This is a genomic window from Pseudarthrobacter kochi, assembly GCF_055412805.1.
The window spans coordinates 57672-112853 of record NZ_JBVAYV010000008.1; the positions used below are offsets into that span (position 1 = coordinate 57672).

A 55182-nucleotide genomic window follows, 5' to 3' on the forward strand; every position below is an offset into this window, starting at 1 on the left:
CCAGGCGGGCCAGGAGCGCCCGCTCGGCCGTGACGGCAAGCCGGGTGTCCGGGTCGTCGAGGGCGGCGAGGGCCTGCGCCAGCACGCCCTGCGAGCCTTCGGTGGATCCTGCCTTGCGCGGCGCATCGGCGGAGCGGCACTCGATCGCAAGGGAACCCTGCCCGGCGGCAGGCAGCATGACTTCGGTTTCGAGGTACTCGCTGACGGCGTCGAGCCTGCCGATCCGATGCAGACCGGCGGCGGCGAGCACAACGGCGTCGAGGTCGCCGCTCTTGCCGTCGACGACGGCGTCGGTGCTGTTGCCCGGCAGTCCGGGAACGCGGCCGAGCCGGGTGTCGACGTTGCCGCGGATGTCGCGGATGTCCAGGTCCGGGCGGGCGGCCCGCAGCTGGGCTGCACGCCGCGGGGAACCCGTGCCCACAGTGGCGCCGGCGGGCAGGTCGGCGAGCTTGAGCCCGTCGCGGGCGCACAGCACGTCGCGGACGTCGACGCGTTTCGGCGTGGCCGCAAGCGTCAGCCCGAGGGCTGAGCCGGTCGGCAGGTCCTTGAGCGAGTGCACCGCGACATCGCATTTGTCCTGCAGCAGGGCATCGCGCAGGGCAGCGACGAAGACGCCGGTGCCGCCCATCTGGGACAGCGATCCGGTGAGGACGTCGCCGTCGGTCCGGATGTGGACCAGTCCGACCGGGAAGCCGCCGACGGCGGTCAGCTGGTCCGCTGTCTGCTGGGTCTGCGTGAGCGCCAGCTTGCTCGCGCGTGTTCCGATCCGCACGGTCACGGCGTGTCCTGGTCCCCCGCCGGAGCGGTTGTGCCGGCGGCCGCCGGGTAGGGGTCGTGGCCGGTGCCGATGGTGGTGTCCGCGCCCGAAATGGTGGGCTTTTCGCCGCGGAAGTTGGCGCAGCAGCCCGGGCGGCAGACGTCATACCAGGGCCCGAGCTCGGTCAGGTGCGGCCGGTCGGCGATGTTGTTGGCGGCGGTCCGCTCGCAGATCAGGTCCACGATGCCGCCCACGAACTTGCGGTGCGTCCCGGGCGTGGGGACCCGCGTGGCGGCGAGGCCCAGTGTGGCGCAGGTTTGCAGGGCCTCGGTGTCGAGGTCCCAGACCACTTCCATGTGGTCGCTGACGAAGCCGAGCGGGACGATCACGATGCCCTTGACGCCCTGGCTCGCGAGTTCTTCGATGGCGTCGTTGATGTCGGGTTCCAGCCAGGGCACGTGCGGTGCCCCGGACCGGGACTGGTAGACGAGGGACCAGGGTGCGGTGTCGCCGGTCTCGGCCTCCACCCGGCGGATGACCTCGGTGCCGGAGGCCAGGTGCTGCGCGACGTAGGCGGAGTCTTCCTCGAAGTGGCGCGGTTCGGCGTCGGAGCGGCCGGCGGCCTCGGCGTCGCGGGTGGGGATGGAGTGGGTGGCGAACAGGATGTGGACCGGCGCGTCGGGGGTGCCGGCCGCGGCCAGCTGCGCACGGACGTCGGCGAGGCCCTTGGCGGTGCCTTCGATGAAGGGCTCGACGAAGCCGGGGTGGTCGAAGTACTGGCGGACCTTGTCCACTTCGAGCTTCCCGTCGAGCCCGGTCTCGGTCAGTGCGACGCCGATGTCCTCGCGGTACTGGCGGCAGCTGGAGTAGCAGGAGTAGGCGCTGGTGGTGACCATGAGGATCTTGCGGTGCCCGGCGTCGTAGATGTCCTGAAGGGTCTGCGGGATGTACGGGGCCCAGTTCCGGTTGCCCCAGAACACCGGCAGCTCGATCCCGCGGGCGGCGAGTTCAGCTTCGATGCCGGCCTTGAGATCACGGTTCTGCTGGTTGATCGGGCTGATGCCGCCGTTGGCGCGGTAGTGGTGCGAGACCTCTTCGAGCCGCTCGTCCGGGATTCCGCGGCCGCGGGTGACGTTGCGCAGGAACGGAAGGACGTCGTCCTGGCCTTCGGGGCCGCCGAAGGAGGCGAGGAGCACGGCGTCGTAGGCCTTGGGGGCCATCCGGCCCGCTTCGGTGACCTCGTTCAGGACTGTTTCGCCTGTGGCAGTGTTCTGGGGATCCAGCGGGCTCATGAAAGGACCTCGGCGATCTCGGATGCGTTCACACGGCGGCCGGTGTAGAACGGGATTTCTTCGCGGACGTGGTGGCGGGCTTCGGTGGCGCGCAGGTGGCGCATCAGGTCCACCAGGTCCACCAGGTCGGGGGCTTCCAGGCCCAGGATCCATTCCCAGTCGCCGAGGGCGAAGGAGGACACCGTGTTGGAGATGACCTGGGGGAAGTCCCGGCCCAGCATGCCGTGGTCGCGGAGCATGGCGCCGCGTTCGGCGTCGGGAAGCAGGTACCACTCGTAGGAGCGCACGAAGGGGTAGACGCAGAGCCACTCTGCCGGTTCCACCCCGCGGGAGAAGGCGGGGGTGTGGTTCTTGGCGAACTCGGCTTCCCGGTGCACGCCCATGGCGGACCAGGCAATCTCGGTGCCCGCGAACAGTTTGCTGCGGCGGATGTCGCGGACGGCACGCTGGAGGGCTTCCGGCTGGGGGCCGTGCAGCCAGACCATGATGTCCGCGTCGGCGCGCATCGCCGAGACGTCGTAGCTGCCGCGGTGGACCACTCCGGCCTCCGCCAGGCGTGCGGTGAGGGCGTCGAAGTCCTCAGCAGCATCGCCGCTGCGGAGGACATCGGCGGAGCGCTTGAAAACCGTCCAGAGCGTGAAGAACTGCTCGGCTGATTCTTCGCTTGCTGATTCAGTTTTAGTGACAGTTTCGGCAGAAGTGTGGCTCATGGATACCAGTCTGCCCCTTCCCCTCAGCTAAGTCGAAATGAAGCACTTCTACAGTGCGTAGAAGTGCTTCATTTCACATTTGGCTGGGGCAGGGGCCGCCGTGTACGGCAGGACCGCGGGTACTATCCGACGCGGCGCATGCGCAGGACCACGACGCCGGCGGCAACTGACAGTACGACGAGGCCGATGCCCAGGCCGAGCAGCGGCGACGGTCCGAGGGGCTCCCGCACCGACGTCGCTTCCATCGAGGTGCTCCCGGAACGGGGCTTGGCCGACGCCGTTGCGGGGCCACCGGTTGCTGTCGGGGACGCCGTGGCCGGGTTAGACGGTGCCGCGGACGCCGTGGTCGCTGCCTCGGCAGTCGCAGCCGGGGCTTCGCCGGGCTGGGTGTCGCCGGTCTGCGTTGCGCCGGCCGGGGCCGGCTCGGCAGCCGGCTGGCCGGGAACCGCGGGCGCTGCCGGCGGGGTCGTTCCCGGAGCGGTGGGCGCCGGAACCGCGGTGACCGGAGGTACCACGGGCTGGGGGGTGCCGGGCTGCGTGGGAGATTGCTTCGGGGAGCTGCTCGGCTCCGGATCGTCCGGCTCCCAAGTGGAGGTGGGCTGCGGGGAGGGACTTGACGGCGAAGGACTCGGCGTGGCCTGCTTTGCGGGTGCGAGCAGGCCGTCAAACAGGCCGCCGAGGTCAAGGGACAGCAAGTCTGTCGCTGTGGGAACTGCGGCAGAAACTGAACCAGAGGCGGCGGCGCCCGTGGCTGCTTGTGAGGCGGGCGCCCCTGCTGATAGAGCCAGTACCACTCCGAGCGCTACAGCTGCCGTGCCGCGACGAAGTCCCCCATGGTGACCGGCCTGCGTTTTTTGGACGTGGGACCTGTGCGTAACCATGGTCATCGACACTAGCCGCCGGAGGACGCCCGGGAAAATTTGCTGTTCCCCTCGTTTCCGGGTATCCGGGTATCCGGGAGCGATTTTGGCGCCCGGACGACAGGGGCTCCGGCGCAGCTCAGGCGAGCAGCTGCCGGACCTGTTTCGGCGTGTCGGCCACGATCGCCGCGAGGCCGTTGCCGGACAGCCAGCCGCCGACCACGGCCAGTGTGCCGTCCGCCGCGCAGATGCTGCGCACTTCCGCGACCCGGCGTTTATGCCCCAGCGAAGCGAAGGGCAGTGCCCCGCCCCAGCGCACGACGTCCCAAGCCACCACATCCCCGGCGGTGATCGGGACGGAAAGCAGCGCGGTGGCGTCCTTGAGGGCAGCCTCGAACAGCTCCGCATCGGAGCGGGGCTCGGGCCGGTTCCTGGCTCCGTGCCGGGCGTCGCCCCGCCCGTAGGACAAGCGGACAACGTGGGTGCCGGGGCCGGCTTTGTCTGCAAGCCACTCCCATTTGGCGGTGGCGTGGGTGAGTGCCTTGGCCTGGATTCCCGGGCTTTGCGGCGCGACCAGGACGCCGGTGCCGCGCGGTGCGGCGTCGAGCTGGGGCAGGTCCACCACGAGGGTGACCAGGCTGACGTCGGGTCCTGCCTCGGGGCGGAGGGCGGTGAGTTCCGGCAGGGCGCCGGCGAGGAGTCCGACGGCGGCAGGGCCTTCCACGGCGACCACCAGCAACCCGCCGTCGTGGGCGGTGCCGCCGGAGGAGACCCGCCAGCCGCCGGCTGTGCGCTCCACGGTGTCGGCCTTGGTGCCGCCGAGCAGCGTCACGCCTTCGCGGCGCAGCTCGGCCAGCAGGGCGGTAATGAGGGTGTGCATCCCGCCGCGCAGTCCCGCGACGGCGGACCCGGCCTTCTGCAGCCCGGGCGGCGGGGCGCCGGGCGACAGCGCCGCGGTGGCCCCTCCCCCGCGGCGTTGAGCGGCCACGGCGGCGGCGAGGGAGCCGTGCTCCCGGATCCCGGCGCGCAGGCCCGGTGCCACCATGTCGATGTCGAGGACGTCCGGGTCTGCGGAGTGCACCCCGCCGACGACGGGTGCCACCAGCCGTTCGAGCACGCGCCGCCCCATTCGCGCACGGACCAGGGCTGAGACGCTCGTGGCGTCGGCCGTGGTCCCGAGGGCGGCAGGCAGGAGCTTGTCGAGCGAGGCCCGGAGCGAGCCGGGGAGGCCGAGGGAGCGGCGGACTTCCGGGTCCCAGGGGTTGGCTGGGATGCCAAGGACTCCGGTGCGGGGAAGTTCACGCGGGCCGTCGGGCAACTGGACCCAGGCGCCTCCCGGCTCCGGTGCAACGATCTGCCCGGTGAGGTCCAGTTCGGCGGCGAGGTCCGCCACCGCGGAAGAACGGGTGGCGAAGGACTCGGCGCCGCTGTCCAGGGTCAGGCCGGCCACCACATGGCTGCCGACGCAGCCGCCCCACGCGCTGGAGGCCTCCAGGACAGTGGTGCGGACGCCGGCCCGGGCCAGCTCGCGGGCGGCGAGCAGGCCGGAAATTCCGCCGCCCACCACCACGGCGGTCTGCGCTGCGGGCTTCACAGCGCTGCTGCCGGCTGCCTGCATGTGCCTACTCCGGGGAAATCGAGTGGATCAGTTCGACAACGCGCGTCAGCACGGCCGGATCGGTGTCCGGCGGCACGCCGTGGCCCAGGTTCAGCACGTGGCCGGGGGCCGAGGCACCGGCCGCGATGACTTCACGGACGTGGGCTTCGAGCACTTCCCACGGAGCGGACAGCAGCGCCGGGTCGATGTTGCCCTGCAGCGGGACCGTGCCGCCCAGCCTGCGGTTGGCTTCGTCGAGCGGCAGGCGGTAGTCGACACCGACGACGTCGACACCGACGTCGCGCATGGCGACGAGCAGTTCAGAGGTGCCGGTGCCGAAGTGGATCAGCGGAGCACCGAGGTCCCGGACGTGGTCCAGGGCGCGCGCGGAGGCCGGGGCGACGAAGCGTTTGTAGTCCGCCAGGCCGAGTGAGCCGGCCCAGGAGTCGAAGAGCTGGCCGGCGGAGGCGCCGGCTTCCAGCTGGGCGCGGAGGAACATGCCGGAGGCATCCGCGGCCCATTTAGCCAGGGCGGTCCAGGTCTCCGGGTCGGCGTGCATCATGGTGCGCGGGCCGAGGTGGTCGCGGGACGGCTTCCCTTCAACCATGTAGGCCGCGAGCGTGAACGGCGCACCGGCAAAGCCGATCAGCGGGGTCTTCCCCAGCTGGGCGACGGTGAGCCGGACGGCTTCGCGGATGGGCTCAAGGGCCTCCCAGGTCAGCTGGGGCAGGGCGGCAACATCGGCCGCGGTCCGGACCGGCTTGTCCAGCACGGGACCGACGCCGGGGACAATGTCCACGCCGACTCCCGCCAGCTTGAGCGGGATGACGATGTCGGAGAAGAAGATGGCGGCGTCGACATCGTGGCGGCGGACCGGCTGCAGGGTGATCTCGGAGGCCAGCTCGGGGCGCAGGCAGGAATCCAGCATTGCAACCCCCTCGCGCACCTTGAGGTACTCGGGCAGCGAGCGGCCGGCCTGGCGCATGAACCAGACCGGACGGCGGGAGGGCTTGCCGCCGCGGTAGGCGGTAATCAGCGGGGAATCCGCGGTGCGGCCGTCCATCAGCGGGTGCCCGGCGTCGAGGCCGGAGATTTCAGGAGTTGCCGCAGCGCGAGGAGTCATGCCTTCGATTGTGCCGAAAATCAGCCCCAAAAGATAACGACAGACTGTCACGTGCCCGGGCGGCGGCCGCACGGTGGCGGGAATCACAGCCCGGCGTGTGCGGTCACACGCCGGTTAGTTGTTCTACACGGGGACGAAAAAGCTATGATTGAACTGCTGTGGTTCTTTTTTCTCTGGTGGCGACCCACGCCGACATCGACCTCGAGACCGTTGCTCAACTGAGCACCGGTGCTTCAGAGCTCGCCACATCCGCCCTCGCCGGGTCGCCGGCCGTGGCGGGTGCCATTGTCCTTGCCACCTGCAACCGCTTCGAAATTTACGGTGAGGCGCCCCGCCCGGACGATGTCGATAACGCCCGCGCGGCACTCATCGCCCAGCTCAGCGGCTCCACCGGACTCAATGAACAGCTCGTTGCGCGTTCCTTCAGCACCCGCACCGGCGCGGACGTCACGCAGCATCTCTTCTCGGTCAGCTCCGGACTGGACTCCGCCGTCGTGGGCGAACGCGAAATCGCCGGACAGGTGCGCCGGGCGCTCATCACCGCCCAGCACGAAGGCACGGCCAGTTCCGGCCTCGTCCGGCTGTTCCAGGCGGCGTCGAAGACCGCCAAGGACGTCGGAGCCCAGACCGCCCTCGGCGCCCGCGGCCTCTCCGTGGTCTCCGTCGCCCTGGACCTCGCCACCGAGCTCTCCGAGGTCCACGACTGGTCCGCCAAGAAGGTCGTGGTGTTCGGCACCGGCGCCTATGCAGGCGCCACCATGTCGCTGCTGCGTGAGCGCGGCTGCACGGATGTATCCGTCTACTCCTCGTCCGGCCGCGCCGCCGGCTTTGTCGCCACCCGCGGCGGAACCGCACTGGACGGCGACAGCCTCCCGGCGGCCGTCGCCGCCGCCGACGTCATGATCGGCTGCAGCGGCGCTGACACCCGCGTCGAGGCCGCGGAACTGGCCAGGGTCCGGGCGGCCTCGCCCCAGCCCCTGATCGCCATCGATCTGGCCCTCACCCACGATTTCGATCCCGCCGTTGGAGGACTCGACGGCGTCGAGCTGCTCACGCTGGAATCCGTCCGGCTGGCGGCTCCGCAGGAACAGGCCGAATCGCTGGCCCAGGCCAGCAGCATTGTGGCCGGTGCGGCCAGCGCCTTCGAGCAGGAACGCGAGGCCCGCTCGGTGGACTCGGCCATCGTCGCGTTGCGCCGGCACACCATGAACGTGCTGGACGCGGAAATGGAAAAGGTCCGCGCCCGCCACGGCTGCACCGCCGCGGCCGAGGAAGTCGAATTCGCGCTCCGCCGGATGGTCAAGCAGCTGCTCCACGTCCCCACGGTCCGGGCGCGTGAGCTCGCCGCCAACGGCCAGCAGGAAAACTACGTCGCCGCCCTCGAGGCACTGTACGGCATCACGGTCGAACAACCCGCGGCTCCGGCCGGAGCCGAATGCCCGGTTGGACACCAGGAACGTCCGGCACCGGACGGCGTGCGGGAAATCGCTTAAGCCGCGCATTCCGCCGGACGGAAGCATCCTGAAGGGCCCGGCGGCCGGGAACTGACCCAGGCATCTCCGGGACGAAATTGCTGGTCTACTGGTCGAAGAGTGCGGGTTTCCGGGCACCCTGCGAGGCGCACTCGTGGGCGCGATCCTCGACGGACGGACGACGACCACGACCTCTCTGGTCGTCCCATACAAGCTGGACGACGATCCCTTGCCCGTCGTCGGTGAACGCGGTGTGGTCGTTGATTCGCCAGGGTGGCCCGTCTGCATCACAGAAGTTGCCGAGGTTCGCGTTGTGCCCCTCGGCAAGGAATGCTGCGGCACCTTATGCCCGGGCGTTCTTCGATTCTCGCCGGTGTCGCCAGCCGTCATGCAGGGGGTGTCCCGCGGCGCTGCCGGGTTCGTGAAAAGTGTCGGAGGTGCGCGCTAGTTTGGGTGTATGGAAAGCACGGACTGGAGTGCCGATGGCAGGGCGGCTGTGGCGGCTGTCGCGGTGTTGACTGCGGCGCTGGATTCCGTCGCCGGTGCCGGCGCTGACGGCGGGGGTCCGTCCGGTGCCATTGTCGGCCGGGAGGCTGGTCCGTTGGGGAACGATCCGTTGCGGGATTTGGCGGATGATTGCCTGGACGGCCTTGCCGAGGTCGCCCGGCTGGAGGCCAGGACTGCGGCGTTGAAAGTCAGGCTGGCCGCTACCTATCTGCAGGCCACCGATGCCATGGCGGCCCCGGCGGCGTCGCTGCGGGACTCTGCCTGCCAGGAGATGGCGGTGACGGCGGAGGTCGCCTGTGTCCTGACCGTGAGCGAGGGGACCGCGGGTGCCTTCCTGTCCGAGTGCCTGGCGCTGACGCGGGGTTTGCCGCTGACCCTGGCGGCGCTGGCGGCCGGGAGAATTTCGTGGGCGCATGCCCGGATCATCGTCGACGAAACCGGCGGCCTGGACCCGGCCGGCGCGGCCGACCTGGAGGCGCACTTCCTGGACCCTGACGCCCCGGACCCGGCCCGCGGGTGCCCGGCCGGGGAGCTCGTTCCGTCCCGGTTCCGGGCCAAGGCCCGCACCTGGCGCGAACGCCACCACCGGGAGAGCATCGAAACACGCCACACCAAAAGCGCTGCGGACCGGCGGGTCGAGTACCGCCCGGACTCCGACGGGATGGCCTGGTTTTCCGCGTACCTCCCGGCCGATACCGCCGCGGGGATCTGGGACCGGAGCACCGCGGCCGCCCGCGCCCTCCAGGGCCCGGCCGAGGCCCGCACCCTGACCCAGCTCCGCGCCGATGTCGCCGCGACCTGGCTGCTGACCAGCGGCACTGAGGGAGAAGGCGCGGGTGGGGGTGTGCCGTCGCCGCGGGCGCAGGTCCTGGTCACCGTCCCGGTCCTGTCCCTGCTCGGCGCCGGGGAGGAACCGGCGGTCCTGGACGGGTACGGGCCGATCCCGCCCTCGATGGCCCGCCGGCTCGTCGCCGAAGGCGCCGGCTCGTTCTACCGGGTCCTGGTTGACCCTCGGGACGGGGCGCCGCTGGAAATCGGCCGGTCCAGCTACCGGGTGCCGAAGGCAGTGCGGCAGTGGCTGCGGCTCCGCGACGGGAAGTGCCCGTTCCCGGGCTGCAACAACCAGTCCCTGGACAACGACGCCGACCACCTCCTGGCCTGGGCTGACGGAGGCACCACCGGGATCTCCAACCTCGGCCAGCCCTGCCGCAAACACCACGGCCTGAAACACTCCTCGGCCTGGACACCGGCCGGGGCCAGCAAAGACGCCCCGCCCGGCTGGACGTCACCATCCGGACGGCACTACCCCAGCGAACAACAGGACTGGGAACCACCCCACTGGCCGGACCGCCTCCAGGCCATGGTGACACTCCTTGCCGAAGGCGTACCCGAGGATCCCGGCCCTGATCCCGACTCCGAACTGCCCCCGGACCCCTTCCCGGACTGGCACCTCTTCACGGCAGGACACCCATGGCCCGCCACAGACCTGAACGACTCGAGGCATGCCGCTCAACTCGGTCATCCAGCCACGTCATTAGTGCACGGGCGCTAGCCGGCGAAGGCGTTGATTCCCGTCAGCTCAGCGGACAGCGTCCACAGCCTGGCGGCATCAGCGCGGTCCACCGCGTGGGCGTCAACGCCCCGGATCCGCGCCTCCGGCGAGCCCACTACGGTGGGCTCAGCGACGTCGCAGTCCTCGCAGTAGACGCCGCCCATTCCCGTGAGCGCCGGAGACGCCGCCGCCCACACGGAACTCGCCGCACCCTGGGCGGGGGTCTTGAACCGCGCGTCGACGTTGCCGGCCTCATCCATCCAGCCGGCGGCGATCATTTCTTGCCTGGGCAGGTGGCGCTGGAGTTCCGTCATAATCCCGCCCGGATGCACCGCGAAGGCGCGCACCCCGGAGTCCCTGCCGAGCGCATCAAGCTGCACGGCGAACAACGAGTTGGCCGTCTTGGCCTGCCCGTACGCCCGCCATTTGTCATAGCCGGTCTCGAAGTTGATGTCCTCGAAGCGGATCGGCGAGAGCTTGTGCCCGGTGGAGGACAGCGACACGACCCGGGCCCCGGAACCGGCAGCCAGCGCGGGCCAGAGCAGGTTGGTGAGGGCAAAGTGACCCAGGTGGTTGGTGGCGAACTGCGACTCCCAGCCGGGACCCACACGGCGTTCGGGGCTGGCCATGATCGCGGCGTTGTTGATGAGGATGTCCAGGTTGCCGCTCCCGCCAAGGAAATCGGAAGCCAGGAAGCCGGCCGCAAACTCCTTCACACTGGACTGGTCGCCCAGGTCAAGCGCGGCGACGCTGACTTCTCCGGCGCCTGTCCCGGAGGGGACGCCGGCCTGCGCCAGTACTTCGCGGGCATGTTCCGGCCGCCGGGCCGGCACCACCACGGCGGCGCCGGCTGATGCCAGGGCCCGGACGGTTTCCAGGCCCAGGCCGGAGTAGCCGCCGGTGACGATGGCGGTCTTCCCGTGCAGGTCGATCCCGGCAATGACCTCCGCCGCCGTCGAGTCCCGCCCGAAACCGGAGCCGATTTTGTGCTGCGGGGTGACGCTCATGTCACTGGCCTTTCCAGACGGGTTCATTTCACGCTACGACGGTCAGTAAACCGGTTTTCCGGACTCTACGTCGCGCACCCAGGCCAGGATTCCGCCGTCAAGGTGGCTGACGCGCTCATAGCCGGCGGCCCGGGCAGCGGCGAGAACGGCCGCGGACCGGGTCCCGGCCTTGCAGTGGAACACGATGTCCATGTCCCGCGGCAGCTCCTGCCAGGCCTCGCCGGCCAGGATCCGGCCCTGCGGGATCAGCACCGCCCCGTCGATCCGGACGATCTCGTATTCCCCTGCCTCCCGCACATCCACCAGCTGGAAATCCTTGAGCCCGGCCGTCCGGGAGGCCAGCATGGTCGCCAGCTGCGTGGCGGTCACGGTATGTTCGGTGCCCGCGTCGGCGGCGGGGGTGATGCCGCAAAAAGCCTCGTAGTCGGTCAGTTCCGTGATCCGCTCCGCCTCGGGATCACGGGAGACCTTGATTTCGCGCCAAGACCCGCCCAGTGCGTCGAAGAGCGCCACCCGGCCCAACAGGGAACGCCCGACGCCGGTGATCAGCTTGACGGCCTCCGTCACCATGAGCGAACCGACGGCGGCGCAGAGCATGCCGAACACGCCGCCCTCGCCGCAGGACGGCACGGAACCCGCGGGCGGCGCCTCGGGATACAGGTCCCGGTACGTGGGGCCGAACTGCTCCCAGAAGACGCTGACCTGCCCGTCGAAGCGGAAGATCGAACCCCAGATGTAGGGCTTGCCGAGGATCGCCGCGGCGTCATTGACGAGGTAGCGGGTGGCGAAGTTGTCGGCGCCGTCGAGGATGAGGTCGTAGCCGGCAAAGAGTTCCAGGGCGTTGGAGGCGTCAAGCCGGACATTGTGCAGCCGGACCTCCACGAGCGGATTCAGGGCGGCAATGGCGTCCCGGGCGGACTCGATCTTGGGCCGGCCCACATCCGCCACGCCGTGGATCACCTGGCGCTGAAGGTTGCTCAGGTCCACGGTGTCGTCGTCGACGATTCCCAGGGTGCCGACGCCCGCGGCGGCCAGGTAAAGCAGCGCTGGCGAGCCCAGGCCGCCGGCGCCGATCACGAGGACCCTGGCGTTCTTCAGGCGGCGCTGACCGATCGCCCCGATTTCCGGAATGATCAGGTGCCGGGAGTAGCGTTCCACCTCGTCCGGGCTCAGGCCGTCGGCCGGTTCCACCAGCGGGCCTGGCGTTACGGATACCTTTTCCGTGCCTGCGGACGCTGCATTGGGAGTGAACTTGGAAGCCATACTTCAATCTATGCCCGAAGATGCCGCCAGGTCATATTACCGGCACGTAAAGTGGACGTAACAGCAAGCGAAAGAAGGCCGACAGTGGTTCATCAGGCACCGGTTGAGCGGGGTCATGCCGGAAAGTCACCGGACGTCCCGGCACGAAGCGGACAACGATCGGCGCGGCTTCCCCGCGATGAACGCCGGGCGCAGCTGCTGGCGGCCGCCCAGGAAGTCTTCGTTGCCAACGGCTACCACGGTGCCGCGATGGACGAAATCGCCGAGACCGCGCACGTCAGCAAGCCCGTGCTGTACCAGCACTTCCCGTCCAAACGCGAGCTGTACCTGGCCCTGCTGGACAGCCAGCTGAGCAAACTGATCGGGCTGCTGCTGGGGGCCCTCAACTCAACGACGGACAACGATGAGCGAGTCCAGGCTGTCATGCGGGCCTACTTCCGCTTCATCGCCAGCGACGACCAGGCCCACCGCCTCGTCTTCGAGTCCGACCTCGTCAATGACGCCGACGTCAGCGCCCGGCTGGAAGCGTTCAACAAGACCTTCGCCGATGCCGTCGCCCGTGTCATCGCAGAGGACACCAAGCTGCCCGAGCTGGAGTCCCAGTTGCTGGGCCGCGGTCTCGCCGGAATGGCGCAGGTCAGCGCCCGGTACTGGCTCGAAACCGACGGTAATCTTGACCTCGATGTGGCGAGCGATCTGATCTACCGTTTAGCTTGGCGCGGAATCTCCCGCTTCCCCAAGGAAACCTAGACTACAAATAGAGATAACACCCAAAGAACTTTGATTGGCTGGGAGGCCTTGCAGTGGAAGTAAAGATCGGCATTCAGAACATCGGCCGCGAAATTGTCCTGGAATCGTCCCAGGAGGCCGACGCCGTGGCCAAGGTGGTCGGCGAGGCCATCGCGAAGGGCACGGAACTGCGGCTAACGGACGAAAAAGGCCGCCAGATCATCATTCCCGCCAACGTCCTGGGCTATGTCGAAATCGGGGCCGAGGAAGTACGCCGCGTCGGTTTCGGCGCGCTCTAACCACCGTCCGCAGCTGTCCCTGGCGGCAGCGCTGCTGACCAGTCCCCCAGATCCGCAAGGAGTCCGAACATGCTTTCCCTGATTGTTGTTGCCCTGGCAACCGCGGCCGCGGGCTTTGTGGTGTGGGCCAATGACAAGCGGCACGCCAAATATGGCATCGCGGTGCCGGCAGGGGTGTCGCTCACGGTCGGGATGTTGAGCTGGATCATCTTCATCACCGCAGGGCTGGGCTACCAGCCCGGACTGACCTGGGTTCCGTGGGTGCTGCCCATCGTCCTCGGCGCGACCGCCGCCGTCGCGGCCGTCCTCTACCTGGGCAGGAACCGCACCAGCCGCGACACTGCACGGCTGACCGCCATCCTGCGCTACTGACAGCTTCGCCCCGGCGGGCGCTGCATCCGTGACCACCACCCAGCCGGGTGCGTGGTCACGGTTCGTTAACACCCCGGTCATTTAGGCCCCCGCCGCCGCCGCTTCCTCCGGCACGTGACCGGACTCGGACCTACTGGGGCGGAGGTTCCGCGGTGGCGCCGATCCCGGCGGCTGCCGCACTGGCGGCTGAAGCGGCCGCGACGTCCCGCCGCGTGACCCTGTCCCCGGCGTCGTGCGAGCTGTACCGCAGGAAGACCCTCCGGTAGCGCCAGTCCAGGTCCGGGTGGTGGTTCTGCTGTTCCGCCAGGCGTCCGACGGCGGCGATCAGTTCCAGCGCCGCGGCGGCTGTCGGGGCTTTGTAGACCGTGACGAGGCCACCGGACCGGCATCTCCAGCCGGGCAGTTCCGCCAGGGCCTCGTCAATTTGGGCCTCGGTGAGGACATCATCTGCGGCTGCCATGGCAGGCTCCTTTGCCTAAAGGAATTCGGCCCGGCCCTCCATGGCCGAGGACGCCAGCGCGTGCTCCCGGCGCGGGATCCTGCCGGCCCTTTTTGCCAGCCTACCGGCGATCACCGCGTGCCTGAAGGCCTCCCCCATCAGCACCGGGTTCTGGGCCCGGGTCACGGCCGTGGCCAGCAGCACGGCGTCGCAGCCAAGTTCCATGGCGAGGGCAGCGTCCGAGGCCGTGCCGATCCCGGCGTCCAGGACCACGGGCACGGAAGCCCGCGAGACGATCAGTTCGATGTTGTGCGGATTCAGGATGCCCAGGCCGGTGCCGATCGGCGCGCCCAGGGGCATGACAGCAGCGGCGCCGAGGTTTTCCAGCCGCAGCGCCAGCACCGGGTCGTCGTTGGTGTACGCGAACACCTTGAACCCGCGGCCCACCAGCTGTTCGGTGGCGTCGACCAGTTCCACAGCGTCCGGCAGCAGGGTGCGCTCGTCCGCGATGACCTCGAGCTTGACCCAGTCCGTTTCGAGGGCTTCGCGGGCCAGTTCGGCCGTCAGCACGGCGTCCCTGGCGGTGAAACAGCCCGCCGTGTTGGGCAGCACCCGGATGTTGTGCTCCAGCAGCAGCTGAAACAGCGACCCGGACTCCGCCGGCGAATAGCGCCGCATCGCGACGGTGGTCAGTTCGGTGCCCGAGGCCAGCAGCGCAGCCCCCAGTCCGTCCAGGCTCGGGGCCCCGCCCGTGCCCATGATGAGCCGTGACCCCAGCTGCACGCCGTCCACCGTGAACGGATCCGCGGCGGCCGCTGACGCTCCGGGCACTGAGGCTCCGGGCGCCGCTGCCAGTGTGGTGTCCTCCATGCTGCTCATCCTCCCTGTACCGCCGTTACCAGCTCGATGTCGTCGCCGTCGGCGAGCGCGGTGCCGTGCCATTGGCTGCGCGGGACCACCTCGGCGTTGCGGGCGACGGCGACGCCGAGTTTGCCGCCGTCCGCAGACCGGCCGTTGGGGGCCAGGGTCCGGCCGGTGACCTGGCTGACGAGGGTGCTGACCGAGGCGCCGTCGGGGAGCGAGTGCCCGGTTCCGTTCAGGGTGATGTTCATACCGCTTCCTTGTTGCGCTCAGGGTTGGTGTTCCGGGTGTTGGTGTTCCGGGGGAATGTGGTGTGCGGGGCGTCGGCAGCAGGTCCGGCGGACTGTGTGCCGGTGCTGAATCTGTCCGGCCGGAAGTGGGCCCAGCGGGGATCCGCGACGCCGTCCAGCAGTCCGCGGCAGATCTCTGCGGCGGCGGGCGTGAGCAGGATTCCGTGCCGGAAGAAGCCGGTGGCGATGACCAGGCCCGCGATGTCTGCCGAACTTCCCGGTTCCGCCACCCGGCCCAGCAGCGGCGCGTTGTCCGGGGTCCCCGGCCGGGCCCGGGCGGTGGCCTCGAGCAATTCCAGTTCGGCGACGGAGGGGACCAGCTGCTGCGCATCGCGCAGCAGCTGGTAGACGCCGCCGGCGGACACAGCGGCACCGGCCGGCGTGCCGGCTGTCGGGGCAGCCGGCGCGGCAGCGTCCCGGAGGTCTTCACCGAGGGCGTCCTCCCGCTGGGTGGCGCCGATCACCACCGTGCCGTCCTGCCGGGGGACGATGTAGACGGGCACCCCGCGCACCAGTCCGCGCACCGTGGAGGTGAGCAGCGGCCGCAGTTTCTCCGGCACCCGGAGCCGGAGGATGTCACCGTGGACCGGCCGCAGCGGCAGCCGGAGCCCCGCCGGCAGTCCCTCAAGCGCGGCGGCTCCGAGGCCGTTGGCCACAATGGTTTCAGTGGCCCGGACAGAACCGCCGCCGGCGAGGCTGGCGCCAGCCACCCGCCCGTCCTCCCAGAGCAGCCCGGCAGCGCGCCGGGCGATGGTGTCGCAGCGGCCGTCCGCGGCCAGCAGTTCCCCGATCCGGGCGAGCAGACGGCGGGGGTCCACCTGGTGGTCGGCGGGAATGTCGAAGGCGCAGGAAATACCCGGGCTCAGCAGGGGTTCACGGATGCGCGCCGCACGGACGGTCAGCGGTTCGACGGCGAGGCCGGCAGCCTGCTGGACGGTGCGCAGGTCCGCGAGCGCCCGGCGGTCGGCGGCGTCGGCACCCACGGCGACGGTCGGCGTCGTGAGGTATCCCGTCCCGGAGCCGCCGTCTCGCGGGTCTTCCGCGGCCGCACCGTCCAGTCCGGCGGCGAAGGCCGGCCAGAGCCGGGAGGATTCAAGCATGAGTTCCAGGAGGGCTTCCTCCTGGTAGTGGAGTTCACTCACCGGGGCAAGCATGCCCGCGGCGGCCCAGCTGGCGCCGCTTCCGGGGGCGTCGTCAATCAGGGCCACCGAACGGCCCGAGCGCCGCGCCGCCCAGGCGATTCCGTGGCCGACAACGCCGCCGCCAATCACGGCAACGTCGTAACATTTGGGGCTTTTGGTGTTAACCGCGGCGGCCGCGGCCGCCGCATCGGTGACTGGGGCCGTGGCTGGGACGAGTCTGCTGCCCATAAAAGGTTCCTTCCCTACGCCGGTACTAACCGGATCAGGTCAAGCGGTCGGCTCTGACGCCCTCTCAGCCTGCCGGTGCCGGACGCCAGGGGCGTGGACGGCCGCGGCAGGCTCCCGCGGTATTGGCCCAGTTTAGAGGAACTAGGCTGGAAGCATGAGCCAGGATGCCGTCCACACCACCGCCCGCCTTTACCTTTGCACCGACGCCCGCCGGGACCGCGGCGACTTTGCGGACTTCGTGGACGCTGCATTTGCCGGCGGCGTGGACATCATCCAGCTGCGCGACAAGTCGCTGGAGGCTGCCGAGGAGCTGGAACTGCTGGAGGTCCTGCACCAGGCAGCCCACCGCCACGGCCGGCTGTGGGCTGTCAACGACCGGGCGGACCTCGCCTCGCTGTCCGGGGCTCCGGTGTTCCACATCGGGCAAAAGGACATCCCCCTCGGGGCGGCCCGGGACTTCCTCGGCAAGGACACCGTGATCGGTTTGTCCACCCACAGCCCGGAGCAGGTGGACGCAGCCATTACCGCAGCCCCTGGCCGCAACGGCCTGGACTACTTTTGCGTCGGGCCGGTGTGGGCCACCCCCACGAAGCCGGGGCGAGCCGCCGTCGGACTCGACCTGGTGCGGTACGCGGCGGACGCGATCCGCCGGGCAGCACATAGCGCCGGGGGCAAGGCCGGCGGCAAGGTCGCGGGCGTGGTGCCCTGGTTCGCGATCGGCGGCATCGACCTTGGAAATGTGGAGCAGGTGGTGGAGGCGGGCGCACACAGGATCGTGGTGGTCCGCGCCATCACCGAGGCCGACGATCCCGCGGACGCCGCCCGGGCCCTGCTCGCCGCACTCGACGCCGCGGACAGCTGCGTCCGGACCGACCGCTCAGCCGGCCAGGCCGAGCTGCGTCAGCCGGCGTGAGTGGTTCGCCGCCAGTTCCCGCATCAGCTCGCGGACAAGTTCCTTCGACTGCTCCTCGTCCGCGCCGATCAGTCCGCCCACGAAGGCATGTTCGAAACTCACGCGCCGGGCCTGGGTCAGGGCCTCGCCGAGCAGCCGCCTCGCCCACAACGCCAGCCGCGATGCCAGCCGCGGGTCGTCGGCCAGGGCCGTCCTGAGCCGGTCCCGCAGCACGGCGGTGGCCTCCCCGTCGGCCTGGATCTGCTCCACCAGGGCACGGGTCGAGGCGTCGACGTAGCGGGAAATGGCGCGGTAGAAATCGGCGGAGACGGTGTCGATCACATACGCCTTCATGAGGGATTCGTACCAGTCCGCGGGACGCGTGCGTTCGTGGAAGTGGTCCACGGACGGCTGGAACGGAACCATGGCAGCTTCCGGGTCAAGGCCCATGGCGTCAAGTTTGGCGCTCACGAGTTCGTAGTGCTGGAACTCGATCACGGCGATCCGGGCCAGCACCGCACGGTCGTGCAGGGTGGGTGAATACCGGGCATCGGAGGAGAGCCGTTCGAAGGCGGAAAGCTCACCGTAGGCCATCACGCCGAGCAGATCCCTCAAGAAGGTGTTGTAACGGGCGGGATCGGCCGGGGATGTGGTCATGATCCAAGACTAATGGCGCAATTGAAGCTAATCTGATTTTCGTGTCCCATCATCGCTTGACCCCGAATGTCAACCAGCAGAAGAACCAACTTGCCCAGGCCCTCAACGCGCTGCGCACCACGCTGGAACTGCCGGGCCCGTTCCCCGAGGACGCCCTGCGGGAGGCCAAGGAGGCCGTCGCCGGGCACGAACTGCCGGAGCTGGATTTCACCCACATTGAGTTTGTGACCATCGATCCCGCGTCCTCCACCGACCTGGACCAGGCCCTCTTCATCGACCGTTCCGGCGCGGGCTATAAGGTCTTTTACGCGATCGCCGACGTCCCGTCCTTTGTCGCCCCCGGCGGGGCGCTCGACGCCGAAACCCGCCGCCGCGGCCAGACCTACTACACCCCGGACGGCCGGATTCCGCTGCATCCGGAAGTCATCAGCGAGGAAGCCGGAAGCCTCCTGGCCGGGCAGCGGTGTGCCGCGTTTGTGTGGGAATTCGAGCTCGACGACGCCGCCGAGGTGTCCGCGGTGCTGGTCCGCCGCGCCACCGTCCGGAGCCGGGCGAAGCTCAGTTACCAGGGGGTGCAGGCCGAGCTCGACGCGGGCACGGCCGCTCCTGTGCTGCAGCTGCTCAGGGAAGTCGGGATGAAGCGGGTGGAGCTGGAACGGCTCCGCGGCGGCGCGAGCCTGAATATGCCGGAACAGGAAATCGAGCAGCTGCCCGACGGCGGCTACCGGATTGTCGCTGCCCCGCCGCTGCCCGTGGAGGACTGGAACGCCCAGATTTCGCTGATGACCGGGATGGCCGCCGCGGGGATCATGCTGGAGGGCAAGGTCGGCATCCTGCGCACCATGCCGGCGCCGGATGAAGCCTCGCTGGCGCATTTCCACCGCCAGACCCGCGCCCTAGGCAAGCCCTGGGACGGCGAAATGAGTTATGGCGAATACCTGCGCACCCTTGATCCCATGGACCCGCAGCAGCTGGCGATCGTGCATTCGGCCGGCATGCTGTTCCGTGGCGCAGGCTACACACCCTTCGACGGAACTGTGCCCGGGGCCGCCATCCAGGCAGCCATCGGTGCCGCCTACGCCCACTCCACAGCCCCGCTGCGCCGCCTGGTCGACCGCTTTGTCCTGGTCATCTGCGAGGCTCTCAGCAACGGCACGGCTGTCCCTGCCTGGGCCCGCGAGGCCCTGCCGTCCCTGCCCTCGATCATGGCAGGCTCCGACCAGCTGGCCGCCAGGCTGGAGCGGCTCTCTCTCGACACCGTCGAGGCGGCACTGCTGGTCAACCACGTCGGCCAGGAGTTCGACGCCGTCGTGATCTCCGGTTCCAAGCCGGCCCGTAATGGGAAGACCGGCAACGGGAAAAGTGCGAATGGCAACACCGGCAACGGAACGAACGGAAACGGAGGCGCCGGCACCAAACCGGGCAACGGAAGCGTTCCCTCCGGGATCGTGCAGATCGCCGAGCCTGCGGTGACTGCCCGGTGCCCCGGTGAACTGGAACCCGGCGCCCAGGTGCGGGTCCGGATTGTGTCCGCCGACATCACCACCCGCGAGGTCCGGCTGGAGCTGGTGGGCTGAGCACGCGGCGGTGGTTCCGCGCGCATCTTTTCTGACTCAGCGCGGTCCGTCGAGGTTCCGGGCCGCGTACAGCTAGACTGGAAGGGTAGATATGGATGCCCGGTCGTTGATTTCCATGATTTTCGAATTCAACAAGCCCGCCCCTACGCGATCTTGAGACAGAACCGCTGGTCCCCAGTGCCAGCATTTGATAGCCCGCGATCGGCTTCCACTGGAATTGCCTGCGCGCCTGAGCGTGCTCCGGAACGGCCACCCGGCCGGCCCCGTTGAGCAAGCAGCGCAGCCCAAAATGAATAAGGAAACTCCCCTAGTGAGTGAATTGCACACGCACCAGCTTCTGACCGACGAATCCGGAACGGAAACGATCGAGCCGGAAGAGACCATCATCTCGGACGAGAAGCCGCACGAGATCGCCGAGAAGACCTTCGCCGACTTCAACGTCCGCGCCGACATCGTGGAATCGCTGGCCGACGCCGGTATCACGCACCCCTTCCCGATCCAGGCCATGACCCTGCCGGTCGCCCTCAGCGGCCACGACATCATCGGCCAGGCCAAGACCGGCACCGGCAAGACCCTCGGCTTCGGCATCCCGGCGCTCCAGCGCGTCGTCGGACCGGACGACGCGGGCTATGACCAGCTCCCGGCCCCGGGCGCCCCGCAGGCCCTCGTGATCGTACCGACGCGCGAACTCGCCGTCCAGGTTGCCGGCGACCTGCAGAACGCCGCCCGCAAGCGCAACGCCCGCATCACCACGATCTACGGCGGCCGCGCTTACGAGCCGCAGGTTGAGTCGCTGCAGAAGGGCGTCGAGATTGTTGTCGGCACCCCCGGCCGCCTCATCGACCTCTACAAGCAGAAGCACCTCGTCCTGAAGAACGTCAAGATGGTCATCCTTGACGAGGCCGACGAAATGCTGGACCTCGGCTTCCTCCCGGACGTCGAAACCCTCATCGCGGGCACCCCCGCCGTCCGCCAGACGCTGCTGTTCTCGGCCACCATGCCCGGCCCGGTCGTGGCCATGGCCCGCCGCTACATGACCAAGCCGACCCACATCCGCGCCGCCGACCCGGACGACGAGGGCCTGACCAAGCGCGACATCCGCCAGCTGATCTACCGTGCCCACAGCATGGACAAGATCGAGGTTGTCGCCCGCATCCTGCAGGCCCGCGGCCGCGGCCGCACCATCATCTTCACCAAGACCAAGCGCACCGCCGCCAAGGTGGCCGAGGAACTCGTGGACCGCGGCTTCGCCGCCGCCGCCATCCACGGCGACCTTGGCCAGGGCGCCCGCGAGCAGGCGCTCCGCGCCTTCCGCAACAACAAGGTGGATGTCCTCGTCGCCACCGACGTCGCCGCCCGCGGCATTGACGTTGACGACGTCACGCACGTCATCAACTACCAGTGCGTTGAAGACGAGAAGATCTACCTGCACCGGGTGGGCCGCACGGGCCGCGCCGGCAACAAGGGCACGGCCGTGACCTTCGTCGACTGGGACGACATGCCCCGCTGGGGCCTGATCAACAAGGCCCTGGGCCTGAGCGTCCCCGAGCCCGTGGAAACCTACTCCTCCTCCCCGCACCTCTTCGAGGAACTCGACATCCCCGAAGGCACCAAGGGCCGGCTGCCCCGCGACAAGCGTGTGCTGGCCGGCGTCGACGCCGAAGTCCTTGAGGACCTGGGCGAGACCGGCAAGAAGAACACCCGCCCCAGCGGACGGGACGGCGGCAGCACAGGCGGCCGCGACAATGCCCGCAGCGGTGGCCGGGACAGTGGTGGACGGGACAGTGGCAGCACCGGGGGCCGCGGCACCGGCGGCCGCGACGGCAGCCACGATTCCCGCCGCAGCGGCGGAGCCGGCACCGGCGGCGGCAAAGACAGCGCACGCTCGGGTGAGCGCCGTCGTCGTCCCGCCGAGGCTGAAGCTACCACCGGCCCCGCGGCCGAGGCTCCGGCCAAGGCCGCCGCCAGCGCGCCCACCGAGGTCGACCGCGCCACCCGCGCACGCCGCCGCACCCGCACCCGCCGCCGCAACGGCGAAGTGGTGGCCGGCGAGGCACAGTCCGGGGCCCCGGCCAGCAACACCGAGGCCTAAACCCCCTCATGGCTGACACCGTCTGGGCGCCGGACGGCAGCAACCTGGTGGTACACGCGGACAACGCGGCGTACCTCCCGACGCTGCCGGACGGCGCCTTCACACTCATTTACGTGGACCCGCCGTTCAACACCGGCCGGGTCCAGAAGCGCCAGGAAACCAGGATGGTGCTCAATGCCGGCGGTGAGGGCGACCGGGTCGGCTTCAAAGGACGCTCCTATGACACGATCAAGGGCGCGCTGCATAAGTACGACGACGCGTTCAGCGACTACTGGACCTTCCTGGAGCCGCGGCTCGTCGAGGCATGGCGGCTGCTTGCCGATGACGGCACCCTGTACCTGCACCTGGACTACCGCGAGGTGCATTACGCGAAGGTCATGCTCGACGCCATCTTCGGCCGCGAGTGCTTCCTGAACGAGATCATCTGGGCGTATGACTATGGCGCCCGCGCCAAGTACCGCTGGCCCACCAAGCACGACAACATCCTCGTGTACGTCAAGAACCCGACGAAGTACCACTTCGACAGCGCCGAAGTGGACCGGGAACCGTACATGGCGCCGGGACTCGTGACTCCGGCCAAACGCGAGCTTGGCAAGCTGCCCACCGACGTCTGGTGGCACACGATCGTCTCACCCACGGGCAAGGAGAAGACCGGCTACCCGACGCAGAAGCCCGAGGGGCTCATCCGCCGTGTGGTGGCCGCGTCCAGCCGCCCCGGCGACTGGTGCCTGGACTTCTTCGCGGGTTCCGGGACCCTGGGCGCCGTCGCCGCGAAGCTTGACCGGAAGTTCGTCTGCGTGGACCAGAACGAGCCGGCCATCGACGTCATGGCCAAACGGCTCGCCCCGCACGCCAGTTTCAGCGTTTTCCCGGGCACCTGACACGCATTCCCAGCTGTCTGGCAGCAGGGGGTCAGCGCACCACGGACGTTCCGGTTCCCAGTTCCTCGATCCGGGCAAAGACCTCCGGTGCCGTGAGGTTCTCGCCCAGGCGGTTCGGTTTCCCGGCCCCGTGGTAGTCGGAGGACCCGGTGACCAGCAGCCCGTGCCGGTCCGCGAGTTTGCGCAGGAACGCCCTGCCCTCCTCGGGATTGTCCCGGTGGTAGATTTCCAGCCCGGCCAGCCCGGCGTCGATCATTTCCCGGTAGACGCGCTCCCCCACGATCCGGCCGCGGGCGGATGCCACCGGGTGGGCGAACACCGGGACCCCGCCTGCGTCACGGACCAGTTCGACGGCGTACGCCGGGTCCGGCGCGTAGTGCTGCACAAAGTAGCGTGAATGCGAGGTCAGGATTGATTCGAAGGCCTCGGTGCGGTCCGCGACCACACCCGCGGCGACGAGGGCGTCGGCGATGTGGGGGCGGCCCAGGGTGGCGCCCGGCGCGACATGGTGGATGACATCGTCCCAGCTCAGCGGGTAGTCCTCGGCGAGCAGGCTGACCATCCGCTCGGCCCGGGTGAAACGGGCGTCCTTCGCCTTGGTGATTTCCTCCAGCAGGCCGGCGTGCCCCGGGTCGTGCAGGTAGCAGAGGAGGTGGACGCTGATGCCCTCCGTCGTCCGGCAGGAAATCTCCATGCCCGGGACCAGCGCAACACCGTGTTCCCGGGCCGCCGCGCCGGCCTCGGCCCAGCCGTCCGTGGAGTCATGGTCGGTCAGGGCGACGACGTCGAGCCCCGCCTCCGCGGCCGAGGCCATCACCGCAGCGGGCGCTTGGGTGCCGTCGGAAACATTCGAGTGGGCATGCAGGTCAATCCTCACTCCACCAGCCTAGTAGATCGCTGCCGCGGCGCCCCGGACAGCCGCCGCCGGCCTGTTGGCCTAAGCCGCTTCGCTGGTGAGACTATGGGACGGTGAAAGATGCAGATAACACCCAAGTCTCCGCTTCCCAGCCCCTCGACGAGCGCGTCAACAACCGCTCCCAGCGGCCCAGCTCCGACGCCTTCAAGGCATTTATGGCCAGCAACTGGGCCCCGGCCCCCGAGCAGCTCCCGGAACGCGACGCCGTCGCCAGCCACGCAGCCGCCCGCCGCCGCGCCATTTCCGGGCAGTTCAAAGGCGAACGCCTGGTCATCCCCGCCGGCCCGCTGAAGGTCCGCTCGAACGACTGCGATTACCGCTTCCGCCCCCACTCCGGCTTCGCGCACCTCACCGGCCTGGGCCTGGACCACGAGCCCGACGCCGTGCTCATCCTGGAACCCGTAGAGGCAGGCAAGGGCGACGACGGCGGCAACCACCACGCGACGCTGTACTTCCGTCCGCTGGCCGGCCGCGACACCGAGCAGTTCTACGCCGACTCCCGCTCCGGCGAATTCTGGATCGGCGCCCGCCCCACTCTGGCTGAGTTCAAGGCCCGCCTCGGCCTGGACACCGCAGACATCAGCGAGCTCGAACTCGGCATCACCAAGAACGTGGGCGCCCCCGAAATCGGCGGGATCTCCATCCGGCTGGTGCGCAAGGTGGACGAGAACATCGACGCCCTCGTGGACACCGCCCGCTACAACACCGCCAAGGACCCGGACAACCTGGACCTCGGGATCCTCGATGCCCTCGACGAGAAGCTCACGGAGGCCCTCTCCGAACTGCGCCTGCTCAAGGACGAGTGGGAAGTCGAGCAGATGAAGACCGCCGTCGCCGCCACCGTGCAGGGCTTCACCGAGGTGGTCAAGTCACTGCCGCGGGCACTGACCCACCAGCGCGGCGAGCGCGTCGTCGAAGGCGCGTTCTTCGCCCGGGCCAGGGAGGAAGGCAACGAGCTCGGCTACGACACCATCGCGGCCTCCGGTAACAACGCCACCGTGCTGCACTGGACCCGGAACACCGGCAAGGTCACCGCCGGGGAACTGCTGCTCCTCGACGCCGGGGTCGAGGCGGACTCGCTCTACACCGCGGACATCACGCGCACTCTGCCGGCCAACGGCACGTTTTCCGACATCCAGCGCAAGGTCTACGAGGCCGTGCTGGACGCCGCCGACGCCGGTTTCGCCGCCGCGCAGCCCGGCACCAAATTCCGCGACATCCACACGGCCGCAACCACCGTACTGGCGGAACGGCTGGCCGACTGGGGCCTGCTGCCGGTCTCCGTCGAGGAAGCCATCAGCGCGGAGGGCCAGCAGCACCGCCGCTGGATGCCGCACGGCACCAGCCACCACCTCGGCCTCGACGTGCACGACTGTGCCCAGGCCAAGCGCGAACTGTACCTCGATGGTGTCCTCACCCCGGGCATGGTCTTCACGATCGAACCCGGGCTGTACTTCAAAGACGAGGACCTCGCCATTCCGGCGGAGTACCGCGGAATCGGCGTCCGCATCGAGGACGACATCCTCATGACCGCCGACGGTCCGGTCAACCTCAGCGCGGCCCTGCCCCGCAAGGCCGACGACGTCGAGTCCTGGATGGCGGGCATCTACCAGGAAGCGGAAGGCCAGACGGCGTAGGTCCCCACCGGCCGGCTGACGCGCGACTGCAAGAAGAAGCTGGCACGGCGAAGCGGACACGGAAAAGGCCTCCGCCCGGATCATTTCCGGGTGGAGGCCTTCTGCGTTGCTAGTGCTGCGGTCCGTCCTGGCCGGGTTCCTGCTTGGGCGCATCGGTGACGCGGACCCCGTACTGTGGGCGGCCGTCCGGCAGGTCCGGATAGGCGAACCCGGCAGGCTTCGTGGGCTCTTCCGGGGCCGGCTCAACCTCAGCGGGCCCCCGGTGGTCTGCCTGCTGGGCGGGCTCTGCCTGCTGGCCTGCGGCCGGCTGGTGGCCGGGCTGCTGGTAGCCGGGCTGCTGCGCTTCGGGGGGCTGTCCGCCGGGTTGCTGCCCGGCCTCGGGGTTCCTCTGGCCGTACGGGTCGCTCCAGCCTGCGGGACGCTGCGGCGCGTGGCCCTCCTGGCCCGGCTGGTACGGCTGGTGCTGGTAGTCGCGCTGGGTGAAGCCGGCCGTTCCGGCGGACGCGGTGGCGTCATGCTGTGTCATCGGAAGCTGGTGCAGCAGCCGCCGCGCTTCGTTCGCCGCTTCAAAGGAAACGACGACGTCGTAGTTGGTCGCCACCACCTGGCTGGTGGAGGTGAAGTCGCGCTTGCCGCGCTGCATGGCATAGGTGACGATGCCGAACAGCATAAAGAACGCCGCGCCCATGAGCACCGACGTCATGATCGAGAAGGCGCCGTCGGTCGTGGAGAAGAACGAGAGCATGATGCCGACGAACAGGCCGAACCACATGCCACTCAGAGCGCCCGACAGGGCCACCCGGGGGTAGGTCAGCCTGCCGGTGACCCGCTCGACCATCTTCAGGTCGTTGCCGACGATCGAGACCATCTGCACCGGAAACTGCTGGTCCGCGAGGTAGTCCACCGCCTTCTGGGCATCCAGGTAGGAGTTGTAGGAACCAACGGTGTCGCCCTTGGGGACACTGCGGGCCTCGTCCGGGCCGTTGGGGGCGCCAGCCCTGGGAGCACCAAAAATGTTTGACATACGACCATTCTTACCTATCCGGCTGGGCACCGGCTGTAAATTCAGCTAAAAGAGAGCGGACTCGGTAGCCTGTAGTGGTGAGCACAAATCTATCGCGGGTGTTTGTTGCGCGCCTCCTCGGACTCGACGTCTTTGACCCACTGGGCGACCGTCTCGGCAGGCTGCGCGACGTCGTCGTGCTCTCCCGCGGCACACGGGGCGCCCCGCACGTGGTGGGCATCGTCGTCGAGGTCCCCGGGAAGAAGCGGGTTTTTGTCCCGATGACCCGGATCACCTCGATCGACCAGACCCAGATCATCTGCACCGGGCTGGTGAACCTGCGCCGTTTCGAACAGCGCGGCGCCGAAACCCTCGTGGTCGCCGAGATGTTCGACCGGCGCGTGACACTCGCCGACGGCAGCGGGGATGCCACCATCGAGGACATCGCGATGGACAGGCACCGCTCCGGCGACTGGTTTGTCAGCAAGCTCTTTGTCCGCCGCGGCCATTCCCTCTCCCCGCTGAGCAGGCTGCGCCGCAACGAGACCATGATCATTGACTGGGCCGACGCGCAGCCGGACGCGCGCACCGAGCCCCAGGCCGCCACCCAGTTCGTCGCGACCCACGAGGACCTCAATCCTGCGGACTTCGCCGAAGCCCTGCACGAGATGAGTGACAAGCGCCGCTTCGAGGTCGCGAGCGAGCTGCAGGACGAACGCCTCGCCGACGTCCTGCAGGAGATGCCCGAAGACGACCAGGTGGAGATCCTCTCCGCCCTCGACGTGAACCGTGCCGCGGACGTGCTGGAGGAAATGGACCCGGACGACGCCGCCGACCTCCTCGCTGAACTGCCCAGCGCCCAGGCGGAGGAACTGCTCCAGCTGATGGAACCCGAAGGCGCCGACGACGTCCGCCGGCTGCTCGAATACGACGAGGACACCGCAGGCGGCCTGATGACCCCGGTCCCGGTCATCCTGCCCCCGGAAGCCACCGTCGCCGAAGCCCTGGCCCATGTCCGCCGCGAAGAGCTCTCCCCCGCCCTGGCGTCGTCGATCTTCATTGCCCGGCCGCCGCTGGAGACACCCACGGGCCGGTTCCTCGGCGTCGTCCACATCCAGCAGCTGCTGCGCTACCCGCCGCCCGAACCGCTGGGCAACCTGGTGGACAAGACCCTGGAACCGGTGTCGGACCTGGCCCACATCAGCGAGGTGGCCCGCACGCTGGCGACCTACAACCTCAACTCGCTCCCCGTCGTCAACAGCGACGGTCGGCTTGTGGGGGCGGTGACTGTTGACGATGTGCTGGACCATCTGCTGCCCGATGACTGGCGCGCCCACGAGGACGATGTCCCGATAAGGAAGCTTGGAGGCCGCATTGGCTGATAACAGCACACCACGGAACCCCCAGGCCCGCCCGGGCAGCAACCCGGACAAAGGCGGCCTCGACACACCCCTAAGCGGCCGCCAGCGGATCCTGCCGAAGTTCTCACCCAACCCGGACGCCTTCGGCCAGACCACGGAGGGCTTTGCCCGCTTTATGGGCACGCCGCAGTTCCTGGTCTACATGACGGTGTTTGTCGTCCTCTGGCTGGCCTGGAACACCTTCGCCCCGTTGGAGTGGCAGTTCGACTCCCGGGCCCTCGGCTACACCCTGCTGACCCTGATGCTCTCGCTGCAGGCCTCCTACGCCGCGCCGCTGCTGCTCCTTGCCCAGAACCGGCAGGACGACCGAGACAGGGTCTCCCTCCAGCAGGACCGCCAGCGCGCCGAACGCAACCTCTCCGACACCGAATACCTGACCCGGGAACTCGCCTCGCTGCGGATCGCCCTGCGGGAAGTCGCCACCCGCGACTACGTCCGGGCCGAACTGCGCAGCCTGCTCGAGGACATGCTGGAGGCCCAGGAGGAAGCGCGCACCCATGATCCTTCCACCGGCGTCCTCGAGACGCCGCGGGACAAGGGCAAGGACAAGCTGAAGGACCGCCGCGACAAGCAGCGCAGCCCCCGGACCCAGCAAACGCCCCGGGTCAAGTCCGACAGCAGCCCCAAACCCGCCAAGAAGGCCGCACCGGACACGCTGCAGGGCGCCGAAACGGACAACGCCGGCACCCCGGCGCTCCCCGCCTCCCCCGAGAACTGAGCAGTCACCGCATGAACCCCAGCCACGACAGCACCACCCGGGGCGACTTGCCGGCCTCCCCGCTGGAGGGGGCAGTGCAGGCCGCGCTTGCCACCGTGATCGATCCCGAGCTCCGCCGCCCCATCACCGAGCTGGGGATGGTGGACGCAGTGGAGGTCTCCGACGGCGGACGGGTGCGGATCGCCGTACTCCTGACCATCGCCGGCTGCCCGCTGCGCGGAACCATCACCGCCGACTGCGAGGCTGCCCTGTCCGCGGTGCCCGGCGTGACCGGCGTCGAGGTCGAACTGAAAGTCATGACGCAGGAGCAGCGCGACGCCCTCAAGGAACAGCTCCGCGGCGCCGGCGGTCAGCGCGGGATCCCGTTCAACGACCCCGGCTCGCTGACCAAGGTGTACGCCGTCGCGAGCGGCAAGGGCGGCGTCGGCAAGTCCTCCGTGACGGTGAACCTCGCCTGCGCGCTGGCCGCCCAGGGGCTGCGCGTGGGGATTGTGGACGCCGACGTCTACGGCTTCTCCGTCCCGGCGCTGATGGGTATCACGCAGTCCCCCACCCGGGTGGATGACATGATCCTGCCGCCAGTGGCCTACGGGGTCAAAGTCATCTCGATCGGTATGTTCGTCACCGGCAACCAGCCGGTCGCCTGGCGCGGGCCCATGCTGCACCGTGCCCTGGAGCAGTTCCTCACCGACGTCTACTTCGGCGATCTCGACGCGCTGTTCCTGGACCTTCCGCCCGGTACCGGCGACATCGCCATCTCCGTGGCCCAGCTGCTGCCGAAAGCCCAGATCCTCGTCGTGACCACGCCCCAGGCGGCTGCCGCGGATGTGGCCGAGCGGGCCGGTGCCATCGCGGTCCAGACCGGCCAGGGCGTCGCCGGCGTCGTGGAGAACATGTCCTACCTGGAGATGCCCGACGGCGGCCGGATGGAGCTGTTCGGCAGCGGCGGCGGCGCTGTGCTGGCCGAACGGTTGTCCGCCACGGTGGGCACCGACATTCCGCTGCTGGGGCAGATCCCCCTCGACATCCTGCTCCGGGAGGGCGGCGACGCCGGGGTCCCCCTGGTGCTGGGCCGTCCCGACACCCCGGCGGCCGCAGCGCTGCTGGAGATCGCAGGGAGGCTCGCCGGCGTCCCGCGCGGGCTCAGCGGAAAATCCCTGGGCCTGCAGCCCCGTTAGGTAGCTTCTGAATCGAAGGGCGCAGGCTCGCCGTCCGGGAGGCGTTCGACCGCCCGGGCAGGCCGCCGTTCCGCGGCCGCCGTAGCAGCCGCCACGGTGGCTACCGCGGCCGGGGCGCCGGCGCTGACAGGCTTGGTGTCATCGTCCAGCAGTGCTTCCTTGATGATCCGGCGAGGATCGTACTGCCGTGGATCGTACTTCTTCCAGTCGACGTCATCGATGTCGATGCCGACTTCTTCCTTGATCTGTTCCCGGGCCCCCGACGCCATCCGGCGGACTTCCTTGACGATGTTGGCAAGTTTCTGGGTGTATTCGGGCAGCCTACTGGGACCAATCACCAGAAGGCCGATGATCAGCAGGAGTATGAACTCTGGTCCGTTGATTCCAAGCACTGTAGGAAGATTACCCTCTCAATCGGAGATGGGACGATTCGGCCGGGACACACGGGACGCACGACGCGGACACCCGGGCCGGTGCCACCGCCGAGGTGAGATTTCGCGCCCGTTGCGGAGCATCCCATGGGCGCGAAATCTCACCTCGGGCCGGCATCGGCCGGTCACGGGGCCAGCAGCTCCAAAATCCTGCCCAGGCCGCGCTCCATCCGGACGGTGAAACCGGACCCGGAGCCGGAGCCCGCCCCGTCCCCGGTGACCGCCGCTGGGCCCTCGGCGGGCCCCTCCGGTGCGGTTCCCAGCTCAGCGGCCGTCCCCGGTGCCGCCGCGGTGCGGGACCGGACCAGGGCGGCCACGCCGTCGTCGGCCTGTTCCGCCGGCTGGTCCGACATGTAGGTCAAGGTGGTTTCGCCCGCCTGATAGATGGCAGCGAAGGGCGCGGCGTGATTGACCCACAGGATCCCGGGGCCGGCCCCGGCCTCCGGTGCGGCGTTTCCCGCCGGCACCGTTGCGGGGGTGAAGCCGTCCGACGCCGCCGGGCGGCCGGTAAGGAGATTAAGCGGCGGGCCGGCCAGCGGACCGCCTCCCGGGACGCCTGGCTGCCCCGGCGCGCCGCTGTGCTGACCGGGGACACCGTGCTGTTCGAGGATGGTGACAAACTGCCGCCCGTCGGTGAGACGCAGTTCCAGGATGTCGTCGCCGTTCATCACCCGGCTCCTGGCCCAGACCAGGTGGTAGCCGAGTTCACGGAGCTCGGGGCAGGCCCATCCCTCGGAGCGCAGCGCCGTGAGCTGCGCCCGAGTAAGTGTTCCCGCCGGGGTGAAGTCCGGTTCGCCGGTGAGGCTCCAGCCGGCGGGCGCCCCCGCTCCGGCCTCGACGGCATCCGCCCCTGGGTCAGCCCCGGCGGCCGAGAGGTCCCGCTGCAGAAGTGCTGACGCCGGCGCTTCGCCGGCCGCCGGGACGGGGTCACCGCCCATCAGGTAGGCCGATCCGCCGAGGAGGGCCACGGCGGCTGCCGCGCCGCCGGCCACGACAATGGTTGCCCGCAGCGCCGGACCGAATCCGCGGGCCGCCACCGGCTGGGGGGTGGCCGGCTGCTCCGTGCGCGCAAGTTCCTCGGTGCGTGCCAGCAGGCGTGCGGTCAGGTCATCACTGGCCAGGGGCACTTCAGCGCCTCGAAGCCGCTCCAGGTACTGGCGCTCCCGGCGTTGCTGGAGCTGGCATTCCGCACACGAATCCAAGTGCCGGTTACGCCGCTGGTGGGGGCCGCGGAGCAGTCGTTGCAGCAGACGCATCGCCTGGTTCAGAGGAGACCGGCGATACGCGGCATCTTCAGCCGCGGCTTCAGCGACGCCTTGGCAGACTGCGGCGGACGGGGGTCACGGTGTGCGAGTTTGTCCCGCAGCATGGTCCGGCCGCGGTGGATCCTGGAGCGGACAGTCCCGAGCTTGATGCCCAGGGCGACGGCGACCTCGTCGTAGGACAGCCCTTCAAGGTCGCAGAGGACGACGGCGGCGCGGAAATCGGGGGGAAGTTCCTCCAAGGCGGCCTGCACATCGATGTCAAGGTTGTTGAACTCGAAGCTCTGTTCCGGCCCCGGCTCGCGTCCGGGCAAGCGGGATTCGGCGTCATCGGCCAGTGCGTCGAAGCGGATCCGGCTCTTGCGCCGCGCCTGGTCCAGGAAGAGGTTCGTGGTGATCCGGTGCAGCCATCCGTCCAGGGTGCCCGGCTTGAAGTTCTCCAGCGAGCGGAAGACACGCACAAAGACTTCCTGGGTGAGGTCCTCGGCGTCATACTTGTTGCCGGTAAGGCGGTACGCGAGGCGGTACACCTTCGCGGAGTGGTTGGTCACCACTTCCTCCCAGGTGGGCCGGACCCATTCGGCTTCCGCCGCGGGCCGGGACTCTTCAGTTGCAGGGACAGCTGCCACTACCGACATTGTCCGCTCCCCTCGTGGATGGTGCTTACGCCGTGGACGGTGCTTGCGGCTGCAAGCTCCTGCATCCTTGATTCGGAGCCGATCACCACGCGGATGAGCGGATAACCATCATTTCAAAACAAACTGGGAATTTCCTGACGCCGGCGCCCCTTCCGCCCACGGCTGAAAGCAGCGGCCGGCACCGTCGCGTCACGGGCCGGACCAGCGGCTGCGGGTAAGCACTGTGACCGCCACAGCGGGGGCGCCTCCCTGCCGGGTCCCACCTGACACAGTACGCTGGAGTGAACAATCCCCTGCCGCCCAGAAAGCGAATTCCATGAGCGCCGATAAGTCCACGAGCTGGTCCTACGCAGAAGATCTGCCTGCCGAGGATGAGGTCATGCTGCACGCGCGCGAACGGTCCTTCGAGCTGGGCGTCACCCCGGTCGGCCCCGGCGTCGGGGCGGTCCTGACTGTCCTGGCCGCCGCGTCAAAGGCCCAGACGGCGGTCGAAATCGGCACCGGCGCGGGCGTCTCCGGCGTCTGCATCCTGCGCGGACTGGGTCCGCACGCGGTGCTGACCACTATCGACGTCGACGTCGAGCACCTCAAAGCCGCCCGGGAGGCGTTCCAGGAGGCCGGGAGCCCGGCCAACCGGACGCGGACCATTTCCGGCCGGGCCCGCGACGTCCTCCCCCGGCTGACGGACAGCGCCTACGACCTTGTCTTCATCGACGCGGACAAGCCGAACTACCCCGGCTATGTGGAACAGGCCATCCGGCTGCTCAAGTCCGGCGGCCTGCTGATCGTCAACGATGCGCTGGACAAGGACCGCGTCGCCAACCCGGCCGCGCGTGAGGCCACCACCGTGGTCCTCCGCCAGGTGGGCAAGTCCATCCGGGAAGACGACCGCCTCGCGTCGGCCATGCTGCCCACCGGCGACGGCCTGCTGGTCGCCGTCAAGAAGTAGCAGTCAAGAAATAGCAGGCGACAGGTAGCCGCCATCCGGTGGCGGGCAATTCCGCCGTTCACACGACAGCGGGCGGGGTCCGCTGTAAGAAAATTCAGTGAAGCTATTCGGTAACGCCGACGAGGCATTCCTTCAAGTTGGCAGCTTCGGCGGAGTTGAGTTCGACCACGAGCCGTCCGCCGCCCTCGAGCGGCACACGCATGATCAAGCTTCGTCCTTCTTTGGTAACTTCCATCGGGCCGTCGCCGGTGCGTGGTTTCATAGCCGCCATAAGGAATATCCCCTCCATTAGTCCAGTGACATACCAGCCCGGCCGGGCTGCGTCCGCTTAGTCAATCAAGCTGCCCGGCGGCCGTGATGGGTGCCATCAGGGCCATGTACTCAGTTTGCTTCTTGTCCTTGCTTACCAACTATTATCGCGTAACAACGCGGCTGTAGCTAATCGTTGGACTTTCCGACGCGCCGCGCCGCGCGGCGCCGGCAGCCGCTAAAGGTGCCGCACGTCACGGCGGATAGTCCCCTCCGCCGGGCAGCGGGGCCCAGGCCCAGAGCCACACTATCCAGACAATCTGCAGCAGCACGAACATGATGACCACGCTGCCGCGGTAGGCGCGGGACCGGGAGACGAGGGCCGCGCTGAGGGCCAGCGGGAAGAGCGGCAGCAGCATCCGGAACGTGCTCGTCTGGGGGTGCAGGAAAATCAGCAGGTAGCCCATGTAGCAGGCACACCACAGCCGCAGTTCCGTGCCCAGTGCCCGCACGGGGCGGCACATCATGGCCGCGGCGAACAGCGCAACGAAAACGAAAGGCGCCAGCACCCCCAGGACCGGGCCGAAGAGCAGGATGCCGGTGTCGAACCAGGGTTTGAACGGTACCAGGTCATGGCCGCGCCAGACAGTTTCAGTCTTGGTGTAGGCCTGGATGTCGCCGGTGACGGCCCAGGCGATCGCGGGCCACAGGAGGGCGCCGATGCCGCTGACCGCCGTCAGGCCGGCGAGCGACCACAGCTGCGGCACGCTGTGCGGCGTGTCCCGGGACCGCCCGGCTTCCGCCGCCGAGTAGTGCTGCCATACCCGGTGGAGGAACAGCAGGCCGATCATTGCTGCGAACGGCACGCCGGTGGGCCGGGACAGGCACATCAGCACGACGGCGGGCATGGCCCACAGGTAACGGCGTTCCATCACCAGCAGCAGGGCCGTGGCCAGCAAGAGCAGGTTCAGCGACTCGGCGTAGGGGACCTGGAGCACCGCCGAGACCGGAAAGGTGGACACGAACACCGTTCCCCAGAGCGCGGTGCGGTGTGATGCCCTGAGCCGGAAGAGTTTGTAGATGACCAGGGCCGCGCCCAGACCGCTCACCATGGCGATCATTGTCAGCGCGGACGCCGGAGATATTCCCGTCAGCCCGGCGGCCACCCGGCCCAGCATGGGAAAGAGTGCGTAGAAGGCCCAGGCATTCTCCTGGACGTTTCCGGCGCCGTCGGTCGGGAGGACGGCCGGGTAGCCGTTCTGGAGGGCCTCGCCGTACCACCGGGCATCCCAGATGTTGACGAAGGACCAGTAGTCCGGTTTGGCGGGAAACCAGGGGTTGACGCCCTGATGGAGGGCGGCGGCCATGAAGATCCAAGCGCTGACGAGCCGGGCGGCGACGTAGAGTCCGCCGACCTGGACCCACCATGGCCATCGCGCCACCAGGGCGCCGGCCGCGGCGCCGAACTCCGTGCCGGCGCGGCTGTACCCCTGATCCGGCGCCGGGGCCTTGGGCGGTTCACTGCTCACGGAGCCTGCTCCGGTTCCTGCCGGAGGCGCGCCAGTTCGGCCGCAAGGTCCGCGATCCTTCCGTCCCTGGCGGCGAGCTGTTCCCGCAATTCGTCCAGCACCTGGTCCACCTGGTCCATCCGGTACCCCCGCAAGCCCACAGCGAAACGGAGGCGGTCGACGTCGGACGGTTCCACCTCAGCCGGCAGCAGCACCGGCGGCAGGTTGGCTACCGGCTGGTCGAAGCCGTCATCCAGAGCCCGCAGGGCGCCGTCATCCGTTGCCCGGCGTCCGCGGAAGACTTTCGACGCCCTGCCGGTGCCAAGGAGGAAAGCGGCGCCGGCCAGCGCGATCGCAAGGAAGACCAGGAAGAAACTCACTCCCCCATCGTGCCAGACGACGGCGGGTCCGATGTGTTGCCTGTCAGCCGCGCGTCCCGCCCGGACTTCCGGTGCCGGACCCGTTCGCGGACCCGCTGCCGTTGGGGTTCCGGTGCCGGGCGGCGCCTTCCACCACGAGCTCCACCGCGAGCGCCGGATCGTCCACTACCTGCAGCAGGTCCAGGTCCTCCTCCGACATCATTCCCTCGGACACCAGGGTGGTCCGAATCCATTCGATCATCGGGCTCCAGAACGCTGTCCCGATCAGGACAATCGGGAAGGAGGTCACCTTCCGGGTCTGGACGAGGACCATCGCTTCGAACAGTTCGTCAAGGGTTCCGAGGCCGCCCGGCAGGACGATGAACCCCTGGGCGTACTTCACGAACATGGTCTTGCGGGCGAAGAAATACCTGAAGTTGATGCCCAGGTCCACCCACTGGTTCATCCCCTGCTCGAAGGGCAACTCGATGCCGAGTCCCACGGACACCCCGTTGCCCTGCACGGCGCCCTTGTTGGCTGCCTCCATCGAGCCAGGCCCGCCGCCGGTGATCACTGCCAGCCCGGCTTCGGCCAGTTGGCGCCCCACCTCGACCGCGAGCTCGTAGTTCAGGCTGCCGGGCAGGGTCCGGGCCGAGCCGAAAACGCTGACCGCCGGCCCGAGGTCGGCCAGTGCGCCGAACCCTTCCACGAACTCACTCTGGATCCTCAGGACGCGCCACGGGTCGGTGTGGACGAACTGGCCGGGTCCCTTCGTATCCAGCAGGGTGCGGTCCGACATCGTGACTTTGGCGGCCTTGCGCCGCAACTCCAGCGGACCTTTGTGCCGGATCCCCGCCGGCGGCGGTGTATCGCGGGATCCGGCGGCTGTCTTACCGGCGGTCGCTCCTGCTGTCTTACCGGCTGTTGTTCCTGCGGCCGGCTCTCCGTGGTGCTGCGGATCGGTACTCATGCCCACAGGTTAGCGCGGATGCCCGCCCGCACCCGTCCGGCACGGCACGGACGTGGTGTCGTCCATGGCAGATCCCCCGGGCCGCCCCGCAGGTTACCGGAGGTTGCCTCAGCCAGCCTGACCTGCAGGTATCTCTTGAATCACGATCTGTAGGAAGTCGGAGTGATTGCGGTCATAAGCCGCGGATGTTCGCTAGATTCTTCTTATGACTACTCAAGTGCCCGGCGATGCCCTCGTCTCCCTGAATGCCGTCAACAAGCATTACGGCCAGTTGCACGTCCTGAAGGACATCAACTTGAATGTCCGCAAGGGCGAGGTTGTTGTTGTCATCGGACCGTCGGGTTCCGGCAAGTCAACGCTGTGCCGTGCCATCAACCGCCTCGAGACAATCGACGACGGCGTCATCAAGATCGACGGCAAGGAACTGCCGGAGGAGGGCAAGGAACTCGCCAAGCTGCGGGCCGACGTCGGCATGGTCTTCCAGTCGTTCAACCTGTTCGCCCACAAGACGATTCTTGAGAATGTCACGCTCGGGCCCATCAAGGTCAAGGGCATCTCCAAGACCGAAGCCGACAAGGACGCCATGGCCCTGCTGGAGCGCGTCGGCGTCGGACACCAGGCCCCCAAGCTGCCGGCCCAGCTCTCCGGCGGCCAGCAGCAGCGCGTCGCGATCGCACGGGCCCTGGCCATGAAGCCCAAGGTCATGCTCTTCGACGAGCCCACCTCCGCCCTGGACCCGGAAATGATCAACGAAGTCCTCGACGTCATGATCCAGCTGGCCAAGGAGGGCATGACCATGATCGTGGTCACCCACGAAATGGGCTTCGCCCGCAAGGCCGCCGACCGCGTCGTCTTTATGGCCGACGGCCAGATTGTGGAGGACGCCACCCCCGAAGAGTTCTTCACCAACCCCAAGAGCAGCCGGGCCAAGGACTTCCTTTCCAAGCTGCTGACCCACTGATCCCTGACGAGTTCGCACCCCGGCCACCGCAAGGCGGCCGACTAATGAAAGGTATGTCACCATGGCATTTTTGACCCGAAGGAAATCCCTTCTGGTAGCCGCCTCCGCAGCCCTGGCCCTGAGCCTGAGCGCCTGCGGCGGCAGCACCAGCACCACGTCCAACCCGCCCGTGGCCGAGAAGCCGAGCTTCGCTGCCGATACGACCATGGCCAAGCTTTCATCCGCCGGCAAGATCGTCATCGGCACCAAGTTCGACCAGCCGCTGTTCGGCCAGAAGGGCCTCGACGGCAAGCCGGTCGGCTTCGACGTCGAAATGGGCAAGCTGATTGCCGGCAAGCTGGGCATCCCCGCCGACAAGATCGAGTGGAAAGAAACGGTTTCCGCAAACCGTGAGCAGTTCATCAAGAACGGCGACGTCGACATCATCGTCGCCACCTACACGATTAACGACAAGCGCAAGACCGAAGTCGACTTCGCCGGCCCGTACTACGAAGCCGGCCAGGCACTCATGGTGAACAAGGACAATACGTCCATCACCAAGCCCGAAGACGTCAAGGGCAAGAACGTCTGCTCCGTGACCGGTTCCACGCCTGCCGCCACGATCGTGGAGAAGTATGGGGCAGTCCTGGTTCCGGCCGCGACCTACTCCGCCTGCCTGGAGCCGCTGCGCAACAAGCAGGTTGAAGCGATCACCACCGACAACGTCATTCTTGCCGGATTCGTGAACAAGGAGCCGGAAGCCTTCAAGCTGGCATCGGACCAGACCTTCACCAAGGAGCCCTACGGCATCGGCCTGAAGAAGGGCGATACCGTCTTCCGCAACTGGGTCAATGACCAGCTGGAAGCCTTCGCCAAGGACGGGTCCTACAAGAAGGCCTGGGAAGCCACCGCCGGCGCAGTCATCAAGACGGCGCCCGAACTTCCCGCGATCAACCGCCACTCCTGTCTCCCGCTCCACTCCCCTCAAGGCAGCCTAAGGAACTTATGGACGTCATCATTGAAAACCTTCCAGCATATTGGGACGGTTTTCTCAGAACCCTCTTCCTGTCCGTGGTCTCGGGGATCATCGCACTGATTTTCGGCACCCTGCTCGCGGCAGCCCGGGTCTCGCCCATCGCCGCCCTGCGCGGCTTCAGCATGACGTACGTGGAGATTGTCCGGAACACTCCGCTGACCATCGCGTTCTTCTTCGCTGCCGTGGTCCTGCCCCGGCTGGGGGTGACGTTCCAGCAGTTTGAAGTCGCCGCCATCATCGCCCTGAGCGCCTACACCTCGGCCTTCATCGCCGAAGCGGTCCGCTCCGGTGTCAACAGCGTCCCGGTCGGCCAGGCCGAAGCCGCGCGCAGCATCGGCATGAAGTTCAGCCAGGTCCTCAGCCTGATCATCCTGCCGCAGGCCCTGCGCACGGTGATCCCGCCCATGATCAACATCCTCATCGCCCTGGTCAAGAACTCCTCGGTCGCCGGCGCGTTCTACGTGCTGGAACTCTTCGGCTACGGCCGCCAGCTCGCGAACGCCAACGGCGACGCCGTGCTGTGGGTCCTCGTAGGCGTCGCCTTCTTCTACCTGCTGATAACCGTCCCGCTTGGCTATGTGGCCAATCTGGTTGAACGAAAGGTGGCGATCTCCCGATGAGCTCGGTCCTGTACGACGTCCCCGGCCCCAAGGCCCGCCGCGTGTCCCTGATTGGCTCCATCGTCGGTGGTGTCGCAATTGCCGGCCTGCTCTGGTGGGCCATCACCGTCCTGGCCCAGCAGGGCATCTTCGAGGCGCAACGCTGGGCCGTGTTCCAGATCCCCGACGTCTGGGTGCTGATCGGCAACGGTATCCTCGCCACCCTCTCCGCGGCGGCAGTCGCTGCCGTCATCGCCTTCCCGCTGGGCCTGGTGCTCTGCCTGATGCGGATCTCCGATGTTGCCTGGATCCGGATCCCCACCCGGATCGTGCTGGAATTCCTGCGCGGCATGCCGGTAGTCCTGATGATGTTCTTTGTCCTGCTGGTGTTCGCGACGGGCTCGTTCACCGCCGTCGTGGCGGGCCTGGTGCTGTACAACTCGGCGATTTTCGCCGAGATCATCCGCGCCGGTATCCAGTCCCTGCCGAAGGGCCAGCGTGAGGCCGGTCTCGCAATCGGCCTCACCAGCTTCGCTTCGCGGCGCAGCATCGAACTGCCCCAGGCCATCCGGCGCATGCTGCCGTCCCTCGTGGCGCAGCTCGTGGTGTTGCTGAAGGACACCTCGCTGGGCTACATCGTGTCCTACGAGGAACTGCTGCGCAAAGTGCAGATCATGGCCGACTTCCTGGGCCCGGCTTACCTGTTCCCGGTGTTCTTCGTGGCGGCTGCCATCTACATCGCCATCAACTTCTCCGTCTCCCGCCTCGCGATCTGGATCGAGAAGCGCGGCTCCAAGAAGGCCGCCGGCGGCGTGGCGCACGTGCCCGTCGCCGGGATCCCGGCCAAGTAGTCCCCCGGCCCGACGGCCTGCTCCAAGGGCGCGCCGCCCGCACACAAATGGTCCGGAACCCCGCGGGGTTCCGGACCTTTTGTGTTGCCGCTTGTTCCCGTGCCTGTTCGTGCGCGTCTTCCGGTGCAGGTCCCTGGCCCTACGCCGTGAGCCAGCTCCGCAGTGCCCGCAGGCATTCGCGGATCGCATCCGCCTCGACGTGTTCGTTGTCCTTGTGCGCCAGCAGCGCGTCGCCGGGCCCGAAGTTCACTGCCGGGATACCGAGCTCGCTGAAGCGCGCGACGTCGGTCCAGCCGTATTTCGGCTTTGGCGTGCCGCCGACGGCGGCGACAAAGGATGCGGCGGCGGGGTGGTTGAGTCCCGGCCGGGCGCCGGCGGCGGCGTCCGTGCGGACGACGTCGAATCCCTCCAGCAGCTCCTGGACATGCTGCTCTGCCTCGTCCGGGGACTTGTCCGGGGCGAACCGGTAGTTGATTTCCACGACGCACCGGTCCGGAATGACATTGCCGGCCGTCCCGCCGTTGACCTTCACGGCGTTGAGGCTCTCCCGGTAGTCCAGGCCATCCACGTTGACGGTCCGGGGCTCGTAGGCGGCCAGCCGGGCCAGGATCGGGGCGGCGGCGTGGATCGCGTTGCTGCCCATCCAGGCCCGGGCGGAATGAGCGGCTTCGCCACGGGTTGTCGCTTCGAAGCGGATCGTGCCGTTGCACCCGCCCTCCACGGTCCCGTCCGTGGGTTCCAGCAGGATCGCGAAGTCCCCGCCCAGCAGGTGGCCGTGGTTCCGGAGCAGCCGGCCGAGCCCGCTCTTGACGGCCTCGACTTCCTCATGGTCGTAGAAGACGAACGTGACGTCCTTGTCCGGCTCCGCGCCGCCGTCGAACAGTCCTGCGGCCAGCGCCAGCTGAACCGCGACGCCGCCCTTCATATCGGTGGCGCCACGGCCGTAGAGGACCCCCTCGCCGGGTGCACCCGACGGCCAGTACGACGGGACGGTCCCGAGGGAGCCATCCGTGGTCGGCAGGGGCACCGTGTCCAGGTGACCGGCCAGAATGACCCGCTCGGCGCGGCCCAGGTTGGTGCGGGCGATGATGGAATCGCCGTCGCGGACCAGTTCCAGCTGCGGGATGGAGCGGAGGGCATGCTCCACGGCGTCGGCCAGCTCCCCCTCCTCCCCGGAGACACTGTAAATGTCGATAAGCCGGGCGGTCAGCAGTGCCACGTCCTGGTGCAGGTCCAGGCGGGCAGGGGGGCGGGCGTTCGGGTGCGCGTTCAAGTCCGGGGCAGTCACCGTCCCACTTTATCCGCTGGCCGCCCCGCGGCCCTCCCATCCGACAGGTGCGGGTTACCAGGGCTGTCACGGGTTTCGGGGAGGGCGGGCGCCGTCTATAGACTTGGGGCATGACTGAAACCGCTTCTTCCGCTGTGCCCGCAGACGCCCGCTCGGCCTATGGTTATGGCGTCGCCACGATCGCCACCGGCAACGGTGAAGCCACCGTGCTGGACGTCTGGTTCCCGGCACCGGCCCTCGGAACAGCGACGGAAAGCCTCCGCGATGTGGCCAACGCGGACCAGTCGCTGCTCGACATCGCCGCGACCGGGGCCGACGCCGACCGCGGCACCGAACAGAACGTCGTGTTCGCCCAGATCCACCTCGACGAGGCGCCCGCCGACACCGCCGACGCCTACCTGCGCCTGCACCTGCTCTCCCACCGCCTGGTCCAGCCGAACACCATCAACCTGGACGGTATCTTCGGGAAGCTGCCCAACGTGGTGTGGACCAACTTCGGACCCGCCGCCGTCGAGGGCTTCGAACTGACCCGTGCACGGCTGCGCAAACGCGGCGCCGTCACCGTCTACGGCGTGGACAAGTTCCCCCGCATGGTCGACTACGTCATCCCCTCCGGCGTACGCATTGCCGACGCCGACCGCGTCCGCCTCGGCGCGCACCTGGCCGAGGGCACCACGGTCATGCACGAGGGCTTCGTCAACTTCAACGCCGGCACCCTGGGCACGTCCATGGTGGAAGGCCGCATCTCGGCCGGTGTAGTCACCGGTGACGGGTCCGACGTCGGCGGCGGCGCCTCGATCATGGGCACGCTGTCCGGCGGCGGCAAGGAAAAGATCTCCCTGGGCGAACGTGTGCTGCTCGGCGCCAACTCCGGAGTGGGCATCAGCATCGGCGACGACTCCGTCGTCGAGGCCGGCCTCTACGTCACGGCCGGAACCCGCGTCCGCGTGGTCGGGGCCAGGGACGCCGACGGCGAGGACACCAGCCAGATCGTCAAGGCCGTTGAGCTCTCCGGCGTCCCCAACCTGCTCTTCCGCCGCAACTCCTCCACCGGTGAAGTTGAAGTCCTCCCCCGCAAGGGGCAGACCGTGGAACTCAACGAAGCCCTGCACGCCAACTAAGGTGGAGTGCGGAAAGCCAACCGTCAGCAGAATGTACCGGCCCCGCACGGGCCTGAGGGAGTAGTTTCGTGGCACGCAGAGGCAGCTTGCGCCGTCGTCTTGTGCTGCTGCTAACCCTGGCCATGGTCGCGGGCGGGGTCTACACGGCGGTGGCGTTCGTGCAGCGGTCGGAAGTCCTCATTACCGAACGCTGCACGGCGGTGGGCGGCGGCAGCGCCGAACTTGCCACGGACCAGGCCGCCAATGCCGGACTCATTTCCGCCGTCGCCGTCCGGCGGGGGCTCCCGGCCCGGGCCGCCAGCATCGCGCTGGCCACCGCCATGCAGGAGTCCAAGATCCGGAATATTAGCCACGGGGACCAGGCCGGCCCGGACTCCCGCGGCCTCTTCCAGCAGCGCCCCTCGCAGGGCTGGGGCACCACGGAACAGGTCATGGACCCGTACCACGCGAGCAACGCCTTCTATGATGCCCTCGTGAAGATCCCGGACTACCAGGCGCTGGATATCACGGTCGCCGCGCAGCGGGTCCAGCGCTCGGCCTACCCCGACGCCTACGCCGAGCACGAGGGGATGGCCCGTGCGTTCGCCTCCTCACTGACGGGCCAGACCGCCGCGGGCCTCGACTGCACGCTGCGCGACCCCGACGCCGCGGGCGATACGGCCGCCGTGCAGGAGCGGCTGGCCGCCGACTTTGGCAGCATTCCTGCCTCCACGGAGGGACGCAGCCTCGTGCTGGAAGCCGAGGGCACCCGGGCGTGGGCCGTCGCCCAGTGGGCGGTAGCCAACGCCAAGGCCCTCTCCGTCACGGAAGTCCAGGTCGACGGGCGCAGCTGGACACGGCAGGACCGCAACGGCTGGCAGCCCTCCGGGGCACCGGCGGGACAGGTCAGGGTCACCGTCGCCGAAGCCCCGGCGCAGTAAGCGGACGCTACCGCCGGCTCCCGCCCGGGACCGGCCGGACTCAGACCAGCAGGTCCACGACGGGCTGCACGTAGCTGCGGAACAGTTCCGGCTGGGACAGCAGATCCGAGCTCATGATGATCTTGTCGGGCTCCAGGTACCAGGCCCGCGGCTCGGCGAGGGGCAGTTCGATGATGGTCAGGGTGAAATCATTGGCAGCGCGGCCCACCTCGAGCAGCCGGTCGTCCACCATGTCCTGCAGTAGTTGCACCCCGCCGGCGGCTTCGCGCTCAGCCTCCAGCGCCAGGTACTCGCCGCGGCGTTCCCGGGCCCAGGTCAGCGCAGCACCGAAATGCGCCTGCAGCACCCGCCGGAGGGCGGGGGAATTGCCGAAGTCACGGAAGCCGGGCGGCCCCAGTTCCGGCGACATCTCGGGATGCGCCTTCAGGAGCTGCTCCCACCAGGCTTCCCACTCGGTCTTGAGCGCGCTGAGACCGCCCACCTCCGCAATGAGGTGCGAATGGTCCGCCGGCCGGATCTTCGGCGCCGCGTGGGACAGGGCCGGATGCCCCGCGCTGTCCAGGCCGGCGGCGTCACGAACGTAAAGTGCAATGAGCATGGGACCCGAAGTGTCCATGGTGATCCGCCAGCCCGGCCCGCCTGTGTGGTGCATCCAATTGCCTCCTTGGCAAGACGTACGTCTCCAGTGTATTCCTCAAGTAATTGCGCGTTAATGGCTGCCGGCGTAGCTGCCCATTCCGGTGAGATGGGACTCCAGCACGTCGCTGCACATCTGGGCAGTCATCCATTCGGGCTGCAGCAGGGCGTGCATGGTGAGACCGTCCAGGGTGGCCAGCAGCCGCTCCGCCTCGGTCACCAGTCGCTGCTGGTCCATGGTCGCGCCTGTGTTGCCGGTGTCAGCCTGGCCCGCCAGTTCCATGACGAGCCGGCCGACGATCGCGGCCACGGCCCGGTGGCTCCGGTCGGCTTCCGGGGCGAGGAACGGCTTGGTCCTCGCCGCGTTCTTGAACGCCATCCAGACACAGGCGTCGACGGCGCGTTCCTCGTCCAGCGGAAGGAACTCGCCCAGCAGGGTTAACACGCCCTGATGGTGTTCCAGGGTCCCCGGCCGCGTCCCGGCGAGGCGCTCGTCGGCGGACGCCAGCCTGCCGACGACCCGGTCCACAACCACCCCGAACGAATGGGCCAGGAGTTCGTCGCTGCTGGCGAAGTAGTGCCGGACGGACCCGACAGCCAGTTCGGCCTCGTCTGCGACTTCGCGCAGCGACGCCCGCTCAAGTCCATCGGCCGCGACGATCCGGAAGACCGCTTCGACCACTTCCTGGCGCCGGATTGCGGCGTCGACAAATTTGGGCATTAGTCCTTTTTAGCACGGATGTGCCCGCACGACGCCGGGGCACACCGGCAATCGGCCTCCCACCTCGGCCGATGGCCGCCACCGCCGCCATGGGCCCCATCGTGCGGAGAGAAAAAATCCTCTGGAGAGAGAAAAACGACGCCGGCCGCTCACCTTGTGGGGTGAGCGGCCGGCGTCGTACTTCCTGAGTGCATTACACCGAAGGGTAGTTGCGCTCCGGCTCGCCGATGTAGAGCTGGCGCGGACGGCCGATCTTGGTGTTGGGGTCGCTGATCATTTCACGCCACTGCGCGATCCAGCCCGGAAGCCGGCCGATGGCGAAGAGTACGGTGAACATCTTCTCCGGGAAACCCATGGCCTTGTAGATCAGGCCGGTGTAGAAGTCCACGTTCGGGTAGAGCTTGCGCTGGATGAAGTAGTCATCGTTCAGGGCCTTCTCTTCGAGGCGCAGGGCGATCTCCAGGAGCTCGTCATTGCCGCCGAGCTTGGTGAGAATCTCGTGGGCCGTGGCCTTGACGATCTTGGCGCGCGGGTCGTAGTTCTTGTAGACGCGGTGCCCAAAGCCCATGAGCCGGACGCCGTCTTCCTTGTTCTTGACCTTCTCCATGTAGTCCTCGGGCCTGGTGCCGTCGGCCTGGATCTGGCGCAGCATCTTCAGCACGGCCTCGTTGGCGCCGCCGTGGGCGGGGCCGAAGAGGGCGTTGATGCCGGCGGACACGGAGGCGAAGAGGTTCGCGTTGGAGGATCCGACCAGCCGGACCGTGGAGGTCGAGCAGTTCTGCTCGTGGTCGGCGTGCAGGATGAGGAGCAGGTCCAGCGCCTTGGCGACGACCGGGTCCACCTCGTACTGCTCGGCCGGCAGGCCGAAGCTCAGGCGGAGGAAGTTCTCCACGAGGTTGTGCGAGTTGTCCGGGTAGAGCATGGGCTGGCCGATGCTCTTCTTCAAGGCGTACGCGGCGATGACCGGCATCTTGGCCAGCAGGCGGTAGGTGGAGACCTCCACCTGCTCGGCGTTGAAGGGATCCAGCGAGTCCTGGTAGAACGTGGACAGCGCGGACACGGCCGAGGACAGCACCGGCATCGGGTGGGCGTCGCGCGGGAAGCCGCTGAAGAAGCCCTTCAGCTCTTCGTGCAGCAGGGTGTGGTGGCGGATCCGCTGGTCGAAGGCTTCCAGCTCAGTGGCGGTCGGCAGGTTGCCGTAGATCAGCAGGAAAGAAACTTCCAGGAAGCTCGAGTGCTGCGCGAGCTGCTCGATCGGGTAGCCACGGTACCGCAGGACACCGGCGTCGCCGTCGATGTAGGTGATGGCGGAGGTGGTTGCTGCGGTGTTCATGAATCCGGGGTCAAAGGCAACGGCACCGGTCTGCTTCAGCAGCTTGGAAACGTCGTAGCCTTCGTTTCCTTCTACAACCTTGATGCGCGGGAGTTCGAGCTCGCCGCCGGCATGGCGCAGGGTTGCGCTGGTGGTCTCAGTCATGGAGTCTCCTCTGAGGCATCGGGGCCTCTGTAGAAAGCTGGTCCAACTTCTGGTGAAGCCGCCCACGGAACCTGTTTTAGCCACAAATTCCAACGGCTGCGCTGCCTTCTTGTGGAAAGCCACCATTGATAGTCAGTTAAAAACTACCGGCAGATTCCGGGTGGCACTAATCCAAGGCCATCCGTAGCCGCCTAAAACACGCCAGTTGTGGCACGTGTCACAGCATTGTTACGGCCCCGTGGCCAGACGGGAGGCTGCAGCGTCGATCCGCTCATCGCTTGCCGTCAGCGCCACGCGGATGAATCCGCTGCTGGCATCACCGTAAAACACGCCGGGGCCGACGACGATCCCGCGGTCCGCGAGCCGGCCGACCGTCTCCCAGGTGCCCTCGCCCGCGGTCGCCCACAGGTAAAGCCCGGCCTGGGATTCGTGGATGGTCAGCCCGAAGCGCTCCAGTGCCGGCACCATCCGTTCCCGGCGGCCGCGGTAGAGGTCCTTCTGCGCCTGCACGTGGGCATCGTCGCCGAGCGCGACGCGCATGGCTTCCTGGACCGGGTACGGAACAATCATGCCCGCGTGCTTGCGGCTGTTGACCAGGTTCGCCATGATGGCGGAGTCACCGGCTACGAAGGCGGCGCGGTAGCCGGCCAGGTTGGACTGTTTGCTCAGCGAGTACACGGCCAGGAGGCCCTCATGGGACCCCTCTGCGACCTGCGGGTCCAGGATGCTGGGCACCGGCGCTCCGCCGCGCTGGACGTCCCATTCACCCCAGCCGAGCTCGGCATAGCACTCGTCCGAGGCCACGACGGCGCCGAGCCCGCGGGCCTGCCGCACGATCCGGCGGAGCGATTCGGCGTCGCGGACGCTGCCGGTGGGGTTCGCCGGGGAATTGACCCACACGAGGCGCACCCTGGCACGCGTGGCTGCATCAAGCTCATCCAGGTCATCCGCGGCGATGTGCTCGGCACCGGCGAACGTGGCGCCGATGTCGTACGTCGGGTAGGCGACCGTGGGGCGGACGACGACGTCTCCCGGCTTGAGGCCGAGCAGGAAGGGGAGCCAGGCCACCAGTTCCTTGGAGCCCACGGTGGGCATAATGTCCCGCGGATCGAGCCCGGGAACCCCGCGGCGTCGTTCAAACCAGGCCGCGATGGCTTCCCGGAGCCCGGCCGCGCCGTGGACCGTGGGGTAGCCGGGGGCGTTCGCCGCCGCGCGCAGGGCTTCCTGGACCACGTCGGGGGTGTCATCCACCGGGGTCCCGATGGACAGGTTCGCGACTCCCCCGGGGTGTTCGGCTGCCCTGGCGATGTACGGCGCCATGGCCTCCCACGGGTAGTCGGGCAGGTTGAGGCCGAAGCTGCGCAGCGCAGATGTCACCGACGCCCCGCCTTAGCTCTCTTGGTTCTGCGGCGGCAGGGCGGCGATCATCGGGTGGTCCGTGTGCGTGTTGCCGACCTTGGCTGCCCCGCCCGGTGACCCCAGAACATCGAAGAACTCCACGTTGGCCTTGTAGTAGTCGGCCCATTCCTCCGGGGTGTCGTCCTCGTAGTAGATGGCTTCGACGGGGCAGACCGGCTCGCAGGCACCGCAGTCCACACACTCGTCGGGGTGGATGTACAGGGAACGCTCACCCTCGTAGATGCAGTCGACGGGGCACTCTTCAATACATGCCTTGTCTTTGACATCTACACACGGCTGCGCGATTACGTACGTCACGTCCCTGGCCTCTCCACGTTGGTTCCGGCGAAGGCCGGATAACTGCTCCCGGCCTGAGCGCCGGGCTGCTGACTTCTGAGCCTATTATCTCCCAGCCTATTCCCGCGAACCTAGCCGGGCGTCGCACGGGGCGGAACTGTTGGATCTAGCGGACCTAGGATGAACTGGTGAGTTCATCGAAGCCTTCGCCCCAAGAGTTCCTGGCTGCCGCCACGCCTGGAACCCGGGTGGTGGTCAGATACCGGATTGAGGGCGGGCTCACGGACGCCCTGGGTGAGCTTGTGGCGAGCACCGCGGACACCTGCACCATCCGCACCCGCCGTTCCGACGTCGTGATCCCGCTGCCGCTGGTGGTCGCCGCCAAGCAGGTCCCGCCGCCCCCGCCCCGCCGCGGCCCCACTGGACATGCCCTCCCCTAGCCGCGCCCACGGGACATGCCCTCCCCTAGCCGTGACCAATGGACATATAGCCTCTATGTCCAATCCCGGCCGTGACTGGTGGACATGCCCAGCGGTCCCGTCGGCGAAAAGTGGACATGCTCTCCCCAGCCCGGCCGCCTGCGTTGGACATGTCCCTGACGCCCCCGCCGGCGAACACTGGGCATGTCCAGCGGGGGGCGGCGAAAGCCGCACATGCCCGGGAGAAGGAACGCTTGGTTCCGAAAGGACCTGTCCAGTCCTAGGCGGCAAGGGAGAGCCTCCTGAGGGCCTCACGGACCATGACGATGAACTCCTCGGGCCGGTTCAGAAGTAACGAATAGCTGACGACAAGGACCGGGATGCCGCGCCTGGTTGTCACGTTCCACCGGCGTCTGTCCTCCTCGAAGCTTGTCCGGTCCATATGGAAGCCCGCCCCGTCCGTCTCAATGCCGAGCCTGCCGTCGACCATGAGATCAATGTGGCCCATTCCGGGGATGTTGACCTGTGACTCCACGTGGAAGCCGGCCCTCCGCAACCAGTACCGGGCCATGCACTCGATGATTGACTGCGATTGCGGGACGATCCTGGCCACCAACTTGCGTTCCCTCGCATCATTGCGGCCAGCCAGCCGCTGCCGCAGCAAGGGGAGCGGCAGGCCTTTGAGTGCGACGGCGGACTCGGCAATCACCAGGCCGTCCAGATCCGGCAGGCATCGCAGGCTCTGTACGACTGTGTCGAGCAGGGTGGGCGGCGCAGCGGACCGGTGGCAGACGAATCCTGGGTAGCTGCGGCTGTGGGTGAGCGCGATGTGAGGTTGTGCGGGCGGCCGAAGAACCCAGAGACCCTGGAAGTGGGCCGCTGTGGCACACGCGGGCTCCGCCGGCAGCGACCGGATGGCGATGAGCCCGGCGTCGGCGTCGGCGACAGCGTAGACGCCGCGGGCCACCCCGGAGACAGCGCCCGAGGCCAGGGCCGACTTCAGCTGGAAGTCCGATACGCCCGCGGCAGCGAGGTGTTTGGCGCGCGCGACGCCGTCGTAGTTTGAAAGAACTTCGGTGATTTTGACCATGTGGACATCGTGGCTCCGGAAGACGCAGTCCAAACAGGGCCGTGTACCGCTATGTGCAAAAGGGCATGCCCCTCGTTGCGGGCCGGCCGGAACATATTCCGCGGTCAGGACCGGGCAGGTCCCGAGATCAGGAACTGCGCATGTCCCCCGGAGTGGGCAGCGGAGGGACATAGTGCCGCTATGCCCACCCGCGGCCTCGAAGAATGAGCATGTCCCCTGCGGAGGGCGGAGCGCGAAGAATGGGCATGTCCCCCGGAGTGGGCAGCGGAGGGACATAGTGCCGCTATGCCCACCCGCGGCCTCGAAGAATGAGCATGTCCCCTGCGGAGGGCGGGGACGAAGAATGGGCATGCCCCGCGGGGCGGGCAGCGCGAAGAAGGGCGCGCCTAGGCCTGGGCCGGCCGGTAGCGCCGGCACCAGGCCAGCATGCCGATGGTGACCACCGCGATGCCATAGATCCAGAGATTACCGGCCAGGTCGCCGATGATCAGGCGCCTGCCGTTCTCCAGTGTGGACCACCAGCCGGCCAGCGCATAGCAGACGACGCCGCAGGCCGCCGTCGGAAGCACGGAACGGAACATGGCGCCGAGCCACAGTTCGACGGCGCCCAGCAGCACCAGGGCGGCGGCGGCACCCCACGGCACCCCGACGCCGGCGACCAGGCTGTCCTGCCCGTGCAGGGCGGTACCCGCGAGGGCAACAAAAAGAGCTGCCGGCACGGCGGCGGCTATACCGCCTGCCATACCGGCAGCTCTCTTATTCACAAATGATCCGTTGTTTCAGCGAAAAACGCTGGAACTAGACCTTCGCGCGGGCCCGGTTGGACTTGGCGCGCTGGTTGACGTCCAGGATGAGCTTCCGGATGCGGATGGATTCCGGGGTGACTTCGACGCACTCGTCTTCGCGGGCGAATTCGAGCGACTCTTCGAGGGTCAGGTCGCGCGGGGGCGTCAGGTTCTCGAAGGTGTCGGAGGAAGCGGCACGCATGTTGGTGAGCTTCTTTTCCTTGGTGATGTTGACGTCCATGTCATCGGCGCGGGAGTTCTCGCCGACGATCTGGCCCTCGTAGACCTCGGAGGTGGGCCGGACGAAGAAGGAGCCGCGTTCCTGCAGGTTGATCATGGCGAACGGCGTCACAACACCGGCGCGGTCGGCGATCATCGAACCGTTGGTGCGGTATTCGATGGGGCCGGCCCAGGGCTCGTAGCCCTCGGAGATGGAAGCTGCGATGCCGGCGCCGCGGGTGTCCGTGAGGAACTTGGTGCGGAACCCGATCAGGCCACGGGCCGGGACGATGAACTCCATGCGGCACCAGCCGGTGCCGTGGTTGGCCATGTTGGTCATGCGGCCCTTGCGGGCGGCCATGAGCTGCGTGACGGCGCCGAGGTACTCTTCCGGCACATCGATGGTCATGTGCTCCATCGGCTCGTGGACCTTGCCGTCGACGAGCTTGGTGACAACCTGCGGCTTGCCGACGGTCAGCTCGAAGCCTTCGCGGCGCATCTGCTCGACCAGGATGGCCAGCGCGAGCTCGCCACGTCCCTGGACTTCCCACGCATCCGGGCGCTCGGTCGGGAGCACCTTGATGGAGACGTTACCGATCAGTTCCTTGTCGAGGCGGTCCTTGACCTGGCGGGCCGTGACCTTGGCACCCTTGACCCGGCCGGCCAGCGGCGAGGTGTTGATACCGATGGTCATGGAGATGGCCGGATCGTCGACGGTGATCAGCGGCAGCGGCTGCGGGTTGTCGACGTCGGTCAGGGTCTCACCGATGGTGATTTCCTCGATACCGGCGACGGCGACGATCTCGCCGGGGCCTGCGGACTCGGTCGGGACGCGGTCCAGTGCCTTGGTGGCCAGCAGTTCCGTGATCTTGACGTTCTTCAGTTCGCCGTTGGCGCGTGCCCACGCAACGGTCTGGCCCTTGCGCAGGGTGCCGTTGTAGATACGCAGCAGTGCCAGGCGGCCGAGGAACGGCGAGGCATCCAGGTTGGTGACGTGCGCCTGGAGGACACCGTTCGGGTTGTAGGTCGGCGCGGGGATGTGCTCGATGATGGCCTTGAAGAGCGGCTCGAGGTCCTCGTTGTCGGGGGCCGAACCGTCGGCGGGCTGGTCGAGGGACGCGCGGCCGACCTTGGCGGCGGCGTAGACGACCGGGACGTTGAGGATCTTGTCCAGGTCCAGGTCCGGAACTTCGTCGGCGAGGTCGGAGGCCAGGCCCAGGAGCAGGTCCATGGACTCGTGGACAACTTCTTCGATCCGGGCGTCAGGACGGTCGGTCTTGTTGACCAGGAGGATCACCGGCAGGTGGGCGGCGAGGGCCTTACGGAGGACGAAGCGGGTCTGGGGCAGCGGGCCCTCAGAGGCGTCAACGAGGAGGACGACCCCGTCGACCATGGACAGGCCGCGCTCGACCTCGCCACCGAAGTCGGCGTGGCCGGGGGTGTCAATGACGTTGATGGTGATGGTCTCGCCCTTGGAGGACGGTCCGTTGTAGGCCACGGTGGTGTTCTTGGCCAGGATGGTGATGCCCTTTTCGCGCTCGAGGTCACCGGAGTCCATGACCCGGTCCTCAAGGTGGTTGTGCGCGGCAAAGGAGTTGGTCTGCTTGAGCATGGCGTCGACCAGAGTGGTCTTGCCGTGGTCAACGTGGGCCACGATCGCGACGTTGCGCAGGTCACTGCGCGATGCAGTGGCTACCGCGGTGTTGGTGGTGGTTTCAGACATGCGTTATTGCTCGATTCAGTGGTGAAGTCAGCTGTTGTATCGCGACATTTCCAACCGGAACGCACGACGGATACGCCCCTTTGGCACAGGGCACCTTCATCCATTCTAAACGCTTGGGCATTTATTGGCCTAAAATCCATCATTCCCGCAGGTCAGGCGGGGCAGTCAGGACGGGAGAATGGCGCCGCGGGTGTGAGTAAAGTCACTGGATTTTCCGGCTTCCATGCCCCATCATTGCTGGGACAGCAACGCCAGCTCGGAGACATTAATGCGCAACGCCCCGGCTCTGTCCCGCTTGGTCGCTCCGATGATCGCCGTTGGCATCCTTGTTGGCGGCTGCGGACAGACTCCCCCCGCCCGTACCGCCGACCCGACAGCCGGCAACGGCATCTACGGCCAGGCCGTTCCTGCACCCGGCGCGCCGATGGCTGCCGGCTCGAACGCCACCGGGAAGCTTCCCTCATCAACGGCTCCGGGCACCATGCCGGCGGGCACGGTCTACCGGAATCCTGCCAATGGCCGCAACGAGGTGGTGGTGGCGGACATCGCCAGGACGGCCGTGCTGATCGGCGATTCCCAGTCCGAGCCCGCGTCTTCCTGGCCCCGGACGGCACTGGCAAGCCTGGGCTACCAGGTGCACTTCTGTGGCCGCGGCGGCACCGGCTTTGTCTCCTCCAACGGCACGACCGGCAACTATATAGATGCCCTGCAGCGCGGCGACTGGCTGCTCCCCTACGGCTCGCCGCCCCTCGTCGTGATTGAGGGCGGCGGCAACGACGCCTCCCGAGGCGCGACCGATGAGCAGATTTCAGCCAATGCGGAGCGGCTGATCGCCAGCATCCGGCAGCGCTACCCCGATGCGCGGCTGGCCGTGGTCGGAACACTCGCCCGCGGTGCTGCGGATGGCGGGGGCCGCCGCACCGAGGTCGACACGCTGCTGGGCGCCGTGGCGGCCCGGCAGTCGGTTCCCTTTGTCAGCGTTGGAGACTGGCTGACGCGCTACAACCTCACCGACTACATGGCCGACGGCGTCCACATGGCCCCCGGGGGACACGCCGCGCTGGCCGTTCTGCTGGCGCAGCGGCTCGACGGGCTCGGTCTGCGGACAGCGGAGTCCCGGACAGCAGAGTCCGAACGGGCGGCGCCGGCAGACCGCTGAAAGCGGCGGACGTTTCTTAAGTGACAGGAGCCGGCGTCCCCCCGGGGGCGGACACCGGCTCCTGCGCGTTCAGCTCACGTCAGCCAAGCTCAGGCAACTTCCGGCGGCAGCATCAGGCGCGCACCCGGGATGGCGTTGAGCAGCGCCTTGGTGTAGTCCCGCTGCGGCGCGTCGAAGACGTCGTCGGTCGAGCCGGTTTCCACCAGCTTGCCCTTCTCCATCACGCACACGTGGTCGGCGATCTGCCGCACCACCGCGAGGTCGTGGGTGATGAACAGGTAGGTCAGGCCCAGCCGGGACTGCAGCTCGGCGAGCAGGTTCAGCACCTGCGCCTGCACCAGGACGTCCAGGGCGGACACGGCCTCGTCGCAGATGATCACTTCGGGATCCAGGGCCAGGGCACGGGCGATCGCGACGCGCTGGCGCTGTCCGCCCGAGAGCTCGTTCGGGTACCGCTGCATGGTGGACTGCGGCAGTGACACCTGGTCCAGCAGCTCGCGGACCTTCTTTTCGCGGCTGGCCTTGTCCCCGATCTTGTGGACGCGGAGCGGCTCCTCGATGGTCCGGTAGATGTTGTACATCGGGTCCAGGGAACCATAGGGGTCCTGGAAGATGGGCTGCACCCGGCGGCGGAACGCGAAGATCTCCTTGGTTTTCAGCGCGGAGGTGTCCACGCCGTCGAACACGATCTTTCCGGAGGTCGGCTCCAGCAGGTTCAGCACCATCTGCGCGACGGTGGACTTCCCGGAACCCGACTCGCCCACGATCGCCGTCGTCGTTCCGCGCTTGACGCTGAAGGAGACGTCGTCGACGGCGGTGAAGTCCGCCGACTTGCCGAACCCGGAGCGCAGCTTGAAGACCTTGCTCAGGTTCTGGATCTGCAGCACGTCGTCCGTCTGCGTCGGGGCAGCCACTGCAGCCTCCGCGGGGGCCAGCAGCTCGTTCGTCGTGACGCCGAGCTCCTTGGCCACCTGGATGCGCCGTGACGCCAGCGACGGCGCCGAGGCCACCAGCCGCTGGGTGTAGGGGTGCTGCGGGTTCTGCAGCAGCTCCAGGGACGGACCCGCCTCGACGACGTTGCCGCGGTACATGACCACGACCTTGTCGGCACGCTCCGCTGCGAGGCCGAGGTCGTGGGTGATGAGCAGCACGGACGTGCCCAGCTCCGAGGTCATCTTTTCGAGGTGGTCCAGGATCTGGCGCTGCACGGTGACGTCCAGGGCCGACGTCGGCTCATCGGCGATGAGCAGGCGCGGCTGGCAGGACAGGCCGATGGCGATCAGCGCGCGCTGGCGCATGCCGCCGGAGAACTCGTGCGGGTACTGCTTCGCCCGCCGGGCGGCGTCGGGCAGGCCGGCCTGCGCCAGGACCTTCGCGACGTCGTCGGGCCCGCTGGGGCGGCCGTTGGCCTTCAGCGTCTCCTTGACCTGGTCGCCGATCTTCCAGACCGGGTTCAGGTTGGACATCGGGTCCTGCGGGACCATGCCGATCGTGTTGCCGCGCAGTTCGATCATGCGCTTCTCGGATGCGTGCGAGATGTCCTCGCCGTCGAGCAGGATCTGCCCGCCGGCAATGCGGCCGTTCCCGGGCAGCAGGCCGATGGCGGCCAGCGCCGTCGTTGACTTGCCGGATCCGGACTCGCCGACAATGGCGACGGTCTCGCCGGGCATGATGGTCAGGTGTGCGTTGCGCACGGCCTGGACTTCGCCGCTGCCGGTCTTGAACGAAATCGCGAGATCGCGGATTTCCAGCAGCGGCCGGTCGGCCGGGGTTCCGGCCTCTTGAATCGTGACGTCGGAAGTTGTCATGGTTGCCTCCTTCATCGCTGACGGCTCTTCGGGTCGAGCGCATCACGGAGGGCGTCGCCCAGCATGATGAAGCTCAGCACGGTGATGGACAGGGCTGTTGCCGGGTAGAGCAAGACAGCCGGGTTGGTGCGGATGGAGGACTGCGCGGCGGAGATGTCGTTACCCCAGGACATCACGGAGCCGGGCATGCCGATTCCGAGGAACGAGAGTGTGGCTTCGGCGACGATGAAGACGCCCAGTTCCATGGTCGCGAGCACAATGATGGGCGCCAGGGCGTTCGGGAGCACATGGCTGACCAGGGAACCGATCCGGGAGACACCGAGCGACCGGGCAGCCGTCACGAAGTCGGCGTTGCGGACCTCGATGACGGCGCCGCGGGTAATGCGGGCCATCTGCGGCCAGCCGAGGACCACGAGCACGAGGACCACCGTCCAGACACCGCGGTTTTCCCGCATGAGCGGAAGCTGGGTGAGGACCAGGGCGCCGAGGACGATCGGCAGGGCGAAGAAGATGTCGCCGAGCCGGGCGATGACGGTGTCAACCCAGCCGCCGAAGAAGCCGGCCAGGGCGCCGAGGGTGACGCCGATGATCAGCACGGAGATCACGGAGAACACACCCACCATGAGCGATGCCTGGGTGCCGTGGATGATGCGCGAGTAGATGTCGCAGCCCTGGAAAGTGAACCCCAGCGGGTGGCCTTCGGTGGGTGCTCCGTTGGAGTTCGCCAGCTCGCAGCCGTTGTCCGGGGCCACCTGGGTGAAGAGCCCGGGGAACACCGCCACCACGATGATCAGCGCGATCATGACCGCGGAGATGATGAAGAGCGGCCGACGGCGGAGCTTGCGCCAGGCGTCTGC

55 protein-coding genes, 1 pseudogene and 1 riboswitch (2 of these 57 running past the window's edge) are annotated in these 55182 nt (G+C 68.1%); of the genes and pseudogenes, 23 read left to right on the forward strand and 33 right to left on the reverse strand.

Features of this window, described 5'->3' with window-relative positions; all coding sequences use genetic code 11:
* The 6 genes from hemC to hemE all read right to left on the reverse strand — a co-directional run.
* Nucleotides 1-778, reverse strand: partial view of a hydroxymethylbilane synthase gene (hemC, locus tag ACZY0Y_RS06415; RefSeq protein WP_463957137.1) — the 5' portion only. 221 nt of this gene lie to the left of the window's left edge; the window shows 778 of its 999 coding nt (coding positions 1-778); its start codon is at nucleotides 776-778; the stop codon falls past the left edge of the window.
* Nucleotides 775-2049 (reverse strand): ferrochelatase, encoded by a 1275-nt coding sequence (locus ACZY0Y_RS06420; protein WP_463957138.1) that lies wholly within the window; start codon nucleotides 2047-2049, stop codon nucleotides 775-777. Before ACZY0Y_RS06420 ends, hemC begins: the two co-directional genes overlap by 4 nt.
* The gene (gene hemQ / locus ACZY0Y_RS06425; protein WP_463881756.1) at nucleotides 2046-2759 is read right to left on the reverse strand and encodes a hydrogen peroxide-dependent heme synthase; all 714 of its coding nucleotides are present in this window, start codon (nucleotides 2757-2759) and stop codon (nucleotides 2046-2048) included. Before hemQ ends, ACZY0Y_RS06420 begins: the two co-directional genes overlap by 4 nt.
* 122 nt (nucleotides 2760-2881) lie before the next feature.
* Nucleotides 2882-3454: a hypothetical protein gene (locus ACZY0Y_RS06430; protein ID WP_463957139.1), complete on the reverse strand. Its 573-nt coding sequence runs from the start codon at nucleotides 3452-3454 to the stop codon at nucleotides 2882-2884.
* A gap of 304 nt (nucleotides 3455-3758) precedes the next feature.
* Nucleotides 3759-5237, reverse strand: a complete 1479-nt coding sequence (hemG, locus tag ACZY0Y_RS06435; protein WP_463957140.1) for a protoporphyrinogen oxidase — start codon at nucleotides 5235-5237, stop codon at nucleotides 3759-3761.
* Between the two features lie 4 nt (nucleotides 5238-5241).
* Nucleotides 5242-6339 (reverse strand): uroporphyrinogen decarboxylase, encoded by a 1098-nt coding sequence (gene hemE, locus ACZY0Y_RS06440; protein WP_463881765.1) that lies wholly within the window; start codon nucleotides 6337-6339, stop codon nucleotides 5242-5244.
* A 158-nt stretch (nucleotides 6340-6497) separates the two neighbouring features.
* Here hemE and ACZY0Y_RS06445 point away from each other — a divergent pair, with 158 nt between their 5' ends.
* From ACZY0Y_RS06445 to ACZY0Y_RS06455, 3 genes are all read left to right on the forward strand, one after another.
* Complete coding sequence (locus ACZY0Y_RS06445; RefSeq protein WP_463957141.1) at nucleotides 6498-7832, forward strand: glutamyl-tRNA reductase; 1335 nt, start codon at nucleotides 6498-6500, stop codon at nucleotides 7830-7832.
* A gap of 133 nt (nucleotides 7833-7965) precedes the next feature.
* Complete coding sequence (locus tag ACZY0Y_RS06450; protein WP_463881770.1) at nucleotides 7966-8259, forward strand: ASCH domain-containing protein; 294 nt, start codon at nucleotides 7966-7968, stop codon at nucleotides 8257-8259.
* A 9-nt stretch (nucleotides 8260-8268) separates the two neighbouring features.
* Nucleotides 8269-9870, forward strand: a complete 1602-nt coding sequence (locus ACZY0Y_RS06455) for an HNH endonuclease signature motif containing protein (protein ID WP_463957142.1) — start codon at nucleotides 8269-8271, stop codon at nucleotides 9868-9870.
* Here ACZY0Y_RS06455 and ACZY0Y_RS06460 read toward each other — a convergent pair.
* Together ACZY0Y_RS06460 and moeB are read right to left on the reverse strand one after the other, a co-directional pair.
* Nucleotides 9867-10877, reverse strand: a complete 1011-nt coding sequence (locus ACZY0Y_RS06460) for an SDR family NAD(P)-dependent oxidoreductase (RefSeq protein WP_463957143.1) — start codon at nucleotides 10875-10877, stop codon at nucleotides 9867-9869. The genes ACZY0Y_RS06455 and ACZY0Y_RS06460 overlap by 4 nt on opposite strands.
* A gap of 42 nt (nucleotides 10878-10919) precedes the next feature.
* Nucleotides 10920-12140: a molybdopterin-synthase adenylyltransferase MoeB gene (gene moeB, locus ACZY0Y_RS06465; protein WP_463957144.1), complete on the reverse strand. Its 1221-nt coding sequence runs from the start codon at nucleotides 12138-12140 to the stop codon at nucleotides 10920-10922.
* An 84-nt stretch (nucleotides 12141-12224) separates the two neighbouring features.
* Between moeB and ACZY0Y_RS06470 the strand changes: the two genes are divergently transcribed.
* The 3 genes from ACZY0Y_RS06470 to ACZY0Y_RS06480 all read left to right on the forward strand — a co-directional run bounded on the left by ACZY0Y_RS06470 (nucleotide 12225) and on the right by ACZY0Y_RS06480 (nucleotide 13540).
* The gene (locus ACZY0Y_RS06470) at nucleotides 12225-12890 is read left to right on the forward strand and encodes a TetR/AcrR family transcriptional regulator (RefSeq protein WP_024367742.1); all 666 of its coding nucleotides are present in this window, start codon (nucleotides 12225-12227) and stop codon (nucleotides 12888-12890) included.
* Nucleotides 12891-12943: 53 nt separating this feature from the next.
* Entirely contained in the window at nucleotides 12944-13168 is a 225-nt protein-coding gene (locus ACZY0Y_RS06475) for a DUF3107 domain-containing protein (protein WP_024367741.1), read from the forward strand.
* Between the two features lie 69 nt (nucleotides 13169-13237).
* A complete protein-coding gene (locus tag ACZY0Y_RS06480; protein WP_463957145.1) occupies nucleotides 13238-13540 on the forward strand; it encodes a hypothetical protein in 303 nt (100 codons plus the stop codon).
* 130 nt (nucleotides 13541-13670) lie between these two features.
* Here the strand turns inward: ACZY0Y_RS06480 and ACZY0Y_RS06485 are convergent, their stop codons facing one another.
* From ACZY0Y_RS06485 to ACZY0Y_RS06500, 4 genes are all read right to left on the reverse strand, one after another.
* A complete protein-coding gene (locus ACZY0Y_RS06485) occupies nucleotides 13671-14000 on the reverse strand; it encodes a 4a-hydroxytetrahydrobiopterin dehydratase (RefSeq protein WP_463957146.1) in 330 nt (109 codons plus the stop codon).
* A gap of 15 nt (nucleotides 14001-14015) precedes the next feature.
* Complete coding sequence (locus ACZY0Y_RS06490) at nucleotides 14016-14849, reverse strand: thiazole synthase (protein WP_463957147.1); 834 nt, start codon at nucleotides 14847-14849, stop codon at nucleotides 14016-14018.
* 5 nt (nucleotides 14850-14854) lie between these two features.
* On the reverse strand, nucleotides 14855-15091 hold the full coding sequence (thiS, locus tag ACZY0Y_RS06495; RefSeq protein ID WP_463881790.1) for a sulfur carrier protein ThiS: 237 nt from the start codon (nucleotides 15089-15091) through the stop codon (nucleotides 14855-14857).
* Nucleotides 15088-16500 carry an FAD-dependent oxidoreductase gene (locus ACZY0Y_RS06500; protein ID WP_463957148.1) on the reverse strand — a complete coding sequence of 471 codons (1413 nt, stop codon included), beginning with the start codon at nucleotides 16498-16500 and terminating at the stop codon, nucleotides 15088-15090. The genes thiS and ACZY0Y_RS06500 overlap by 4 nt, the downstream gene beginning before the upstream one ends.
* Nucleotides 16494-16628, reverse strand: a riboswitch (TPP riboswitch). Its footprint overlaps the gene before it by 7 nt.
* 26 nt (nucleotides 16629-16654) lie before the next feature.
* On the opposite strand from ACZY0Y_RS06500, the gene thiE reads away from it, so the two are divergent.
* Complete coding sequence (gene thiE, locus ACZY0Y_RS06505) at nucleotides 16655-17413, forward strand: thiamine phosphate synthase (RefSeq protein WP_463957149.1); 759 nt, start codon at nucleotides 16655-16657, stop codon at nucleotides 17411-17413.
* On the opposite strand, the gene ACZY0Y_RS06510 is transcribed toward thiE, so the two are convergent.
* Nucleotides 17378-18049 carry a ferritin-like fold-containing protein gene (locus ACZY0Y_RS06510; RefSeq protein WP_463957150.1) on the reverse strand — a complete coding sequence of 224 codons (672 nt, stop codon included), beginning with the start codon at nucleotides 18047-18049 and terminating at the stop codon, nucleotides 17378-17380. The two genes, thiE and ACZY0Y_RS06510, sit on opposite strands and share 36 nt — an antisense overlap.
* Nucleotides 18050-18090: 41 nt before the next feature.
* Between ACZY0Y_RS06510 and ACZY0Y_RS06515 the strand changes: the two genes are divergently transcribed.
* From ACZY0Y_RS06515 to ACZY0Y_RS06525, 3 genes are all read left to right on the forward strand, one after another.
* The gene (locus tag ACZY0Y_RS06515; RefSeq protein ID WP_463881801.1) at nucleotides 18091-19626 is read left to right on the forward strand and encodes an RNB domain-containing ribonuclease; all 1536 of its coding nucleotides are present in this window, start codon (nucleotides 18091-18093) and stop codon (nucleotides 19624-19626) included.
* Nucleotides 19627-19936: 310 nt separating this feature from the next.
* On the forward strand, nucleotides 19937-21718 hold the full coding sequence (locus ACZY0Y_RS06520; RefSeq protein ID WP_463957151.1) for a DEAD/DEAH box helicase: 1782 nt from the start codon (nucleotides 19937-19939) through the stop codon (nucleotides 21716-21718).
* A gap of 8 nt (nucleotides 21719-21726) precedes the next feature.
* Nucleotides 21727-22599, forward strand: a complete 873-nt coding sequence (locus tag ACZY0Y_RS06525; RefSeq protein ID WP_463957152.1) for a DNA-methyltransferase — start codon at nucleotides 21727-21729, stop codon at nucleotides 22597-22599.
* A gap of 31 nt (nucleotides 22600-22630) precedes the next feature.
* On the opposite strand, the gene ACZY0Y_RS06530 is transcribed toward ACZY0Y_RS06525, so the two are convergent.
* Entirely contained in the window at nucleotides 22631-23476 is an 846-nt protein-coding gene (locus tag ACZY0Y_RS06530; protein ID WP_463881809.1) for a PHP domain-containing protein, read from the reverse strand.
* A 92-nt stretch (nucleotides 23477-23568) separates the two neighbouring features.
* Here ACZY0Y_RS06530 and ACZY0Y_RS06535 point away from each other — a divergent pair, with 92 nt between their 5' ends.
* Nucleotides 23569-25152, forward strand: a complete 1584-nt coding sequence (locus ACZY0Y_RS06535) for an aminopeptidase P family protein (protein WP_463881811.1) — start codon at nucleotides 23569-23571, stop codon at nucleotides 25150-25152.
* A gap of 109 nt (nucleotides 25153-25261) precedes the next feature.
* Here ACZY0Y_RS06535 and ACZY0Y_RS06540 read toward each other — a convergent pair whose 3' ends face one another.
* Nucleotides 25262-26176, reverse strand: a complete 915-nt coding sequence (locus ACZY0Y_RS06540; RefSeq protein ID WP_463957153.1) for a YflT domain-containing protein — start codon at nucleotides 26174-26176, stop codon at nucleotides 25262-25264.
* A 77-nt stretch (nucleotides 26177-26253) separates the two neighbouring features.
* Between ACZY0Y_RS06540 and ACZY0Y_RS06545 the strand changes: the two genes are divergently transcribed.
* Genes ACZY0Y_RS06545 through ACZY0Y_RS06555 form a run of 3 tightly spaced genes read left to right on the forward strand, consistent with a single transcriptional unit; the run spans nucleotide 26254 to nucleotide 29472 of the window.
* Complete coding sequence (locus ACZY0Y_RS06545; protein ID WP_463957154.1) at nucleotides 26254-27537, forward strand: magnesium transporter MgtE N-terminal domain-containing protein; 1284 nt, start codon at nucleotides 26254-26256, stop codon at nucleotides 27535-27537.
* Nucleotides 27530-28294 carry a DUF1003 domain-containing protein gene (locus tag ACZY0Y_RS06550; RefSeq protein WP_463957155.1) on the forward strand — a complete coding sequence of 255 codons (765 nt, stop codon included), beginning with the start codon at nucleotides 27530-27532 and terminating at the stop codon, nucleotides 28292-28294. The genes ACZY0Y_RS06545 and ACZY0Y_RS06550 overlap by 8 nt, the downstream gene beginning before the upstream one ends.
* An 11-nt stretch (nucleotides 28295-28305) precedes the next feature.
* Nucleotides 28306-29472: an Mrp/NBP35 family ATP-binding protein gene (locus ACZY0Y_RS06555; RefSeq protein ID WP_463881819.1), complete on the forward strand. Its 1167-nt coding sequence runs from the start codon at nucleotides 28306-28308 to the stop codon at nucleotides 29470-29472.
* On the opposite strand, the gene ACZY0Y_RS06560 is transcribed toward ACZY0Y_RS06555, so the two are convergent.
* The 3 genes from ACZY0Y_RS06560 to sigE form a co-directional block, all read right to left on the reverse strand.
* The gene (locus ACZY0Y_RS06560) at nucleotides 29469-29864 is read right to left on the reverse strand and encodes a twin-arginine translocase TatA/TatE family subunit (RefSeq protein WP_463957156.1); all 396 of its coding nucleotides are present in this window, start codon (nucleotides 29862-29864) and stop codon (nucleotides 29469-29471) included. The genes ACZY0Y_RS06555 and ACZY0Y_RS06560 overlap by 4 nt on opposite strands.
* A gap of 164 nt (nucleotides 29865-30028) precedes the next feature.
* A complete protein-coding gene (locus ACZY0Y_RS06565; RefSeq protein ID WP_463881824.1) occupies nucleotides 30029-31030 on the reverse strand; it encodes a hypothetical protein in 1002 nt (333 codons plus the stop codon).
* 137 nt (nucleotides 31031-31167) lie between these two features.
* On the reverse strand, nucleotides 31168-31803 hold the full coding sequence (gene sigE, locus ACZY0Y_RS06570; RefSeq protein WP_160664545.1) for an RNA polymerase sigma factor SigE: 636 nt from the start codon (nucleotides 31801-31803) through the stop codon (nucleotides 31168-31170).
* Between the two features lie 316 nt (nucleotides 31804-32119).
* Here sigE and ACZY0Y_RS06575 point away from each other — a divergent pair, with 316 nt between their 5' ends.
* Nucleotides 32120-32752: an O-methyltransferase gene (locus ACZY0Y_RS06575; RefSeq protein WP_024365481.1), complete on the forward strand. Its 633-nt coding sequence runs from the start codon at nucleotides 32120-32122 to the stop codon at nucleotides 32750-32752.
* A gap of 103 nt (nucleotides 32753-32855) precedes the next feature.
* On the opposite strand, the gene ACZY0Y_RS06580 is transcribed toward ACZY0Y_RS06575, so the two are convergent.
* From ACZY0Y_RS06580 to ACZY0Y_RS06595, 4 genes are all read right to left on the reverse strand, one after another.
* Nucleotides 32856-33023, reverse strand: coding sequence for a DUF3117 domain-containing protein (locus ACZY0Y_RS06580; RefSeq protein WP_160664543.1), 168 nt, complete (start codon nucleotides 33021-33023; stop codon nucleotides 32856-32858).
* Between the two features lie 232 nt (nucleotides 33024-33255).
* A complete protein-coding gene (locus ACZY0Y_RS06585) occupies nucleotides 33256-34443 on the reverse strand; it encodes a putative hexosyltransferase (RefSeq protein WP_463957180.1) in 1188 nt (395 codons plus the stop codon).
* A gap of 83 nt (nucleotides 34444-34526) precedes the next feature.
* On the reverse strand, nucleotides 34527-34889 hold the full coding sequence (locus tag ACZY0Y_RS06590) for a DivIVA domain-containing protein (protein ID WP_463881830.1): 363 nt from the start codon (nucleotides 34887-34889) through the stop codon (nucleotides 34527-34529).
* Between the two features lie 43 nt (nucleotides 34890-34932).
* On the reverse strand, nucleotides 34933-35667 hold the full coding sequence (locus tag ACZY0Y_RS06595; protein WP_463881941.1) for an LOG family protein: 735 nt from the start codon (nucleotides 35665-35667) through the stop codon (nucleotides 34933-34935).
* Between the two features lie 376 nt (nucleotides 35668-36043).
* On the opposite strand from ACZY0Y_RS06595, the gene ACZY0Y_RS06600 reads away from it, so the two are divergent.
* From ACZY0Y_RS06600 to ACZY0Y_RS06615, 4 genes and pseudogenes are all read left to right on the forward strand, one after another.
* The gene (locus tag ACZY0Y_RS06600) at nucleotides 36044-36799 is read left to right on the forward strand and encodes an amino acid ABC transporter ATP-binding protein (protein WP_463881833.1); all 756 of its coding nucleotides are present in this window, start codon (nucleotides 36044-36046) and stop codon (nucleotides 36797-36799) included.
* A 61-nt stretch (nucleotides 36800-36860) separates the two neighbouring features.
* A pseudogene (locus tag ACZY0Y_RS06605) lies at nucleotides 36861-37739 on the forward strand (glutamate ABC transporter substrate-binding protein); the annotation flags it as partial.
* 44 nt (nucleotides 37740-37783) lie between these two features.
* Nucleotides 37784-38434: an amino acid ABC transporter permease gene (locus ACZY0Y_RS06610; protein ID WP_463957158.1), complete on the forward strand. Its 651-nt coding sequence runs from the start codon at nucleotides 37784-37786 to the stop codon at nucleotides 38432-38434.
* The gene (locus tag ACZY0Y_RS06615) at nucleotides 38431-39264 is read left to right on the forward strand and encodes an amino acid ABC transporter permease (RefSeq protein WP_160664533.1); all 834 of its coding nucleotides are present in this window, start codon (nucleotides 38431-38433) and stop codon (nucleotides 39262-39264) included. Before ACZY0Y_RS06610 ends, ACZY0Y_RS06615 begins: the two co-directional genes overlap by 4 nt.
* Nucleotides 39265-39403: 139 nt before the next feature.
* Here ACZY0Y_RS06615 and dapE read toward each other — a convergent pair whose 3' ends face one another.
* Complete coding sequence (dapE, locus tag ACZY0Y_RS06620) at nucleotides 39404-40552, reverse strand: succinyl-diaminopimelate desuccinylase (protein ID WP_463881839.1); 1149 nt, start codon at nucleotides 40550-40552, stop codon at nucleotides 39404-39406.
* Nucleotides 40553-40662: 110 nt separating this feature from the next.
* Between dapE and dapD the strand changes: the two genes are divergently transcribed.
* Both dapD and ACZY0Y_RS06630 read left to right on the forward strand, forming a co-directional pair.
* Nucleotides 40663-41673: a 2,3,4,5-tetrahydropyridine-2,6-dicarboxylate N-succinyltransferase gene (gene dapD, locus ACZY0Y_RS06625; RefSeq protein WP_463957159.1), complete on the forward strand. Its 1011-nt coding sequence runs from the start codon at nucleotides 40663-40665 to the stop codon at nucleotides 41671-41673.
* A 68-nt stretch (nucleotides 41674-41741) separates the two neighbouring features.
* Nucleotides 41742-42593 (forward strand): hypothetical protein, encoded by an 852-nt coding sequence (locus tag ACZY0Y_RS06630; RefSeq protein WP_463957160.1) that lies wholly within the window; start codon nucleotides 41742-41744, stop codon nucleotides 42591-42593.
* Between the two features lie 40 nt (nucleotides 42594-42633).
* On the opposite strand, the gene ACZY0Y_RS06635 is transcribed toward ACZY0Y_RS06630, so the two are convergent.
* The 5 genes from ACZY0Y_RS06635 to fdxA form a co-directional block, all read right to left on the reverse strand.
* The gene (locus tag ACZY0Y_RS06635; protein WP_463881847.1) at nucleotides 42634-43245 is read right to left on the reverse strand and encodes a hypothetical protein; all 612 of its coding nucleotides are present in this window, start codon (nucleotides 43243-43245) and stop codon (nucleotides 42634-42636) included.
* A gap of 57 nt (nucleotides 43246-43302) precedes the next feature.
* Complete coding sequence (locus tag ACZY0Y_RS06640) at nucleotides 43303-43950, reverse strand: TetR/AcrR family transcriptional regulator (protein WP_463957161.1); 648 nt, start codon at nucleotides 43948-43950, stop codon at nucleotides 43303-43305.
* A 193-nt stretch (nucleotides 43951-44143) separates the two neighbouring features.
* The gene (locus tag ACZY0Y_RS06645; protein ID WP_160664525.1) at nucleotides 44144-45427 is read right to left on the reverse strand and encodes a citrate synthase; all 1284 of its coding nucleotides are present in this window, start codon (nucleotides 45425-45427) and stop codon (nucleotides 44144-44146) included.
* A 228-nt stretch (nucleotides 45428-45655) separates the two neighbouring features.
* On the reverse strand, nucleotides 45656-46804 hold the full coding sequence (dapC, locus tag ACZY0Y_RS06650) for a succinyldiaminopimelate transaminase (protein ID WP_463957162.1): 1149 nt from the start codon (nucleotides 46802-46804) through the stop codon (nucleotides 45656-45658).
* 12 nt (nucleotides 46805-46816) lie between these two features.
* Entirely contained in the window at nucleotides 46817-47143 is a 327-nt protein-coding gene (gene fdxA, locus ACZY0Y_RS06655; protein ID WP_056425597.1) for a ferredoxin, read from the reverse strand.
* Nucleotides 47144-47310: 167 nt separating this feature from the next.
* Between fdxA and ACZY0Y_RS06660 the strand changes: the two genes are divergently transcribed.
* Nucleotides 47311-47562 (forward strand): putative acetyltransferase, encoded by a 252-nt coding sequence (locus tag ACZY0Y_RS06660; protein WP_463957163.1) that lies wholly within the window; start codon nucleotides 47311-47313, stop codon nucleotides 47560-47562.
* Nucleotides 47563-47821: 259 nt separating this feature from the next.
* On the opposite strand, the gene ACZY0Y_RS06665 is transcribed toward ACZY0Y_RS06660, so the two are convergent.
* The 3 genes from ACZY0Y_RS06665 to typA form a co-directional block, all read right to left on the reverse strand.
* Nucleotides 47822-48631 (reverse strand): hypothetical protein, encoded by an 810-nt coding sequence (locus ACZY0Y_RS06665; protein WP_463957164.1) that lies wholly within the window; start codon nucleotides 48629-48631, stop codon nucleotides 47822-47824.
* 386 nt (nucleotides 48632-49017) lie between these two features.
* Nucleotides 49018-49374: a hypothetical protein gene (locus ACZY0Y_RS06670; protein ID WP_463881862.1), complete on the reverse strand. Its 357-nt coding sequence runs from the start codon at nucleotides 49372-49374 to the stop codon at nucleotides 49018-49020.
* A gap of 55 nt (nucleotides 49375-49429) precedes the next feature.
* Nucleotides 49430-51358: a translational GTPase TypA gene (gene typA / locus ACZY0Y_RS06675; RefSeq protein ID WP_160664517.1), complete on the reverse strand. Its 1929-nt coding sequence runs from the start codon at nucleotides 51356-51358 to the stop codon at nucleotides 49430-49432.
* A gap of 268 nt (nucleotides 51359-51626) precedes the next feature.
* Here typA and ACZY0Y_RS06680 point away from each other — a divergent pair, with 268 nt between their 5' ends.
* Nucleotides 51627-52517 carry an SGNH/GDSL hydrolase family protein gene (locus tag ACZY0Y_RS06680; RefSeq protein ID WP_463957165.1) on the forward strand — a complete coding sequence of 297 codons (891 nt, stop codon included), beginning with the start codon at nucleotides 51627-51629 and terminating at the stop codon, nucleotides 52515-52517.
* Between the two features lie 89 nt (nucleotides 52518-52606).
* Here the strand turns inward: ACZY0Y_RS06680 and ACZY0Y_RS06685 are convergent, their stop codons facing one another.
* Together ACZY0Y_RS06685 and ACZY0Y_RS06690 are read right to left on the reverse strand one after the other, a co-directional pair.
* Nucleotides 52607-54325, reverse strand: coding sequence for an ABC transporter ATP-binding protein (locus tag ACZY0Y_RS06685; protein ID WP_463957166.1), 1719 nt, complete (start codon nucleotides 54323-54325; stop codon nucleotides 52607-52609).
* Between the two features lie 11 nt (nucleotides 54326-54336).
* Nucleotides 54337-55182, reverse strand: the 3' portion of a protein-coding gene (locus ACZY0Y_RS06690; protein WP_463957167.1) for an ABC transporter permease. It continues 105 nt past the right edge of the window; the window shows 846 of its 951 coding nt (coding positions 106-951); the start codon falls outside the window, past its right edge; the stop codon is at nucleotides 54337-54339.

What these genes read in the sequence shown, in the direction of transcription:
- ACZY0Y_RS06525 (WP_463957152.1), top strand. Translation starts at nt 21,727, where the DNA reads ATGGCTGACACCGTCTGGGCGCCGGACGGCAGCAACCTGGTGGTACAC.
- moeB (WP_463957144.1), bottom strand. Translation starts at nt 12,140, where the DNA reads ATGGCTTCCAAGTTCACTCCCAATGCAGCGTCCGCAGGCACGGAAAAG.
- ACZY0Y_RS06510 (WP_463957150.1), bottom strand. Translation starts at nt 18,049, where the DNA reads ATGACCACATCCCCGGCCGATCCCGCCCGTTACAACACCTTCTTGAGG.
- ACZY0Y_RS06635 (WP_463881847.1), bottom strand. Translation starts at nt 43,245, where the DNA reads ATGCACCACACAGGCGGGCCGGGCTGGCGGATCACCATGGACACTTCG.
- sigE (WP_160664545.1), bottom strand. Translation starts at nt 31,803, where the DNA reads ATGTCGGTAGTGGCAGCTGTCCCTGCAACTGAAGAGTCCCGGCCCGCG.
- hemG (WP_463957140.1), bottom strand. Translation starts at nt 5,237, where the DNA reads ATGCAGGCAGCCGGCAGCAGCGCTGTGAAGCCCGCAGCGCAGACCGCC.
- ACZY0Y_RS06555 (WP_463881819.1), top strand. Translation starts at nt 28,306, where the DNA reads ATGAACCCCAGCCACGACAGCACCACCCGGGGCGACTTGCCGGCCTCC.
- ACZY0Y_RS06595 (WP_463881941.1), bottom strand. Translation starts at nt 35,667, where the DNA reads ATGTCGGACCGCACCCTGCTGGATACGAAGGGACCCGGCCAGTTCGTC.
- ACZY0Y_RS06680 (WP_463957165.1), top strand. Translation starts at nt 51,627, where the DNA reads ATGCGCAACGCCCCGGCTCTGTCCCGCTTGGTCGCTCCGATGATCGCC.
- ACZY0Y_RS06490 (WP_463957147.1), bottom strand. Translation starts at nt 14,849, where the DNA reads ATGGAGGACACCACACTGGCAGCGGCGCCCGGAGCCTCAGTGCCCGGA.
- ACZY0Y_RS06455 (WP_463957142.1), top strand. Translation starts at nt 8,269, where the DNA reads ATGGAAAGCACGGACTGGAGTGCCGATGGCAGGGCGGCTGTGGCGGCT.
- ACZY0Y_RS06540 (WP_463957153.1), bottom strand. Translation starts at nt 26,176, where the DNA reads ATGTCAAACATTTTTGGTGCTCCCAGGGCTGGCGCCCCCAACGGCCCG.
- ACZY0Y_RS06665 (WP_463957164.1), bottom strand. Translation starts at nt 48,631, where the DNA reads ATGGTCAAAATCACCGAAGTTCTTTCAAACTACGACGGCGTCGCGCGC.
- ACZY0Y_RS06645 (WP_160664525.1), bottom strand. Translation starts at nt 45,427, where the DNA reads ATGACTGAGACCACCAGCGCAACCCTGCGCCATGCCGGCGGCGAGCTC.
- ACZY0Y_RS06670 (WP_463881862.1), bottom strand. Translation starts at nt 49,374, where the DNA reads ATGGCAGGCGGTATAGCCGCCGCCGTGCCGGCAGCTCTTTTTGTTGCC.
- ACZY0Y_RS06485 (WP_463957146.1), bottom strand. Translation starts at nt 14,000, where the DNA reads ATGGCAGCCGCAGATGATGTCCTCACCGAGGCCCAAATTGACGAGGCC.
- ACZY0Y_RS06480 (WP_463957145.1), top strand. Translation starts at nt 13,238, where the DNA reads ATGCTTTCCCTGATTGTTGTTGCCCTGGCAACCGCGGCCGCGGGCTTT.
- ACZY0Y_RS06460 (WP_463957143.1), bottom strand. Translation starts at nt 10,877, where the DNA reads ATGAGCGTCACCCCGCAGCACAAAATCGGCTCCGGTTTCGGGCGGGAC.
- ACZY0Y_RS06610 (WP_463957158.1), top strand. Translation starts at nt 37,784, where the DNA reads ATGGACGTCATCATTGAAAACCTTCCAGCATATTGGGACGGTTTTCTC.
- ACZY0Y_RS06575 (WP_024365481.1), top strand. Translation starts at nt 32,120, where the DNA reads ATGAGCGCCGATAAGTCCACGAGCTGGTCCTACGCAGAAGATCTGCCT.
- dapD (WP_463957159.1), top strand. Translation starts at nt 40,663, where the DNA reads ATGACTGAAACCGCTTCTTCCGCTGTGCCCGCAGACGCCCGCTCGGCC.
- ACZY0Y_RS06500 (WP_463957148.1), bottom strand. Translation starts at nt 16,500, where the DNA reads ATGGGCAGCAGACTCGTCCCAGCCACGGCCCCAGTCACCGATGCGGCG.
- hemE (WP_463881765.1), bottom strand. Translation starts at nt 6,339, where the DNA reads ATGACTCCTCGCGCTGCGGCAACTCCTGAAATCTCCGGCCTCGACGCC.
- ACZY0Y_RS06615 (WP_160664533.1), top strand. Translation starts at nt 38,431, where the DNA reads ATGAGCTCGGTCCTGTACGACGTCCCCGGCCCCAAGGCCCGCCGCGTG.
- ACZY0Y_RS06580 (WP_160664543.1), bottom strand. Translation starts at nt 33,023, where the DNA reads ATGGCGGCTATGAAACCACGCACCGGCGACGGCCCGATGGAAGTTACC.
- ACZY0Y_RS06420 (WP_463957138.1), bottom strand. Translation starts at nt 2,049, where the DNA reads ATGAGCCCGCTGGATCCCCAGAACACTGCCACAGGCGAAACAGTCCTG.
- ACZY0Y_RS06600 (WP_463881833.1), top strand. Translation starts at nt 36,044, where the DNA reads ATGACTACTCAAGTGCCCGGCGATGCCCTCGTCTCCCTGAATGCCGTC.
- ACZY0Y_RS06685 (WP_463957166.1), bottom strand. Translation starts at nt 54,325, where the DNA reads ATGACAACTTCCGACGTCACGATTCAAGAGGCCGGAACCCCGGCCGAC.
- thiS (WP_463881790.1), bottom strand. Translation starts at nt 15,091, where the DNA reads ATGAACATCACCCTGAACGGAACCGGGCACTCGCTCCCCGACGGCGCC.
- thiE (WP_463957149.1), top strand. Translation starts at nt 16,655, where the DNA reads ATGAGCCAGGATGCCGTCCACACCACCGCCCGCCTTTACCTTTGCACC.
- hemQ (WP_463881756.1), bottom strand. Translation starts at nt 2,759, where the DNA reads ATGAGCCACACTTCTGCCGAAACTGTCACTAAAACTGAATCAGCAAGC.
- typA (WP_160664517.1), bottom strand. Translation starts at nt 51,358, where the DNA reads ATGTCTGAAACCACCACCAACACCGCGGTAGCCACTGCATCGCGCAGT.
- ACZY0Y_RS06640 (WP_463957161.1), bottom strand. Translation starts at nt 43,950, where the DNA reads ATGCCCAAATTTGTCGACGCCGCAATCCGGCGCCAGGAAGTGGTCGAA.